Below are 57,671 nucleotides of genomic sequence, written 5' to 3' on the forward strand. Positions count from 1 at the left end.
ATAAACAAACGTCGTATTTTGGAAAAAACCGTCATGCAAACATAGGTAAAACCAAATCGCGGAGTGCCGAAAAAGGGAACCGGGTACATACCAATTTACGACAATACACAGTTATATAGACAGTCTCGTATAAAGAAATAGAGAAGAGGTCACCCCATTCTCTATTTTCTGTGTTTTGAAATTATATAGTAAATTGTTTACTCGTCCATATTACCCATTATAGCATATGCATCTCCTGTGGAAATAGCCTGGATTTCTTTTGTCGCTTTGTCAATAGCGATATAGACCTGTATGTACTCTTTGTATTCTTCATCTATTTTACTAAAGTTAATTAACCCCATTTGTTCGTATTTTCCATCAACCAGTTTGTAGTTCATTATGCTTTCTGCATGCTGTCCATCCAGCTGGAATCCATATTTTTCATAATCCGTACTGCCAAAACCTAATCCGTTTAAAAAAGTCACTCCATTATCACCATAACTATATAAGTAAGATAATTCACCATCTGTATAAGCCAATTTTATAAAACCATAATCATAGATATGAGAATGATCATTGTAATCATATTCATAAGAACTCATAATTTCTTCCACTTTATCTCGGCTCATATATAGTTCCAGTTTCTCACCTGATGGAAGTTTTACACTAAACATTTTATCCGGGGAATTACCAGAACACGAGCACAGTAGCATACTAAAAATAATAACGAGAGCAAAAGATAGTATTTTCTTTTTCATAATTTTCCTCCTGAATTTTTGCATATATTCATAATAATTTCTAATAGTTCAAAAAACATAAAACAGTCCAGATATGATACAGGTCATTTTCACTTTTTGGCTATTAGTCTTCTCGATTTTTACCATTCACTACTACAATTATTACAATGCCACTGCTTCTTGACCTTTTGTGATAATATACCCCAAAGGGCAACACTGGTTGCTTTAGATATTCCGGATATTTTCTTGATATCAGTGGAACCACACGTGGGACATTTGGGAATATGTGTTTCATCCTTATATTGTACAGAACTTTTTTTGTTTTCTTCAATTATTTCTAATTTTACATGGCAGCAATTACAATAGTATTCCCCTCCGTTATAAAATCTGCCGCATTTCGGACATTTTTTGAATATAGCCCGTCCATCACTATGATCATTATTAATAATATGTGTATGATCGCTCTTTTTATCATACGCTTCTAACTCCATATCTATTATTTTATCATTCTGATATACCTCGAAAATAATCCCCCCGTCCAATAATTCTTGCGCGAATGCTGTAATGAGATATAAATTGTGATTTTCACATACAACAGCAGGCAAATCTGAAATTTTCTCTTTAGCCGTTAAGAGATCACATGCACAATACTTCTTTATTGTAGTAAGTGCTTTAACCATGCTTCCATTACAGTCTATTAATTTTATTTTGTACATATCACTATGCGCTTGTTTTTCAGTACCTGATGACTTATCTAATGGACAACCACAATGAATACAACTTTGTAATTTATCAGATATTTCTTTACCGCATTCAGGACATATAATAAGTGCCATCGATAATTTCCTCCTCCTTCTAGAATCATGGTTATAATTATATATTAAATTACGGATAAGATCCATATAGATAGATGGCTATTAATTAACAAATAATAGCCGTAATTATGTTTTGCACGGGAAAGGTTGTCCTGTTTTTTCCTAAATTAACAGTGTGGAAGTAGTGTGGAAAAAGAGATGTCGGATTTTATCGGAAAAAATTATAATATACATACAATACACAAATTGTCCAAATAGGCATAAAACACGGCATCTCTTAATATGATTAAAGTAGTTAAGATGAAATAGCAGAAAGCAGAGGGAACAGGAGTGAAGAATGTGTTGAAACGCAACCAAATAATGATTACAGCACTGGCAATTATGATTGCGGTGGCAGGGTACCTGAATTTTGCAGGAACCAAGGCAGGAGAAGAACAGCTTACCAGCGCGGATGCCGGAAACGCAGGAGAGGATATGACTGCTTTGCTTGATTTGTCTGAGGAAGATGTGGTGTCGGATATAGACAGTATGGATTCCGATCAGGACGGCGTGGCAGCAGCAGATTACCTCAACGAGCAGATGCCGGCTAATGCCCAGGTACAGGCTGACAGCGCCCAGGTGGCGGTGGTATCGGAAACGATGGATGAAGCGAGCGCGGAGCAGGTAGCGGAAGATACGGATGTACAGAATGGGGAAGTTCCCGGAGAAGCTGTCTTTACCAGTTCTACAGGAGTAACCTCTCTGGCGGGAGCCAAGCTGCAGAAGGAACAGACAAGAGCAAAGAATAAAGAGACCCTTCTGGATATTATAAACAACGCTAATATCAGTGAAGAACAGAAGCAGGATGCGATAAACGGCATGATTGCACTTACCGATATGGCAGAAAAAGAAACGGCTGCAGAAATTCTTCTGGAAGCCAAAGGTTTTAATGACGTTGTGGTGAGCATCAGCGGATCCGGTGTGGATGTGGTGGTCAATGCCCCCAGCCTGACCGATGCACAGAGAGCCCAGATAGAGGATATCGTGACAAGAAAAACAGGAATTTCCCCGGAAAACATAATAATCAGCCCTATTACCGGGAATTAATATATAGGAGAATACAATTATTCCAGGGAGATACATATCAAAAGAAGACTGCTCTCATAAGAAAATACATCAAGTAAATAGTGTACAAAAGAAGGATTTGTGGTATAATCTTCGAACAGGGCAGAACCAGATGGGAAAAGAGAAGGGGCTGAATCAGCAGGCAGTCCAGCCTTTTCTCTTTTCCCATCTGGCGAGCGAAGCGACCCAGAGGACACTTGTGTTCTCTGGGTTCTGCCCGTCCGCAGTCAATAATCAGATTTTCCTGATCCAACCATAAATGAAAGGAGCCCCAAACCATGAAAAGAATATTTCTCATCGTTTTAGACAGCGTAGGTATTGGCGCCGAACCGGATGCCCCGGAATACGGCGACGCAGGTACCAACACTCTGAAAAGTGCATCCACCAGTTCCTTTTTCCACATGCCTAATATGGAAAAGCTGGGACTCTTTAATATAGAAGGAATAGACTATCATCCTTCCTGTGAAGCGCCCATGGCTTCGGTAGCCCGTATGCAGGAGGCTTCCAAAGGCAAGGATACAACAATCGGTCACTGGGAAATTGCCGGTATTTATTCCGGCCGCCCTCTGCCTACTTATCCCAACGGTTTTCCTTCAGAAGTGCTTGATGAGTTTACCCGGCTGACCGGCCGCGGCGTACTCTGCAACAAACCCTATTCGGGTACCGATGTGATACGGGACTACGGGGACGAGCATCTTAGGACCGGCGATCTCATTGTATATACGTCTGCGGACAGCGTATTCCAGATCGCTGCCCATGAAGATATTGTGCCTCCGGAAACACTGTATGAATACTGCAGGATCGCCCGTAAAATCCTTGTGGGAGAACATGGTGTCGGCCGTGTCATTGCCCGTCCGTTCACAGGAACCGCTGGCAATTACACCAGAACCTCCGGCCGCCATGATTTTTCCATAGAACCGCCTTCTGTGGATATGCTGGATCAGCTGAAGGAAAACGGCTGTGCAGTAATCGGTGTAGGGAAAATACACGATATTTTTGCGGGTAAAGGCCTTACGGAATATGTTTACACCCAGGGAAATGAAGACGGCATTAATAAGACACTTGATTATATGGACAAAGAGTTCCGGGGGCTTTGTTTTATTAACCTTGTGGATTACGATATGCTTTACGGACACCGCAATGATATTGACGGTTATGCCAAAGCTCTGACTTATTTTGATCAGCGTCTGCCGGAGCTGCTCGCCAGGCTGAAGGATGAGGATCTTCTTATGATTACTGCCGACCATGGCTGTGATCCCGGCTATACGGTTTCCACCGACCATTCCAGGGAATATACCCCTTTCCTTCTTTATGGCAGGAATATACCGCCTGTTAACTGGGGAACCAGGGATACCTTTGCAGATATCGGCGCTACTGTTCTGGATTATTTCGGAATCACACCGCAGTTTAAAGGGAAAAGCATGCTTCCCCATTAAGCGCAGGTGACAGATCTGCCATATGCAAAAATACCCTGCCGGGAACTGCCCGGAAAACCATAACAACTGGAGGAAATAAAAGTGAGCAACCTGACTCAGGAAATTAACAGAAGAAGAACATTTGCAATTATATCTCATCCCGATGCGGGAAAGACAACCCTGACGGAAAAATTTCTGCTGTATGGAGGCGCCATTAACCTTGCTGGAAGTGTAAAAGGAAAGGCGACTGCCAGACATGCGGTTTCCGACTGGATGGAAATAGAAAAAGAGAGAGGTATTTCGGTAACCTCGTCAGTATTGCAGTTTGAATATGACGGATACTGCATCAATATCCTGGATACGCCGGGGCATCAGGATTTCTCGGAGGATACCTACAGAACCCTCATGGCTGCGGATTCCGCGGTCATGGTCATCGACGGTTCCAAGGGCGTGGAGGCACAGACAAGAAAGCTCTTCAAGGTCTGTGTCATGCGCAAAATCCCCATTTTTACATTTATCAATAAGATGGACCGGGATGCCAACGATACCTTTGATCTCCTGGACGAGATCGAAAAAGAACTGGGAATAGCAACCTGTCCCAAGAACTGGCCGATTGGTTCAGGAAAAGGATTTAAAGGAATATATGACAGGGATAAAAGCTGTGTGATTATTTATTCCGATACGGAAAAGGGCACCAAGGAAGGGGAAACCCTGGAAATCCCCATGGAGGATGAGGAACGTCTGCTGGAATATATAGGACAGGAGGCATTGGACAAGCTGAAGGAGGAAATAGAGCTTCTTGACGGAGCCAGCGCTGAGTTCGATCTGGAAGAAGTGCGCCGGGGAGATCTGACTCCTGTATTTTTCGGCTCTGCCCTCACCAATTTCGGCGTGGAGATATTCCTGCAGCACTTTCTGCAGATGACGACAACTCCCCTTCCCAGAAAATCGGATGTCGGTGTTGTGGAACCGGTAGAAAATAATTTTTCCGCCTTTGTATTTAAGATTCAGGCGAATATGAATAAGGCCCACAGAGACAGAATTGCTTTCATGCGTATCTGTTCCGGGAAGTTCGAAGCGAGCATGGAGGTCAAGCATGTGCAGGGAGGAAAAATCATGCGCCTTTCCCAGCCGCAGCAGATCATGGCCAGCGAACGGAAAATACTGGATGAAGCCTATGCGGGGGATATTATCGGAGTGTTCGATCCCGGTGTTTTCTCCATCGGAGATACGCTCTGCATGCCCAAGGAAGAGTTTGCCTACGAAGGAATCCCTACCTTCGCCCCGGAACATTTTGCAAGGGTGCGTCAGGTGGATACCATGAAACGTAAGCAGTTTGTAAAGGGAATTACCCAGATTGCCCAGGAAGGAGCTATCCAGATCTTCCAGGAATACAATACCGGTATGGAAGAGATCATAGTGGGAGTGGTAGGCGTCCTTCAGTTTGATGTGCTCAAATACCGCCTCAATAATGAATACAACGTGGAAATCCGTCTGGAGCCCCTTCCTTATGAATATATCCGCTGGATAGAAAATAAAGATGAGTTTGACTTGGACAAGCTGACGGGAACCTCTGATATGAAGAAGGTAAAGGATATGAAAGGAAATCCGCTTCTTCTGTTCGTGAATGAATGGAGCGTGGGAATGACCATTGACAGAAATAAAGGACTTATCTTGACTGAATTCGGCCGGAATTAAATCCGGGATAAAACGCTTGCAGAGGGAAAGCGGAACAGAAACGAGACAACAGCCGGAACGGCCACAATGGACAGGAGTCATGCAGAATGAAGAGATTTTCCAAAACCGTAGTAGTCATTCTTGTTATTTTGATTTTTATCACGGCTTTATGGGCATGGAAGGGTGAATTATTACCAGGCGGCCTGCCCCGCTTTCTGCCTCAAAAAGAAACTGCGGAAGAAACCGAAAGCCTTACGGCTTCAGAAGAATCCGTAAACAGCACGGAATCCCCGACAGAGGAAACCGTCCCGGCAACTTTGCAGGAGGAGACCGGTACAGAACAGGAGGGGCAAGGCACCCCTTCTGTTTCACAGGAAACCGGCTATGCGTATGGGCTGCTGGCGGAAGAAGAACAGCAGCTTTACCGGGAGATGCTGCAGGCAATAACCGGCTTTGGACGGGATGCTGAGCTGTCAACCCTGAATCCCGATTTGCTGGAACCGGTTTTTAACAGCATCATGGCGGACCATCCCGAAATTTTTTATGTGGACGGCTACACCTATACCAAACATACACTGGGAGAGGAAATCCATAAAATCACCTTTTCCGGACAATATACCCTGACACAGGAACAGGTGAGGGAACGTGAGGAAGGCATAGAACGCTATTCCCGCCAGGCGCTTGAAGGCATACATACCGGTATGGACGATTATCAGAAAATCAAATATATTTATGATTATATGATAGAACATACGGACTACAGACTGGACGCGCCGGAAAATCAGACAATATGTTCCGTTTTCCTTTATGGGGAGTCCGTATGCCAGGGGTATGCCAAAGCATTTCAATTCCTCTGCGGCCGTATGGGAATTCCGGCAGTTCTTGTAACCGGCCGTGTGAAGAACGGAGAACCCCACGCCTGGGATATGGTACTGGCCGACGGAGAATGGTACTATGTCGATCCCACATGGGGAGATGCCTATTACCTCATGGGCGACGACGACCCCGCCTGGCAGGGAAAAACCCGCCCCAGTGTAAATTACGATTACCTTCTCGTCACCACACAGCAGCTCCTCCAGACACATAAAATCGACAACGCCTTCCCCCTTCCGGAATGCACGTCCATGAAAGACAACTATTACGTCCGTGAAAATGCATACTTCGAAAGCGTGGATGATACCAAACTCTCAAATCTGTTCGTCAGAGGCTACGAAGAAGATAAAGGCATCGTCACCCTGAAGTGCGCAGACCAGACCGTTTACCAGGATATGAAAAAAACACTCCTCGACGACCAGAAAATTTTTGACTACCTAAGAGGCGACAACGCTTCAGCCGCATACGTAGACACCCAAGAACAGTTCACCCTAAGCTTCTGGCTGGAGTGATTCCCCTTACGACAATATCCCTTATATTAATGCCGCTTATGTTAAAGCCCACTTATATTAAGTACCTACTTATATTAAGTACTTACTTATTATTAGTACCTACTTATATTAGTTCCCCATCGCATCCCTTGGATTTCCTGCCTGCCTATGCTGTCCGCCCGAGTTACCCCGTCCTGTTTTTTTGTGCAGGCCGCTGTCCGGCAAGGATTCCTGTAAGGGCCGTATAAATACGCCGGTCCTTAGGCTGCGTATTTTGCAGCCTTAGTACCGTTGCGTAATTATCCGAGCGAGAGCGTGCCCGCACGGGAACCTTGCCGGACAGCGGCCTGCACAAAAAAACAGGACGGGGTAGCTCGGGCGGACAGCGAGGCAGGCAGGGAATCCAAGGGATGCGATGGGGGACGCACGCACTGCTGTGATAAAAAGGCTTTGCAAAGGTGCGGGATTTTGTTATAATCAGTGTTATAGGAATAAAGGAGGCAGCCTTATGGAAAAAGATACAAGGAAAGACGATAATAGAAATACCTATGTTCTGCAGGGAGACGAGAGCATCGGTTCCGTACAGATTGCGGACGAAGTGGTGGCTATGATAGCATCCCTAGCGGCTACAGAGGTGGAAGGCGTGTCTGCCATGGCAGGCAATATTACCAATGAGCTTATCGGCAAGGTTGGAGTGAAGAGCCTGAGCAAGGGTGTAAAAGTACAGGTGGCAGGAAATACCGTGAAAGCGGATCTCGCTCTGTGCCTGGAATACGGCTATAATATTCCGGAAACATGCAGCAAGGTTCAGGAAAAGGTTAAAAATGCCATCGAAAATATGACGGGGCTCACAGTGACGGATGTAAATATCCGTATTGTTAATGTAAATATGGAGCCAGGAAATTAAAATTCAGGTTTGACGACAGGTGCCTTTCGTATTCCGAAAGGCACTTACGGTATATTGCGGTGCGCCCGCCGGAGGAAAAGGTTTCATTTCCTTTTCTTTCCGGATGCTGCTAAGCCGCGGGGGGAAGATACTAAGATGCCGGATACCGGCGGAATTGAGGAAATAATGGGCAGAAGAGAACAAAGGGAACAGATTTTCAAGCTGCTGTTCCGTGTGGAATTTAATCCGAAGGAAGAAATGCCTGAGCAGTGTCAGCTTTTTTTTGAGGATGAGGAAAATGGCATAGGAGAAAAAGATGCCTCCTATATTCAGGGCAAATTTGAAAAGATTCAGGATAAGCTGCCGGAGATCGACGGAATGATTAATACCACGGCAAAGGGCTGGACAACCTCCAGAATGGGCAAGGTGGATTTGACCATTATCCGCCTGGCTGTATATGAGATCAAATTTGATGAAGAAGTGCCGGAAAGCGTGGCGATCAATGAAGCTGTGGAACTGGCCAAAAAGTTCGGTCAGGATGAGTCCGCGGGCTTTGTAAACGGCGTGCTTGCCCGGTTTGTATAGAGGAAACCAAGTGAAAAATGTATATACGGTAGCGCAGGTGAATTCCTATATCAAGAATATGTTTTCTCAGGATTTCATGCTGCAGAATATATATGTCAAGGGGGAAGTGAGCAACTGCAAGTACCATTCTTCCGGGCATATTTATTTTACAATAAAAGATGCCAAGGGCACCATTGCCTGTGTGATGTTTGCGGGAAACCGGGCGGGACTTAAATTCCGCATGGAGGAAGGCCAGCAGGTAGTGGTGGGCGGAAGCGTCGAAGTCTATGAACGGGACGGAAAGTACCAGCTTTATGCCCGGGAGATCATACTGGATGGAGCTGGTTATTTATATGAAAAATTTGAACGGCTGAAACGGGAGCTTCTGGAGCAGGGCCTTTTTGCTTCGGAGTATAAACAACCGCTGCCCAAATACATCAGAACCCTGGGGGTGGTAACCGCACCTACCGGGGCAGCTGTGCAGGATATTATAAATATCACGCGGCGCAGGAATCCTTACGTGCAGATTATATTATACCCGGCTATTGTACAGGGAGAGCAGGCGGCGGCCAGTATCATACGCGGAATCCGGACTCTGGAGCATATCGGAGTGGACGTGATGATAGTGGGGCGCGGCGGCGGATCCATTGAGGATTTATGGGCATTTAACGAAGAAGCGGTGGCTCAGGCGGTTTTTGATTGTACGGTTCCCATTATATCCGCTGTAGGACATGAAACGGATACTACGATTATCGATTTTGTTTCTGATCTTCGCGCGCCTACACCGTCTGCCGCTGCAGAACTGGCTGTTTATGATATACGCCAGCTGGAAGCGTTGCTGGAAGGCTGCAGAAACGATTTGAATGCAAGAATTAGGAACCGGATAGAATGGGAACGCTCCAGAATCAGGCAGGTACGCACCAAACTGCAGTATTTAAGCCCGGCTAACCAGATCCGGGAAAAAAGGATGTATGCCCTTCGTATGGAGGAACAGCTCTCGGCCCTGATGAAGCAGAGGCTTATGGAAAAGCGCCATATGCTGGGGCTGTATACGGAAAAATTAAAGGGCCTTTCTCCGCTGGACAAGCTGAACCAGGGATTTTCCTATGTTTCCGACAGTGAGGGAAAGACGGTGTCCGATGTGAAACGTGTGGCGGTCGGAGACAGGCTTTCCATACATGTGAAAAATGGTAAAATCGAAGCGCTGGTTACGGATAAGGAATTGTGGAAAAAAGAGAAAGGAGAAGATTAAGATATGAAAAAGGAAAAAGTGCAGGAACCGGAAACTGTGGAAGCGGAAAAGAATGACCAGGGGCCTTCCCTGGAAGAAGCTTTCAGCCTGCTTGATGATATCACCCGTACACTGGAGGATGAGGAAATTACATTGGAGGATTCCTTTCAGGCGTATAAAAAGGGAATGGATTTACTGAAAATCTGCAATGATAAAATAGATAAAGTGGAAAAAAAGGTACTGATGCTGAACGAGGAGGGCGGTTTGGATGAATTTTGAAGAAGTACGGCAGGAAAAGGTAGAGGAAATTGAAAAAATTCTGAAGAAATACCTTCCGGCGGAAGAGGGGTACCAGAAGACAGTGCTGGAGGCCATGAATTACAGTGTCCTGGCCGGCGGAAAGCGTCTGCGCCCCATGCTGATGCAGGAAACCTTCCGTATGTTCGGCGGAGAAGGACATCTCGTGGAGCCTTTCATGGCGGCCATGGAAATGATACACACGTATTCCCTGGTCCATGATGATCTGCCCTGTATGGACAATGACGAATACCGGAGGGGACGTAAAACGACTCACGCCGTATACGGGGAAGGAATGGCTGTGCTGGCAGGAGATGCCCTTTTAAATTACGCATTTGAGACAGCATGCAGATCCTTTGCCATGGCGGAAGAAGAACCCGGAGTGCTTCCCCGCTGTGCGAAAGCCATGACCATTCTGGCACAGAAAGCCGGAATATACGGAATGATAGGCGGACAGACTGCGGATACGGAGGCGGAGGAACTGCCGGAGGAAAAAGTGACTCAGGAGCTTCTGCTCTATATCCATGAAAATAAAACGGCGGCGTTGATCCAGAGCTCTATGATGATCGGGGCGGTGCTGGCAGGCGCGTCGGATGAACAGCTTCACCGTCTGGAGAAAATCGGCACCTGTATCGGTCTGGCCTTTCAGATTCAGGATGATATCCTGGATATTACAAGCAGCCTGGAGGTATTGGGCAAACAGACCGGCAGTGATCTTAAGAACCATAAGGTAACATATGTATCTCTCAATGGGATGGAGCATTCCGTTAAGGAGGTGCGCCGTCTTTCGGAGGAGGCTATATCAGGCCTTTCGTCAATTGCCTGTGAGAAGGGCGGGGCCGGCCGCAATGAGTTTTTGGAAGTACTGGTGGATGATTTAATTACCAGAAAAAAATAAAAGGAGGCATATTATGCTTCTCGATCAGATACAAAAAGCGAATGATATTAAAAATATAAATCCTAAGGATTATCCTGCGCTGGCATCGGAAATCCGGGACTTCCTCGTCCGTAAAATAAGTGTTACGGGAGGGCATCTGGGATCCAATCTCGGGGCTGTGGAGCTTACCATGGCTCTTCATCTGTCATTGAATCTGCCGGATGATAAAATAATATGGGATGTGGGACATCAGTCCTATACCCATAAGCTGCTCACCGGAAGGAAAGAAGGATTTGAAAATCTGCGGAAATACGGAGGCATGAGCGGCTTCCCCAAAAGAAAGGAAAGCGACTGTGACAGCTTTGACACCGGTCACAGCTCCACTTCCATATCCGCCGGACTGGGTATGGTAAAGGCGAGAGATCTCCAGGGGGAGAACTACACGGTTGTTTCCGTAATCGGGGACGGTTCCCTCACGGGAGGGATGGCCTACGAAGCCCTGAATAATGCCGCCAGGCTGGAAACCAATTTTATTATTATCCTCAATGATAACAATATGTCCATATCCGAAAATGTGGGCGGCGTATCCAAATATCTGAACAATATCCGTACCTCCCATGCATATCTGGATGTGAAGGACGGAATCTATGACGCTATCCGCAATACCAGATACGGAGAGCCTGTGGTGGCGGGAATACGGCGTGCCAAAAACAGCCTGAAACAGCTGGTAATACCGGGTATGCTTTTTGAAGATATGGGAATTACCTATCTGGGGCCGGTGGACGGACATGACACCACTTCTCTTATACGGGTGATAAATGAAGCAAAACGCAGGAAAAATGCGGTTATGATACATGTGCTGACCAAAAAGGGCAAAGGCTATGCGCCGGCGGAAAACCATCCTGCCCGTTTCCATGGAGCGGATCCCTTTGATGTGCAGACCGGAGTGCCTCTGAAGAAAAAAATGAAGGCGAATTATACGGATATCTTTTCTACGGTGATGATGAAGCTGGGGCAGAGGGATGAAAAAATAGTGGCGATAACCGCCGCCATGCCTGACGGAACCGGCCTGAAGCGTTTCAGCCATGCTTATCCCGGCCGTTTCTTTGATGTGGGGATAGCCGAGCAGCATGCGGTGACCTTCGCAGCCGGCCTTGCGGCAGGAGGACTGAAGCCTGTGGTTGCGGTATATTCCTCCTTCCTTCAGAGAGCCTATGATCAGGTGCTGCATGATGTATGTATCCAGAACCTGCCGGTGATTTTCGCAATAGACAGGGCGGGGCTGGTTGGCAGCGACGGGGAGACGCACCAGGGTATTTTTGATTTGTCTTACCTGTCCTCCATTCCTAATATGCATATAATGGCTCCTAAAAATAAATGGGAGCTTTCCGATATGATGAAGTTTGCCGTTGGCTTCGGCGCGCCGATAGCCCTGCGCTATCCCAGAGGCGAGGCCTATGATGGCCTGGCGGCTTTCCGCGCTCCAATCGAATACGGCCGAAGCGAAATGATCTATGAGGAAAAGGATATCGCAGTTCTTGCCGTGGGCAGTATGGTAAAAACAGCAGAAAAAGTATATGCCCAGCTGAAGCTGGAGGGCAGGTTCTGTACTCTTGTCAATGCCAGATTCGTGAAGCCTGTTGATGAAGACATGATCCGGAAGCTGGTTCATACCCATAAGCTTCTGGTCACCATGGAAGAAAACGTGGAAAGCGGAGGGTTCGGAGAACGGGTGCGTACCTTTGCGGACGATAACGGCCTGCCTGTTCGGATTCTTTCCATTGCTGTACCGGATGAGTATGTGGAGCATGGAAATGTGGATCTTCTGAAACAGGAAATCGGGATTGACAGTGATTCCATTCTGAAACGTATTCATGAAGTATTAGGGGAAGTCTGATGAAGGAACGATTAGATGTGCTTCTGGTAAAACAGGGGTATGCGCCCTCCAGGGAGAAGGCGAAAGCAATTATCATGTCCGGAAACGTTTTTGTGGACGGAGAGCGAGAGGATAAGGCGGGCTCTGTTTTTGAGGAAGATAAGTGTGTGCTGACGGTGAAGGAAAACCCGCTTAAATATGTGAGCCGCGGAGGGCTGAAGCTGGAAAAGGCCATGCAGTGCTTTCCCATCAGCCTTGCGGGAACGGTATGCATGGATATCGGTGCGTCCACGGGAGGCTTTACAGACTGTATGCTGCAAAACGGTGCCGCAAAAGTATATTCTGTGGATGTGGGACACGGACAGCTGGCCTGGAAGCTTCGCAACGATGAACGGGTGGTGTGCATGGAAAAAACCAATTTCCGTTACATGGTTCCCGGAGATATTCAGGACAGACTGGATTTCGCTTCTGTGGATGTTTCCTTTATTTCTCTTACTAAAATAGTAATTCCTGCCAGAAACCTTCTGAAGGAAGGCGGCCGTATGGTATGCCTTATTAAACCCCAGTTTGAGGCGGGAAGAGATAAGGTCGGCAAGAAAGGCGTGGTGAGGGAGCCTGCGGTGCACCGGGAGGTGATAGCCAAAGTCCTGGATTTTGCCTCCCTTACCGGCTTCGGTATAGAAGGATTAACGTACTCTCCTGTGAAAGGGCCGGAAGGAAATATTGAGTATCTGGTTTATCTGGAGAAAAAGGATAACCTGCCTGAAGAAGTGCTTTCTCTTACGGAGCATGAAGCGGAGCGAAAGCTATCGGAGATACAGGCGGAAAAAAGCGGGCTTTCAGAGGATGAGGCCTGGAAGAAAACCGTTGGTGAAATTGTGGAACAGGCGCACGGAGCACTGGAAAAGGAAGCGAAACAGGGGTAACATGGACATGGGTATAGGGTGCAGCAAACATTATATTATTATGACAAACAGGCCAAAGGATCCAGGGCTGAAGGTTACTTCTTACATCCGTAAATATCTGGAGGATCGGGGGGCCACCTGTACAGTCTGTGCAGATAATGAGTCGGAGGAGCAGATCCGCCTGAAAGAAGGCGGCGGTGATCTGCGTTCCGACTGTATGATAGTATTGGGAGGAGACGGCACCATGCTGAAGGCCGCCAGGGAAACCGCAGGAAACGGAATCCCCCTTCTCGGGGTAAACTTAGGAACTGTGGGATATCTGGCTGAGGTGGAGCCGATAGCGCTGGATCTGGCATTGGAAAAGCTTTTGCGGGAAGAATATACCATAGAGGACAGGATGATGCTTTCCGGTCGGGTGCTGAGAGAAGACGGCAGCGGGGAAGCGGCACAGGTTCATGCACTGAATGATGTGGCGATAACCCGGAAGGGGCCTCTGCAGGTCATACAGTTCCGGATCTGGGTGAACGGCCAGGTGCTGAACAGTTATGGGGCGGATGGCATTGTCATCGCCACACCGACGGGTTCCACCGGCTATAACATGTCGGCGGGAGGGCCTATTGTGGAGCCGGGGGCGAGCCTTATCGTTCTTACCCCCATTTGCCCCCATACGCTGAATATAAGAAGCATTGTTCTCCGGGCGGAGGATGAAGTGGTGGTGGAAATAGGGGAAAAGCAGTCAGGACAGGATCAGGAAGTGGAAGTAAACTTTGACGGCAGCAGCTGCCTCCTCCTGAAGACAGGAGACAGAATCAAGGTGACACGCAGCAGCAAGACCACCTCTATTATGAGGCTGAGCGAATTAAGCTTCCTGGAGCGTTTACATAGAAAGATGAGCGAGTAAACCGATGAAACAAAACAGACATGAAAAAATTGTGGAATTGATTGACATCTATGAAATAGAAACCCAGGAAGAACTGGCGGACAAGCTGCGGGAGGCGGGCTTCAATGTGACGCAGGCAACGGTATCCCGGGATATCAGGCAGCTTCATCTGTCCAAGGTCCCGGCAGGGAACGGCAGGCAGAAATATATTGTTCTGAGACAGGATGACAGCAGCCTGTGGGATAAGTACGTGAGGGTGCTTAAGGACGGTTTCGTGTCCATGGATATGGCGCAGAATATCCTGGTTCTCAAGACTGTCTCCGGCATGGCCATGGCGGTAGCTGCTGCCGTGGATGCCATGAAATTCAAAGAAATTGTGGGGAGTATTGCCGGGGACGATACCATTATGATGGCGGTGCGGAGTGTGGAGGACACCAGAATCGTGATGGATAAAATCCGGGAAATTCTGAAAAATTAGGAGCCGGAAAGGGGATAGGCAGGGCAGCGTTCGGAAGGCAAATAGGAGAAGAAAAATGTTAGTGAGCTTACATGTGAAAAATCTGGCATTGATTCAGGAGACCGAGGTCTTTTTCGGCCCCCATCTGAACATCCTGACAGGTGAAACCGGAGCGGGAAAATCGATTATCATCGGTTCCGTGGGTCTGGCCCTGGGAGGCCGCGGCGATCGGGATTTAATCCGGACCGGCGCTGACTATGCGCTGATTGAACTGGTATTCCAGCTGGAAAAGGAAGGGCAGATAGAAAAGGTGAAGAAGCTGGACATTCCCATAGAGGAAGACGGTCTGGTGATTCTTCAGCGCAGGATTATGCCTCAGCGCAGTATCAGCAAGGTAAACGGAGAGACGGTAAACGCAAGGTTGTTAAAGGAACTCTCCGGTGTTTTGATAGATATTCACGGACAGCACGATTCCCAGCAGCTTTTACAGACAAAAAAACATTTGGAAATTCTGGATGATTTTGCCGGGGAAGAATTTTCCCGTATAAAAAGAGAGATAAAAGAGAAATATCAATTTTATAGAAAAATTCAGGAAAAACTGGCTGAAACCGATCTGGATGAACGGGAAAAGGAGAGACAGCTTTCCCTGGCCCGTTTTGAAGTGGAAGAAATTGAAAACGCATCCTTAAAGGCCGGAGAAGATGAGGAACTGGAAAAGCAATATCAGAAAATGAGCAACAGCCGTAAAATAGCGGAAAATCTCGGCAATGTCCATATCCTTACCGGTTATGATCAGGAAGGAAGCGCCGGTGAAGCCGTGGGCAGGGCGCTGCGGGAGCTGAACAGCGTGAGCGCATATGACAGCGTTCTCGATGAAATGGCTGTAATGCTCACGGATATAGATGGTTTGCTGAATGACTTTAACCGTTCGGTATCCGATTACCTTTCCGATTTGGAATTTGATCAAAACGATTTTCTGCAGGTTGAGGAACGGCTGAATACCATCAACCGGCTGAAGGATAAATATGGATCCACAATCGAAGAGATCCTATTATATAAGGAAAACAGAGAGGAAGAGCTGCAGCGGCTGATAGATGCGGATGCTTACCGGGATAAGCTGAATGCACAGCTGCGGGATGCCCGCGGCGCGCTTGAGCTTGTATGTACCCGTGCGACGGAAATACGGAAAAAAGCAGGAAAGAAGCTTGCAAAGCTTTTTATAGAAGCTCTTCAGGATTTGAATTTCAATCAGGTGGACTTCGCGGTGGAAGTGGAACGAAAGGATTCTATAGGCCCCGACGGCTGGGATGAGGTTTCCTTCATGATTTCAACCAATCCCGGAGAACCCAGAAGGCCTCTGGCCAATGTCGCCAGCGGCGGTGAGCTTTCCCGTATCATGCTTGCCCTGAAAACAATCACCGCGGGGCAGGAGGATAAGGATACCTTTATTTTTGACGAAATTGATACCGGAATAAGCGGCAAGACAGCATGGAAGGTGTCCAGGAAGCTTGCCGTACTGGGAAAGAGCCGTCAGGTAATCTGTATTACCCACCTGCCGCAGATAGCTGCCATGGCGGATAATCATTTTATTATAGAAAAAAAATCCATGGAAGATTCCACCAGCACGGCTATTATGGAAATCGGGGGAACTGATATTTTAAACGAGCTTGCAAGGATGCTCGGGAGCGATACGATAACGGAGAACTCGCTGGCGAACGCGAGAGAATTGAAAGAAATGGCAGCAAATACAAAACAATACTAAATTATCTTTAACCATTTGTCACATACTAGAAAGGACGTACATGTTGAATGTATGTCCTTTTCTTTGCTGAAAGGGTTCAAAAGACCCGAAGCAGCTGCGCCTGCTATCAGCAGAATAAGCAGCAGGAAGGATGTGAAATTTTGGAAAAAAGAAAAAAGTACCGCTTATTTTTATATGTTTTGCTGATTTGTTCTATGACAGCGTTAATCATATGCTGGCTTTTCCTTATTTGGGAAAAAATACCCCGGGCCATCCATATCCGGGCTGGTGTCAGGCAGGATTTGGATCTGAACGTACCTGTTTCCGGCAAATTATATAAGGCGCCCTCAGATACTGCAGACGGGGATGAAGCAATACCGGTAACAGGTATGAGCTCTGTGGCAGAAAAAAAGGAACCCAAAAGCCTTTCCGTCGATCTGGGAGATTCACTTACCTTATATGCGGAAGATATTGATACGTACACCATGGATTTGAAGCTTTTCGGCCTGATACCATTCAAATCCGTCAATGTGCAGGTTATCAATGATAAAACACTGATTCCGGCGGGTGTTCCCATTGGTATATATGTGAAGACCGAAGGGATACTGGTGATTGCCACAGGGGATTTTACCGGCGTTGACGGTCAGCTGAAGGAACCTGTGGGACATCTGCTGAAGGAAGGCGATTATATCCTGAAAGCGGACGGTAAGGAAGTGGAAGGAAAAGCTGCCTTTATGAGGCAGATCGAGGAAAGCAACGGAGAAGAGATGGTGCTCACCATTCTCCGGGAGGATCAGGAATTTGATCTGAAAGTAAAACCGGAGGAAAACCAGGACGGACAGTATAAGCTTGGTATATGGATCCGGGATAATGCACAGGGAGTAGGCACCCTCACCTATATAGACGAAAACAATTCCTTCGGCGCGCTGGGCCATGGAATTAATGATATGGATACCGCCACACTGATGAATCTTAGAAACGGAAGCCTTTACCAGACCGAAATTGTGTCCATAACCAAGGGAGAGAATGGAACGCCCGGTGAACTCACCGGCGTCATAGACTACAAAGAAAGCAATAAGATGGGAACAATTGAGGCCAATACCGTAGAAGGAATTTTTGGAGAACTGAATGATTCCGCTGCGGCCCACATCACCTCACAGGCTATGCCCATCGGCCTTAAGCAGGAGGTTGAAACGGGACCCGCCCAGATTCTGTGCAGCGTAGGCGGAGAACCAAAGCTTTATGATATCAAAATTACAGCCATTCACCTGGATCATGACAATATCAACCGGGGAATCGAATTGCAGGTCACGGATCGTGAACTGCTCGAAACAACCGGAGGAATCGTGCAGGGAATGAGCGGCAGTCCTATTTTGCAGGACGGTAAAATTATCGGGGCAGTCACCCATGTCTTGGTTCAGGATCCTACCAGAGGATTCGGAATTTTTATCGAAAATATGCTCCTGCAATAAGCAAAGCACCTCAGCCAGGAAAATGCAGTATTTCCTGGCTGCTGCGGCTTCTGCCGATGATTCTGTCGGTTTTTTTACCCTCTGATTTATCTCAATCCCATCTGTTTTCTGCAGTTCCGTGCTAACTGTCGCCATCTTTCCCCATGATTCGCCACATTTCGCTCTCCTAAAGCGCGATTATTTCCGAAAAAACACGATACACCGCCTTTTTTGCGACGAAAGAAGGTTGCCATAAATTGTCATTCTTATATAATTAATGCAGGAAGAGACAGAAAGAAAAAGATTTCTGTTGGAATGGAGGATATATATGGAACAGTTACGCATGAGCGCAGGCAAAGACAACGAAAGAGTGGTACAGATCCTCACGGATCTGATGAAAACGAATAAAGAATTCCAGATAATGATTACCGTGCCGGCATCCGGCGCCTCATCCCTGTCTGAAATGGCGAAGGAAGAAGAAACGGCTGTAAAGCCTGCCGCCGCCCACAACCTGGAAAAAGACGTGACGGATATGATTCATGAGATTGGCGTTCCCGCACATATCAAAGGCTACCAATACCTGCGCGAAGCCATCATGATGTCAGTGGAAGACATTGAAATGCTCAATTCTATCACCAAAATCCTGTATCCCACAATTGCAAAGAAATACCAGACTACGCCCAGCCGTGTGGAGCGTGCGATCAGACATGCTATAGAGGTTGCGTGGAGCAGGGGAAAGATGGAAACACTGGATTCTCTCTTTGGGTATACTATAAATACAGGAAAAGGAAAGCCTACGAATTCCGAATTTATTGCCCTGATTGCGGACAAAATAAGACTTCAATATAAAATTTGACCTTTTAATAAACGCCGTAATGATGTATAATAACTGTAACCCCACCGGGGAAGGTATTAAGAAATTACGGGAGGATTCAGTATGAAGAAAATTTTATTTGTGGCCTCAGAAGGCGTACCGTTCATAAAAACAGGCGGTTTGGCGGATGTAGTAGGCTCGCTGCCCAAATGTATTGATAAGAAATATTATGACGTGCGTGTTATCTTGCCCAAATATGTATGTATGTCCCAGGAAATGAAGGACAGACTGAATTACAAAACCCATTTTTACATGGACTTCCATTGGCAGAATCAATATGTGGGGATTTTAGAGGCTGAATACGATGGTGTAACATATTATTTCATAGACAATGAATATTATTTTAACGGTTTCAAGCCTTACAGCGATAACACCTTATTTGAAATTGAGAAATTTGCATTTTTTTCCAAAGCGGCTTTGTCCATTCTTCCGGTAATTGATTTCCGGCCTGACCTAATCCACTGCCACGACTGGCAGACCGGCCTGGTTCCCGTTTATCTGCATGAACGCTTCCAGGGCAGCGATTTCTACAGGGGCATTAAAACGGCCATGACTATCCATAACCTGAAATTCCAGGGGAAATGGAGCATCAAGGAGGTACAGGATATCACCGGGCTTCCCATGTCTTTCTTCACTCCGGATAAGCTGGAGGCCTATAAGGATGCCAATCTGTTAAAGGGCGGCATTGTATATGCGGATGCGGTTACGACCGTGAGCGAAACCTATGCGGATGAGATAAAGACCCCTTTCTACGGAGAGGCGCTGGACGGCCTGCTTCGTGCGCGGAGCGGTGATTTGAGAGGAATTGTAAACGGCATTGATTATGATGAATATAATCCGGAAACGGATAAATACATCACTCATCCGTTTAACTCGGTTAATTTCCGCAAAGAAAAAATAAAAAACAAGCGTGCGCTTCAGGCTGATTTCGGATTGAATCAGGATGATAAGGCATTGGTCATCGGTGTCGTATCCCGTCTGACCGATCAGAAGGGCTTTGACCTGGTTGCCTATGTTATGGATGAATTGTGTCAGGATAATATCCAGCTCATGGTGCTGGGCACCGGTGAAGAGCAGTATGAAAACATGTTCCGTCATTTTGCCTGGAAATATCCCGGAAAGGTATCCGCCCAGATCTATTATTCAGAAGCTGTATCACACAGAGTATATGCTTCCTGTGACGCCTTTCTGATGCCTTCCCTTTTTGAACCCTGTGGGCTCAGCCAGTTAATCGCACTCCGTTATGGTACAGTTCCTATTGTAAGGGAGACAGGCGGGCTTAAGGATACGGTGGAGCCATATAACGAGTTTGAAAGCACAGGCACCGGTTTCAGCTTTATGAATTATAATGCGCATGAAATGCTGGGAGCTGTCCGGTATGCGGAAAAGATCTTTTATGATAAGAAAAGAGAATGGAATAAGATAATTGACAGAGGAATGGCGGCTGATTTTTCATGGCAGGTATCTGCAAGAAAATACCAGGAAATGTATGACTGGCTTATCGGCTGATTTGCTGTAAATGCAGAAATAAATTATTTATGGGGAAATAAGGGGGGAACCATCCGGGACGGTCGGAAAACCGGCACCGGATGGTTTTTATACGTTTAAAACCCTTCTCATTGGGAAGGATAAAATTAAATAAAAAACAAAGAGAGGAAAGAAATATTATGAAAAAATTTATGTGCCTGACATTGACAGCCGCTTTACTGCTTACGGGCTGTAATGGAAAGTCAGCAGACGGGAACACAGGAACTGCTGTACAGACAGAAAGCAGTACGGTCCAGGAGACATCGGCTCCCGCAGAAACCAATCAGGAAACCACGGAGGCAGCGACAGAAGAGACACAGACTTCCGGTGAAAAGGGAAGCCTGCAGGCCGGCGAATACACATACCATCTGGAAAAGGAGGAGAAAACCTGGTCTACGGAAAAGGGACAGCTGGCATGCACTGTAAAGCTGGAGTATCCTGTTTTTGAAGGGGACTCTGACGGCGAGAAAAAAATAAATGATTTTTATGAAGAATGGGTTTCCGATATGATGGAAAACTATGAAAATGATCCGGATTCTATCGTAAGCTATGCCATGCAGTACCGTACGGAGGAAGAAAATTCCCAGACTGCGGCTGAGGGTGAGACAGAAGCCTTTACTATGCCTCCGAGCGAGGAAGATTTCACAGTGGGAGGAGTCGTTTCTCACGGCAATTTGATATCTGTATACCATGAATCCTATACCTATGAAGGCGGAGCACATGGTATGCCGGGAAGAAATAATCATATTTTTGATAAGGAAACAGGGAAAGAGCTGACATTAGCCAGCCTTATCAATCTTTCCAACGATGAATTAAATACGATGGTACGGGATAAATTCCTGGAAGTGGTTGAGAATGATACGGAAGGCGGCTTTTTTGAAGATGCCGCCGAAACACTGAATGCAAAAAATAATTTTATCGAATATTATTATTTAACAGATGAGGGTGTCATATTTTATACCACGCCTTATGAAATCGCTCCTTACGCCGCAGGTTATACAGAAGTGACCATCCCTTATGAGGAGTTGGGAATGTAAAAACCTGCCGGTATATTTCCATTCACGAATGCGCATAATACTAAGGCAGATGTAAATGAATGGAGGTATGGACATGGCAAATTTATCGGAACTCGATCTTCAGAACCTGCGCCATCTTATTGGCGGTTATGACACTTCTCACTGCAAATTGAAGGAATATGCTTCCTGTGCAGAAGACGCTAAGGTAAAGCAGTTTTTTGAGCAGGGCGCAAAATCCGCAATGGAAAACAAGCAGCAGTTGATGAAATTTTTGCAGTAAGGAGGAGAATAACCATGATGCAGGAAAAAACAATGGTATCAGATACTCTGGCAAGTATTAACGGAGAACTGGTAAGATTCGGGGAAATGATCCCCCAGACAGAAAACAAAGAGCTGAAAAGTGCTCTGAAGCAGATACGTGCAGCCTGCGAGCAGTCCCAGGAGCAGCTTTACCAGATTGCAAGGGATAAATCTTATTATGTGCCGGCCCAGAAGGCTACACAGGAAGAGATTGACCATGTAAAGGGACTGTTTACTTCCGGAACACTTTAAGTTTAAACGCAGGATAAACAACGGATGCCTTGATTTACAGGCTGTCCTTAGATTTACTAAAAAAGTCATTGTACGGCACCCCGCCATACAGTGACTTTTTTGGTATCAGGCTTCCGCGAGCCAGATCTTCATATTTTGTTTAAATACTGGATGAGGAAAAACGGACAGGTAGAAGTCTGTAAGATCCTGTAAAAAGAATTCCTGTGCTTCCAGGGATTCATCCATATCCGTATTAAGGCCGGAGGTCCTGCCTGCCGTACATGAAAAACCGCTTGCAGGAGGCAGCCAGAGCATCCGATAGGTCACGCCAAACAAACGGGCCCTTACCCGGGAGAGATAAGCGCCGTTTCTCTGGTAGAAACCAATTCTTCTTTTACGCAGTGTATATTCCTCCGGGGAATCGGCTGTATCCGGATCCTCACACTCCAGATAGCAGCCGGGGAAATCCTCCATGACCCTCATATTCTGCAGAAAAATACTGCCGTATCCTTTATTCCTGTGCTCCTCCAGAAAGGCATAATAATCAAGAAGCATTCTCTTTTTGTCTTTGTCATGCAGAAGAAAGGCATACCCGAGAAGCGATTCCCCTTCCTCGTCTTCAGTTTCGCTTTCCTGCGAGAACAGACCATAGCCGGAATACTGTTTTTGCTCTAACAATGCCTTTATTGAAGAGAGCGGTTTTAGTTCATCCTCCGGGAAATGGGAACTCCCCCAGACTTCATAGACAGAAGTGATTTCATCCGGTTGTAAGGCTCTGCAAATTTGTTCCATCAAAAAAACCTTCCTTTTATTCTATTTGCTCTAATGCAGTGATATCGGAGTCGATCATCATGGAGTAATTGGTATAATATACGACAAAGCCGGGTTTCCCGCCGCCGGGCTTTTTCACATTTTTCTTCTCCGTATAATCAATTTCCACCTTTTCCTGGCCGCGTCCCTTGGAATAGTGGGCGGCCAGCCGCGCCGCATCCTCGAAAGTACTGTCAGGCAGCTCCTCTCCGCGGGATTTTACCACTACGTGGGAACCCGGAATCCCCTTCGCATGGAACCACCAGTCATTTCCGACAGCAAATTTAAAGGTGAGCTCATCATTCTGAAAGTTATTCTTGCCTACATAAATGTCGTAGCCGTCGCTGCTGAGATAGTGGAACGGCCGGCTTGTAATTTTTACTTTTTTCGAGCCGCCTTTTCTGCGGATATAACCGCTTTCTATCAGCTCTTCCTTAATCTGCACCAGATCCTCCTCCTTCAATGCGATATCCAGAGAGTTGCTGATGGATTCCAGATGCTCGATTTCCGCTTTTGTTTCCAGGGTGAGCTGGGATAAAGCCTCATAGGTCCGCTTCAGCTTATTATATTTGTCAAAATATTTTTTTGCATTTTCTCCCGGTGTGAGAGTGGGATCCAAAGGTATCGTAATTTCTTCGTTCGTATAATAATTCAGTGCTGTCATAGAGCGGGAACCGGGCGTCACATCATAACCATAGGTGTTCAATAATTCTCCGTAAACCCGGTACTTATCCCTTTTTTCCGTATCCTTCATCTGTTTCAGCTGCAGATCATATTTCTTTACGTTCCGCTCCAGAGCGGTGGAAACAATACGGCGCAGATCCGAGGAACGCTGGCGGATGCGTGTAATGGTGTTCTTTTCCGCATAATAGTCCTCCAGAAGCAGGGAAATGGATGTGTAATCCTTTCTTGCATTTTCTGGATAAGAAGTGAGACATACCGCCGCATATTCTGCAGGTGCGTTATTTTCATATACAATGCAGGGGGAGAAGCTGCCGGTGCGTACATCCTCCATCATCTCCTGAAAAGAGCGGTAAAGCCGTTCCCGTCCGTCCTCATCCAGGGCGGCGTTGGAGAGATCCGCATTACCTCCTGCCCGATAGCAGATCTCATGGGCAATAGCAGGAGACAGACCCGTGAAGCTGGTGTAAAGAGCCTTGAAACAAGGCATATTCCCTGCAAATACTCGTTCCATAAATTGCTCTCTGGTAACGGAAAGCGGGTTTTCCTTGTCCTGGGTATGGGGAATAAAGTATTCCTTGCCGGGGAGCACCTCGCGCACCGAGCTCACCAGACCGGAAATATGCTTGATGCTGTCGATGATCACGCCTGAAGTGCTGCTGAAGATAATGTTGCTGTGTTTGCCCATCAGTTCCACAATGAGCAGCTTTCTGCATAAGTCGCCCATCTCGTCAAGATGCTCGATCTCAAAATTGAGAATACGCTCCATGCCGGGCTGGGTGATGCTGATGATCTTGCCGTTCTGGATGTGCTTTCGGAGCAGCATACAGAAATTGGGGGCAGTCATCGGACTGGTCTTATTTTTCCCCGTAAGATAAATGAGGGGGAGGGATGCGGAAGCGGAAAGGGTGAGCCTGTGCTGCGCTCCGTTATTTTTTATAGTAAGCAGCAGTTCATCCGGTTCCGGCTGCGCAATTTTGAATATCCGTCCTCCGGTCAGGGTGTCATCCAGTTCTTTTCGTATATTTGCAATGGTTATGCCGTCAAATGCCATTAGTAAGTCCTTTCTGCGGGAAAACACAGCCGAATAGGATGAGACGCCGGCTGTGCTTATCTGTGCGGTAAAATAAATATCATGATATTAAGTATAGCAGAAGAAGGAAAAGAGAACAAGGGCTCAGATGCTGTCCGCAGATAACATCTGAGCCCTTGTTGGAAAAGCTGATATAGCAGGGATTCTCAAAAACCAAGAAGGAAACGTACCAGGGCGATCAGGGCCAGGTGGGCCGGGTAGAAAGCGTAAAAGAACCATTTGGGGATACGCAGGGAAGTATTGGTATGCAGGAAAATCAGGGGAAGGGCAAGGAGGGCTCCTGCTTCAAAGCCGATGCCGTAATTTCCGATAGTCAGATTCAGAGGATCTCCCGGCGATGCCGTAAAAAAGGCCGGAAGATAGAGCAGTACATACAGGACGGCTCCGAGGGAAGGTTTTTTCCTGCAGAGATAGAAAACCAGCATGAGAAGGATGCCTGTGCTGGAATAATCAAAATTCCACAGAGATATAACCAGGAAGGCAAGGATGAAAAGCCACCATTTTTTTTCTTTAAAACCCCATACGGCCAGAAGGCTTATAAATAATGTAAAGAAGATATTCCAGTTGGTCAGGTTGCCCAGGATATCCTGCGGGTTGAATGCCAGTATCCAGAAAGGCTGGGAAATGACGGCAAACAGGCCCAGGCGTCCCAGATATCTGCGGATATTACTGGTATAGAGCATTCCTACGGTCATGCAGTAACAGAAGATGGGGAAAGCCAGACGGCCGAGCCAGCGGAAAACAGGGTATTCCGGAAAGAAGGCAGCTCCCACATGGTCGATGAACATACTGATGATAGCCACCAGCTTTAAAAAATTGGTATCCAGGTTCGTATTTAAGAGAGGTTTGTCGGTGACTGTGATGTTTTTCGTATTCATTGTTATGTACCTTTCTTTCTTTATTGATAATGTTGATTTATTATGATGCTGTCAGTATAACTTTTTCCCCGGGAAGTATATAGATGGGGAATTGTCAATTATGGCAGAGATTTTGTAAAGTTTGGCGATGGCGCCGTTTTTACTGCTTCCGAAGCTGTTTTTGTTAAGAAAACGGGCGGTAAACGGCAAAAAATGAAATCCTTGACTACTTTCGGAAGGTGATTTATAATAAAATGAATTATGGGAATGTATCTTCTGGAGGAATACTGATGATAAAAAGCATGACTGGCTTCGGCAGATGTGAGATCAGCGAGGCCGAGCGTAAATTCACTGTGGAAATGAAATCTGTAAACCACAGGTACCTGGATGTGAGTATTAAGATGCCCAAGAAGCTGAATTTTTTTGAGGCGTCGATACGAAGCCTTCTGAAGGAATATATCCAGCGCGGTAAAGTAGATGTATTTATTTCTTATGAAGACTTTACTGAAAATAATGTAACAATTAAGTACAACAAAGATATTGCCGCTGAATATATGGAATATCTGAAACAGATGGCCGCAGAATTTTCTCTGGACAATGATATACGTGTTTCCTCATTATCCAGGTTCCCTGAGGTTTTCTCCATGGAGGAGCAGACCATTGATGAGGAAGGGATCTGGAAGAGCCTGGAAAAAGCGCTCCGCGGAGCCGCCGAAGGACTCGTACAGACAAGACTTGCCGAAGGGGATAACCTGAAAGAGGATCTGATATGCAAGCTGGACGGCATGCTGGAAAGCGTGGCATTCATTGAGGAAAGATCACCTCAGATTATTGCCGAATACAGACAGACACTGCGTGATAAGGTTAAGGAGCTTCTGGAGGATACCCAGGTGGATGAGAACCGCCTGCTTATGGAGGTGACCATCTTTGCCGATAAAGTATGCGTGGATGAAGAACTGGTCCGTTTGCGGAGCCATATTGAAACCACTAGGGAAGCCCTGAAAACAGGGGGAAGCATCGGCAGGAAGCTGGATTTCATTGCCCAGGAAATGAACAGGGAGGCCAATACGATCCTTTCCAAGGCCAACGATCTGGAGACCTCCAACAGGGCTATAGAGCTGAAAACCGATATTGAAAAAGTCAGGGAGCAAATCCAGAATATTGAATAACAGCAAATGGGAGCGAATATGAGTCAGTTTATCCATGTTGGATTTGGCAATATTGTAAATACCGCTAAAATTATCGCGGTGGTCAGCCCGGATTCCGCACCCATTAAGAGAATGGTGCAGACTGCCAGAGAGGCGGGGACGGCCGTGGACGCAACACAGGGACGAAAGACAAAGGCAGTGCTGGTGATGGAAAACGGACAGCTGGTGCTTTCCGCACTTTTGCCGGAAACCATTGCAAACCGCGCACAGGCCGAACGGGAGGATAATGATGAAGCATAGGGGAATCCTGATTGTCGTATCCGGTTTTTCCGGGGCGGGCAAAGGAACTTTGATGAAGGAACTGATAAGTACCTATGATAATTATGCGCTGTCGGTATCAATGACTACAAGAAAGCCCAGGGCGGGAGAAGAAGAAGGCAAGTCCTATTTTTTTGTGGAAAAGGAAGCCTTTGAACAGACGATTGCAGAGGATGGTCTGATTGAGTATGCCTGCTACTGCGGCAATTATTATGGAACGCCCAGGGAATATGTGGAGTCCTGTCTGGACAAGGGACAGGATGTCATTCTGGAAATTGAAATCCAGGGAGCCCTTAAGGTGAAAGAAAAATTCCCGGATGCCCTTCTTTTGTTTATCATGCCTCCCAGCGCGAAGGAACTGCGCAGAAGGCTTGAGGGCAGGGGTACCGAAAGTGACGAAGTCATCTGTCAGCGCATCAGCCGTGCGGCAGAAGAAGCGGAAGGCATTGAAAATTATGAGTATATCATAATCAATGATAAATTGGACGAATGTGTGAAGGAGATGCACAGCATCATAAATGCCGCACGCAGGAGCCCGCAGCGAAATAAAGAATTGATAGCTGGCATGCGTTCCGAACTGGACGCATTAGTGAAAGGAGAATGAAACATGTTACATCCCTCTTATACCGATTTAATGAAAGTAGTGAACAGCGATGTGGAGCCCGGTGAAACCAATATTGTAAACAGCCGTTATTCCATCGTTATGGCCACTTCTAAGAGAGCAAGGCAGATCATCGGAGGCGATGAGCCGCTGGTAAATATGAAAACAGGCATGAAGCCTTTATCTGTTGCGGTGGAAGAACTGAATGAAGGCAAGATTAAGATTCTCGGGGATGAAGAAACAGAAGAGTGAAATGGGGGAAGGGAGAAGAGAAATTGCCGTGTGCGTTTCTCTTTTTTCGTAAAAAAATATGAAGATTTTATTTATTTCCCTGGGCTGCGATAAGAATCTTGTGGACACCGAGATGATGCTGGGAATGCTGGCTGAAAGCGGGCATACCTTTACGGATGATGAATCGGAAGCCGAGGCGGCAGTGGTAAATACCTGCTGTTTTATCGGAGACGCCAAGGAAGAAAGCATTAATACCATCCTGGAGATGGCGGAATTGAAAAAAAGCGGGCAGCTGAAGGCGCTGATTGTAGCCGGCTGTCTTGCACAGCGTTATAAAGAAGAAATACAGACGGAAATCCCGGAGGTGGATGAAATCCTGGGAACCATGGCGATTGACAGCGTTGTGGCAGCTATTGAAGAGGTGTGCGGTGGAAAAAGCAATAACCACATTACGGATCCGGATGCGGCGCTGGTTTACGGGAAACACCGCAGTGTGACCACAGGCGGCCATTTCGCTTACCTGAAAATCGCCGAGGGCTGTGACAAGCGCTGTACCTACTGCATCATTCCCAAGGTACGGGGAAGCTTCAGGAGCGTTCCCATGGACGTTCTGGTTAAGGAAGCCTCAGAACTGGCGGAAGGCGGCGTGAAAGAGCTGATTCTGGTTGCTCAGGAAACTACGGTTTACGGAAAAGACCTTTATGGTGAAAAGTCACTGCCCCGGCTGCTGCGCGAGCTTTGCAGGATACCCGGGATTGAGTGGATCCGGCTTCTGTACTGTTATCCGGAAGAAATTACGGATGATTTGATTGAAACCATAAAAACAGAACCGAAAATCTGCCATTACCTGGATATGCCCATCCAGCATGCGTCGGATCGGATTCTGCGGCAGATGGGAAGACGCACCAACCAGGCAGAGCTGCGTGAGCGCATCGGAAGGCTGCGGGAGGAAATCCCGGATATCTGTCTTCGTACCACGCTTATCAGCGGGTTCCCCGGAGAATGCCAGGAGGATCATGAGGAATTATATAATTTCGTGGATGAACTGGAATTTGACAGGCTGGGTGTATTCACCTATTCCCAGGAAGAAGGAACGGCTGCCGCGCAGATGGAAAACCAGGTGCCCCAGGAGATAAAAGAGGAGCGCCAGGCGGAACTGATGGAGCTTCAGCAGGAAATCGCTTTTGAAAAGGCGGAGAACATGAAGGGCAGGTGCCTTCCTGCCATGGTTGAGGGCAAGGTGGACGGGGAGAATGCCTATGTGGCGAGAACCTATAAGGATGCGCCGAATGTGGATGGCCTTTTGTTTATCAATACTTCAAGGGACCTGATGACCGGTGATTTTGTGAATGTGCGTATTACCGGATCTTATGAATATGATTTGATAGGAGAGCTGGAAGATGAATTTACCGAATAAGCTGACGATATTAAGAATGATAATGATAATTCCCTTTGTGGTTTTTATGCTTGTTCCCATAGGCGGAGGCGCGGCAAAGTGGATCGCCCTTGCACTGTTTGTAGTTGCCAGCCTGACCGATCTGCTGGATGGAAAGATCGCCAGAAAATATAATCTGGTTACGACCTTCGGGAAATTTATGGATCCCCTGGCGGATAAGCTGCTTGTCTGTGCGGCGCTGATCTGTCTGGTTGAAATGGGAAAGATCCCCGCATGGATTGTAATTATTATTGTGAGCAGGGAGTTTATTATAAGCGGTTTCCGGCTTGTTGCATCGGATAAAGGGGTTGTAATTGCAGCCGGTTACTGGGGCAAATTCAAAACCACCTTCCAGATGGTAATGATTGTGCTGATGATCGCCGATATTCCGGCACTCTCCCTGGTAACTTCCATTGTGATGTGGGCTGCATTAATACTTACGGTGGTTTCACTGGCAGACTATCTGATTAAGAACAAGGATTGCCTGGCTGATCAGAAGTAAAGAAAAGAGGTTCGGTATGGTAGTTGAATTAATTTCAGTTGGAACAGAGCTTTTGCTGGGGAACATAGTCAATACCAATGCGGCGTTCCTGGCAGAAAAATGTGCGGGGCTGGGCCTGTCGTGTTATTATCAGACCGTTGTGGGAGATAATCGGGAAAGGCTGGCGGGAGTGATGCGTACGGCGTTGGAACGGTCGGATATCCTGATTCTCACCGGAGGCCTTGGGCCTACACAGGACGATTTGACCAAGGAGACCGCAGCAGGGGTATGGAACAGAGAATTGAAAATGGACGGCCATTCCCTGGAGCGGATAGAATCCTTTTTTAAGGAACGCGGTCTGGAAATGACGGAAAATAATAAAAAACAGGCTTTAGTACCGGAAGGAGCCATTGTGGTGGATAATGATAACGGTACGGCTCCCGGCATCATCCTGACGGAAGGGGAAAAGCGGATCATCCTGCTTCCCGGCCCTCCCAATGAATTAAAGCCCATGTTTGAGAACAGTATCGTTCCCTACCTTAACGGACTGGAAAACCCTGAGGAGCCTGGTATCATTTATTCCAAAACAGTAAAAATCTGCGGAATGGGTGAGAGCAAGGTGGAAAGTGAAATCACGGATTTGGAAAGTATGGAAAATCCCACGGTTGCCCCTTATGCCAAAACCGGGGAAGTCCATCTGCGTGTTACGGCCCGCGCCGCTGACGAAAAGGAAGCCAGGAAAAAAGTGAAGCCTGTGGTAAAGGAACTGAAATCCCGTTTCGGAAGCGCTGTTTACACCACGGAGGAAGATGTTACCCTGGAAGGGGCGGTTGTGGATCTGCTTCTTGCGAACGAGCTTACGGTTTCCACGATTGAATCCTGTACGGGAGGGATGCTGGCGGCCAGGCTGATCAACATACCGGGGGTTTCTGAAGTTTTCAAATCCGGTTATATTACCTATTCCAATAAGGCAAAAAGGAAAATTGCCGGAGTGAAGAAGGGGACCCTGGATAAATACGGAGCCGTCAGCCCGCAGACGGCTAAGGAAATGGCCAGAGGCACCGCGCTTCTCACTAAGGCGGATGTCACCTTTTCCATAACGGGGATTGCCGGTCCTGACGGAGGAAGCCAGGAGAAACCGGTGGGACTGGTTTACATGGGATGCTATGTATGCGGAACCACACAGGTCAAGGAATTCCATTTTAACGGGAACCGGGCCAAGATAAGAGAAACGGCAGTGTCTGCCGCTTTAACAATGATGAGGCAGTGTATTTTGGAATACTACAGTCAGAAGACTTTTGGTAAAAAAGTCTGATTCCGGCCTTGCAAAGAAAGCTTCTGGCATAAATGTTGCCTGAGCATGGAGGAAATATTATGTATGAGGATGAAGAATACGGTTTCTGTCCGGAATGCGGAGCATTAATGAAAAACGGCGTTTGCATCAGCTGTGGATACGACAGAAATAAAAAAGCAACCGATACGGAGAATACTCCGTCAGACCCGGATAAAGAGAGCGATGGCTTTCTTTCGGGAGAAACACCGAACACAGGGACAGAAACAGAGGATACACCGGATATGTCTTCATGGGAAGGGCAGAATACACCGGATGAGCAGCCCTCCCCGGATGCTCAGAATGCCCCCTATGGTTCTCAGAATGCTCCTTACGGCGGGCAGAATGCCCCTTATGGTTCCCCAAACGCTTCATACGGAGCGCAGAATACGTCCGGCGGATCACAGGGGACGCCTTATGGGGCACAGAATGCCCCTTATGGAGCGCAGAACACTCCCTATGGACAGAATATGCCTTATGGTTCCCAGAACACTTACGGAGGCCAGAATACCTCTTATGGAGCACAGGGAGCTCCCGGCAGCCCGCAGAATGCTCCGTACGGTCAGAACGTACCTCCCTATGGGGCGCAGAACAATGCCGGCAGCATGCCGGGAGGCCCTCAGAACGGAGCTTATGGCGGTCAGTACGGCCAGGGCTACGGACCGGGGCAGGGCGGATATCAGGGGCAGGTTCCTCCCGGAGGCGTACCTCCCTATGGCAGTCCTTACGGCGCTTATCCCAACGGGCCCCAAAAGAGGAATAACGGAAGAACCCTTGCGGCCGTCATTATTGCCGCCATTGCGATTCTTCTTTGTATTGTGCTTGTGCTCGTGTATGTGATTGTGCGCGGAGCCGTAAAAGAAAGCGGCGGCGGACTCGCCAATTATAAAGGAGTCTTCGGAAGCACAGAAAATTCGGAGCCGGAGAGCGTGCCCGAGGATAACGGCGGTTATAACAACAACAACGGCGGTTACGGCGGATCTGAATCCGAACCGGAAGAGGAGGACTATGTCCCCACCCCCGAAGATGATTATTACGTTACCCTTGCCAATTCCGTGCGGGATGATCTCAGTTACAGCGTGGAATGGGAAGAATATGACTATGTGGATGATGAAACCGGGGCGACCACCCAGGGAAGATATCCTCAGCTGAAGGGCGGAAATATTCCTCATATGGATGAGCTGAATGAGGAAATCAAATATGAGGCAACCTATTACAGCAATCTTTATGGATATTACAGGGAACAGCAGGAGGAAGATTTGTATTATGCTTCCACCAGCCAGGGCTATGTAACATATATGGATGAGGAAAAGATAAGTATTGTACTCAGGGAATCCTTTGCCATGAATATGGAATCTTACATTTCCCTGTACAGTATAAACATAGATCTGGTGAGCGGTGAGCTCATGGATAACGGAAATATGATTGACTATACGCCCAAGCTTGCCAAGGCATTTCGCGACCAGGATGCCTACCAGAACGGCACGGCGCAGGCGGTGGATGAGATGACGGATGAACAGCTCCAGGATTTCCTGTCGGATTCCGATACCAATATTATTTTCTATACACCCGTAGGCCTGGAAATCGGATTTAATTATACAACCAGCTCCAGCAGCGGGTGGGTGACTGTGACAATCAAGGATTACGAACGTTATATGAAAAAAATTTAATGTCTGGCGTATCCCTTCACGGGATGGCCGGGCGGCAGACAGAACGGTTCCGGAGAAGCCTTCCGGGACCGTTCTGTTTTTCCGGGATTTTTACCGAAGAAACATACTTTCCTATGGCATTTGCCGCACCGCTGTGGTACAATCATAAAAGCATATCTTAGCTGAAGGCTGCTCCGTATCAGGGGAGGCCTTGTCTGTAACATCTGCTTTGCATATCAGGCGTTTCGCCCATAATTTCAAAGCAATTATAAAAATAAGGGAGGGATGCCTATGAGGGAGTTTTATCGGACACCGGATTTTATATACTGATTCTAAAGTTGGGAATTGACAAATACGAACAAATGTTTTATGATATGGAAAGAGAACATCTGTTCTGGATAAGAAGGAGAAGACAATGGAAAAAGATGAAAAGTTAAAAGCGCTTGACGCCGCATTATCACAGATTGAGAAACAGTTCGGAAAGGGTGCTGTGATGAAGCTGGGGGATCCTTCCACACAGATGAACGTGGAGACGATACCCACAGGATCCTTAAGCCTTGATATCGCCCTGGGGCTCGGAGGAATTCCCAAGGGAAGAGTTATTGAAATATACGGACCGGAATCCAGTGGTAAGACTACGGTCACTTTACATATGATTGCCGAGGTACAGAAGAGGGGCGGAATTGCCGGATTTATCGATGCCGAGCATGCCCTGGATCCTGTTTATGCCAAGAACATCGGCGTGGATATAGACAACCTCTATATTTCCCAGCCTGACAACGGAGAGCAGGCCCTGGAGATCACAGAGACGATGGTGCGTTCCGGCGCTATTGACATTGTGGTAGTGGACTCCGTGGCGGCATTGGTGCCCAAGGCCGAAATTGACGGGGATATGGGAGACAGCCATGTGGGCCTTCAGGCCAGACTGATGTCCCAGGCCCTCAGAAAGCTCACTGCTGTAATAAGCAAGTCTAACTGTACCGTTATTTTTATCAATCAGCTGCGTGAAAAAGTGGGAATTATGTTCGGCAATCCGGAAACCACTACCGGCGGCCGTGCGCTGAAGTTCTATTCTACCATCCGGCTGGATGTAAGAAGAATTGAATCCCTGAAGCAGGGCGGGGAAGTGGTGGGAAACCGTACCCGTGTCAAGGTGGTTAAGAATAAGATTGCCCCCCCGTTCAAGGAAGCGGAATTTGACATTATGTTCGGTGAGGGAATTTCCAGAGTGGGTGATATCCTGGATTTGGCGACTAATCTGAATATTGTGAATAAGAGCGGCGCCTGGTTTGCCTATGAAGGGAATAAGATCGGCCAGGGAAGGGAAAATGCGAAGACCTTCCTGAAGGATAATCCTGCTGTCTGCGATGAAATCGAACAGAAGGTACGTGCCCAGTACGAGCTGGACAAAAAGAAAAAAGAGGAAGCTGCCGATAAAAAAGCGGCAGCCGCCAGGGAAGCGGCGGATGCAAAGGCTGCAAAAGAAGGAAAAGAGCCTGTGAAGGCACCTGCAAAAGAGCCGGATAAAGCCTGATGGGCAGAGAAGACAGAATGGTTATTACGAAAACAGAAGCAGTTAATAAAAGTAAATATGCAGTCAGTATTGATGGAGAATTCGCCTTTGTATTATACAAAGGCGAACTTCATAAATATGGAATTGCTGAGAACAGGGAAATTTCCCGGGATATATATGAGGAAATCATGGGGACGGTACTGCCTAAGAGGGCAAAGCTGCGCTGCATGAATCTGCTGAAATCCAGAGAATATACCAGGCAGCAGATGGAAGATAAGCTCCGTCAGGGAAAGTATCCGCCATCGGTTATCGAGGAAGCCCTCGCTTATGTGGAATCCTTTGGCTATATTGATGATGCTGCATATGCCAGGCATTATGTGTCGGCCTATATGGAGCGCAAAAGCAGGAGAAGCATGGAAGATGAACTGAGACGCAAAGGAGTGGACAGAAGCCTTATTGAAGAAGCCATGCGTACCGTCCAGGAAGAGGATGGCCTTCAGGATGAAGAGGCCATGATTAAAGATTTGCTCAGAAAGAAGCACTATGATGCGGAAAGCGCAGACTTAAAAGAGAAAAGACGGATACAGGCTTTCCTGTACCGTAAAGGTTTTTCCCCGGATAAAATAAGAAGAGTTATGAACTGTGAGGAATACGGAGCGGAAAACTCCTGGGAATAACAGGGAATCTTGTGCAAATGTTATGAAAATTGGTTAGAATATGCTTTTCTACTTGACATAATACCTGTTATTTATTAAAATTGAAGTGTTGTAAAATCGCTTATAAGAATGTTTGGCGTACATACATTCTATAACAGATATTCGCACAATGAAAATTTAATAAGGAGGTGCTCCTGTCTATGCTTAGTTATGTGATAGCAGTAGCGGTTACTTTGGTGATTTCTATCCCGATTACGTTTGCAGTAACTTCTGCATATAGGAAGAAAGAAACTGAGACCAAAATCGGCAACGCCGAAGACAAAGCAAGAGAGATTATTGATGATGCGGTGAAGACTGCGGAATCCAAAAAGCGAGAAGGACTGCTGGAAGTGAAGGAAGAATCCATTCGTGCCAAAAACGAACTGGATAAGGAGATCAAGGAACGCAGGTCTGAAGTGCAGCGCTACGAAAGAAGAGTGCAGCAGAAGGAAGAAAACGTGGACAAGAAGTCGGATGCCATCGAGAAGAAGGAATCCGTGCTGGCAGCAAGGGAAGAGGAAATAGCGAAGCAGAAGGAAGAAATCGCGAAGCTGAATGAGCAGAGAGTACAGGAACTGGAACGAATCTCAGGTTTAACCTCCGAACAGGCAAAAGATTACTTATTGAAAATTGTTGAAGATGAAGTGAAGCATGAATCGGCCGTGATGATCAAGGATATGGAATGCAGGGCCAAAGAGGAAGCAGACAAGAAAGCCAGGGAATATGTGGTTACGGCCATTCAGAGATGTGCGGCTGACCATGTGTCTGAGGCGACTATTTCCGTTGTACAGCTTCCTAATGATGAGATGAAGGGAAGAATTATCGGACGAGAGGGAAGGAATATCAGAACCCTTGAGACCTTGACCGGCGTGGATTTAATTATCGATGATACCCCGGAAGCAGTAATTTTATCCTCTTTTGATCCGATCAGAAGGGAAGTAGCAAGGATCGCGCTTGAGAAGCTTATAGTTGACGGACGTATCCATCCGGCAAGAATCGAAGAGATGGTGGAAAAAGCGCAAAAAGAAGTCGAAGTGATGATTAAAGAGGAAGGTGAATCCGCAGTACTGGAAGTTGGCGTACACGGTGTTCATCCGGAACTCGTAAAGTTACTGGGCAAATTAAAGTTCAGGACAAGTTATGGACAGAACGCTTTAAAGCATTCAATAGAGGTGGCTCAGCTGTCAGGACTTCTGGCATCAGAGCTTGGTTTAGATGTGAGAATGGCTAAACGTGCCGGCTTGCTCCATGATATTGGAAAAGCCGTGGATCACGAAATGGAAGGTTCTCATATTCAGCTTGGAGTGGAACTTTGTAAAAAGTATAAGGAATCAGCAACGGTTATTAATGCGGTGGAATCACATCACGGAGATGTGGAGCCTACTACTTTGATCGCGTGTATTGTTCAGGCGGCGGATACTATTTCTGCAGCCAGACCGGGTGCGAGAAGAGAGACTCTGGAAACTTATACAAGCAGATTAACTCAGTTAGAAGACATTGCAAACAATTTCAAAGGTGTGGACAAATCTTTTGCTATTCAGGCAGGTAGAGAGATTCGCGTTATGGTAGTTCCTGAACAGGTATCAGATGCGGATATGATACTGATGGCACGTGATATTTCCAAAGCGATTGAAGCTGAATTGGAATATCCCGGACAGATTAAGGTCAATGTTATCAGAGAAAGCCGTGTTTCAGATTACGCAAAATAGCAAATGTAAAAGCCTTGCAGGTATTCCTGCAGGGCTTTTAAAAATTTAAGATAGGAGAGAATGAAAATGGCGGATGAGTTTAAACGTTTGGACAGAGAACTGGTATATAAGGGTTCTATCGTTGATTTTTATAAGGATACGGTAAAGGTGCCTAACGGAAACGTGGTAAAGTGGGATTTTATCAAACATCAGGGAGCAGCTGCTGTGGTTCCGGTGATGGAGGACGGGAGAATCCTGATGGTGAGGCAGTACAGGAATGCCCTTGACCGGTATACCCTTGAAATACCCGCAGGGGGCCTGAATGGGCCGGAGGAACCTACCATGGAAGCGGCGGCCAGAGAATTGGAGGAGGAAACCGGTTATCATGCGGGAGAAATCAAATGGCTGATCACAATAAGAACCACGGTAGCTTTCTGCAATGAAAAGATTGATATTTATGTGGCTACGGATCTGACACCCGGCAGTCAGCACCTGGATGAAGATGAATATATTAATGTGGAAGCCATGACGGTAGATGAATTATGCGATAAGATTTTTGCAGGAGAAATCGAGGATTCCAAAACGATTTCGGCGATTATGAGTTATCGTGCCAAGTACGGAAGCAAATAAAATTGATAACAGGCTGATCCTTTGCATGCATGTGGATACACAGAGGCGCATATATTGAAAAAAGCAGGCAAAGGGGTTTATGTATGGAAAGAAGCGGCTTAGCCGAGACAAAATTGAATGGACGGATCCTGGCTCTTTTTATAGCCGGTTTTTTAGCAGGACTTGCTCTTATTTATATCGGGCAGGAAAGCTTTGTGGGAAATGCGGATTTTCTGGACAGTTACAGTGTGGGAAGAATGGGAGTGCTGGATATAGATAACTCCATGCTGTTTTTTTACAGTTTAAAGGAACGGTTTTCACCGGCTGTGCTGTTGATTGCACTGACCATAGCGGGAGTGGGAAGTATTGCGGTAAGTATTTATCTGGTATGGGCCGGATTTTGTGCGGGCACAATCCTGTCAGTATTATCGATTCGCTATGGCATAAGAGGAATATTGATTTTTATGGGAGGCATTTTCCCCCAGATACTTCTTCTGGCGCCGGCATACCTCCTTCTTTTCCGATGGTGCCAGGGCTTCCAGGAGCGTATCCGCAGCACCCGTTATAACAGCGCCGGTACCGGAAAATACGGAAGCTTGACAGCCTTCCGGGCAGGAACTCTTATTTTTATATTAGGAATGCTCCTTGCAGGATGCCTTGTTGAAAGCTATGTGAATCCGGTATTCCTGCAAAGAATTTTCCACTTTTTTTAGAAAAGTCTTACCATATATTGCGATGACAAAATATCGATCACCGATATCTAGTGCTTAAGGCAAAATGAACAGGAAAATCCCGTGAAATCGGGGAAAATGCGCATTGCTTTTCTGCGAAAAACTGATTATAATATTTTTTGAATATTCAATTGGTTTACATAAACGATTATCGGGAAGGCAATGGGGCATGGAAAACGAGATACGGGATTTTATATTATATCTGCACGAAGAGAAAAAAACTTCAGTGAATACAGAGCTTTCTTATAAAAGAGATCTGCAGAAGCTGCAGTCTTTTCTCAGCGGACAGGGGATCGAGGACGTTGGGCGTATAACGGAGACTTCCCTGAACTCCTACGTGCTGTATCTTGAGAAAAACCAGTTTGCACCGGCTACTGTTTCCCGTCATATTGCGGCTGTGAAGGCCTTTTTTCATTTTATGCTTAAAAGGGGGATGGTTTCTGAGGATGTGACCGAGCGTTTAAAGGCCCCTAAAATAGAAAAAAAGGCGCCGGAGGTGCTTACTGTGGAAGAAGCGGCCAGGCTTCTGGAACAGCCCGGTAAAGACGCTCCCAAGGATATCAGGGATAAGGCCATGCTGGAGCTGCTGTATGCTACAGGAATCCGTGTTTCAGAGCTGATTTCCCTGAAGCTGTCCGATCTGAATCTGCGTCTGGGATATATTATCTGCAGAGACGGTATGAAGGAAAGAGCGGTACCCTTCGGCAATAAAGCGAAAGAAGCGCTGACTCTGTATCTTAAAGAAGCGAGAGAACAGCTTACAAAAGGAAATGAGGGAGATACCCTGTTTGTGAATTGCTCGGGAAAACCCATGAGCCGTCAGGGCTTCTGGAAGCTGATTAAGATTTATGCACGGAAGGCGGGGATTGAAGCGGATATTACGCCTCATACGCTCCGGCATTCATTTGCCGCACATCTGGTGGAAAACGGTGCCGATCTCCATAGTGTACAGGAGATGATGGGACATTCTGATATTTCCTCCACACAGGTATATGCCAACAGGAACGGAAACCAGTTAAGGAATGTGTATCAGAGGACGCATCCCAGAAGCCGGTAAGGTAGAAGATCCGGAATCCTTTTTTAAATTCCCTTTTGTGTTAAGAAAATGCTAAATATGGCCGGAAAGGCACTTTTATCTGTTTATTAATGTTTACATGTGTTATAATAAACAGATAATGAGTGTATTTTGTAACTTGAATGAAGTGATGTATCAGCTAATGGCAAAGCAGAAAGGCGGAATATATTTGAAGGTTTTTCGTAAAAATCTACAGGAAAAATTAAAGGAAACAGTAAAGGCCGTATTGCCTGTAATCGCTATCGTATTGCTTTTATGCTTTACAATAGCTCCGGTATCCCCGGGAATATTGATGGCTTTCCTCATTGGAGCAGTGCTGCTCACGGCGGGAATGGTATTTTTCTCTTTGGGAGTGGACATGGCCATGACACATATGGGGGAACGGGTGGGAACCTGTATGACACAATCGAAGAAGCTTTGGGTAGTTATTCCCATGAGTTTTATTCTTGGATTCATTATTACCATATCGGAGCCTGATCTTCAGGTCCTGGCTGAACAGGTGCCTTCCATACCCAATATGGTGCTGATTCTGTCGGTGGCCTGCGGTGTGGGTGTTTTTCTGGTAGTAGCGCTTCTGCGTATGCTTTTCAGCATAGCGCTGCCTCCATTGCTTATATTCTTTTATGGACTGATATTTATTCTCACTTTTTTCGTTCCTAAGGATTTCCTAACAATTGCCTTCGATGCGGGAGGTGTAACGACAGGTCCTATGACGGTGCCTTTTATTATGGCAATGGGTATCGGTATATCTTCCATCAGAAGTGACCGGCATGCTTCGGATGACAGCTTTGGCCTGGTCGCTCTTTGTTCCATAGGCCCTATCCTGGCGGTAATGCTGCTGGGTATGATATATCGTCCGTCAGGCGGCGATTATATCCCTGTGGAAATACCCGAAATATCGGATTCTGTGGAGCTGTGGAGGTATTTTCAGCATGGCTTTCCGGACTATCTGAAAGAGATGGCAATTTCACTGCTGCCCATAGTTTTCTTCTTTTTCCTGTTTCAGATAATATTTAAACTGGTACCGGCAAAAGGCCTGATAAAGATAGGCGTTGGCCTTGTATATACATATGTCGGCCTTGTCCTGTTCCTTACGGGGGTAAATGTTGGCTTTATGCCTGCCGGTAATTATTTGGGAAGAGTTATTGCAGGGCTTCCGTATCGGTGGATTATTGTTCCCATAGGAATGCTCATCGGATATTTCATTGTCCGGGCGGAGCCGGCGGTCTTCGTTTTGACCAAACAGGTGGAAGAGATAACGGACGGTGCTATTTCTTCAGGAGCCATGGGACTGAGCCTGTCGGTAGGTGTGTCGGTTTCTCTGGGGCTGGCGATGATCCGGGTTCTCACAGGCATATCGCTCCTCTGGTTTATTGTTCCCGGTTATCTGATAGCGCTTGTCCTTTCCTTCTTTGTTCCTAAAATATTTACGGCCATCGCCTTTGACTCCGGCGGAGTGGCATCCGGGCCGATGACGGCTACCTTTCTTCTTCCCTTTGCCATGGGCGCCTGCCTGTCGGTGGGAGGGAATATTATTGCGGATGCATTCGGCGTTGTGGCTATGGTGGCTATGACTCCCCTTATAACCATTCAGATACTCGGACTGGTTTTCCAGCTGCGTGCACGGAAAGCGGAGAGCGAGGAAGCCAAGCTTGCTGCGGTTCCTGCTGAAGAAGCGGTATGGGGAGATTATGACATCATAGATTTGTAGGAGAAAAGTATATGAGTAAAGTATATTGGATGGTGACCATCACCGGACGTGATCAGGGGGAACGGTTCTCTTCCATGCATAAGTCGGAAAAGATTCCTGTCATTCTGGTTGCTCTGGGAAAAGGGACTGCAAGCAGTGAAGTGCTTGATTGTCTGGGCCTGGAGGAAAGTGATAAAATTGTGCTTTTTACCGCGGTGACCGGAGATGTCTGGAAACATGTAAAAAAAGGCATGGAAACGAAGCTGAATATAGATGTTCCGGGTACGGGTATATCATTTATTGTACCGGTGAGCAGCATGGGAGGGCAGAAGTCACTCCGGTTTCTGCTGGCGGGACAGGAATTTGAAAAAGAGGAGGAAGCAGTATTGAAGGATACGGAATATGAACTTGTTATAGTGGTTTCCGACTTTGGATATACGAATATGGTTATGGATGCCGCGAGGGAAGCAGGAGCAGGAGGCGGTACCGTAATCCATGCAAAGGGCACGGGAATGGAAAAAGCGGAAAAATTCCTGGGAGTTTCCCTGGCGTCGGAAAAGGAAATTACCTTTATTGTAGCCAGGACCGAGAAAAAGAAGGATATCATGAAAGCGGTAATGGAAAAGGCGGGTATGGAAAGTAAGGCAAAATCCATTGTATTTTCTCTGCCGGTAGCGGATACGGCAGGCCTGCGCCTTACCGGGGACTGGGAAGGATAATCATAATCGAAAGCAAAAAAACAGCTGTCGCAGTCGGACAGCTGTTTTTTTTGAACAAAAGATAACACGAAAAACGCGGCATCCCTTGTTTATTCATATTCAGCAATATCATAAATCAGCTGTTCCGAGGCCTCCCAGGACAGACAGGGATCGGTAATGGATTTGCCATAAACACCGCCGCCTACTTTCTGGCAGCCTTCTTCGATATAGCTTTCCACCATAACGCCTTTGACAAGGGAATGGATATCTTTATTCAGCTTGCGGCTGTGCATGACTTCCTTGACGATGCGGATCTGCTGTTCCTGCTTTTTGTCGGAATTACTGTGGTTTGCATCAATGATGCAGGCCGGATTTTTCAAATCCCGTTCATTATAAAGAGTGAGAAGAGTGTTCAAATCCTCATAGTGGTAGTTGGGGATGTTGCGTCCGTGTTTGTTGGTAGCGCCGCGCAGGACGGTATGAGCAAGCTCATTGCCGGTGGTATTGACTTCCCAGCCCCGGTAAATAAAGGAATGGGCATGCTGGGCGGCATATACGGAATTCAGCATTACGGAAAAATCACCGCTGGTGGGATTCTTCATTCCTGCAGGGACATCAAAACCGCTCACGGTAAGACGGTGCTGCTGATCCTCTACGGAACGGGCACCAATAGCTACATAAGAGAGGATGTCCGACAAATAACGCCAGTTTTCAGGATAAAGCATTTCATCCGCTGCCGTAAGACCGGATTCTTCGATAGCCCGTATATGCATTTTACGCATGGCTATCAGTCCCTGAAGAAAATCAGGCTTTTTTTCCGGATCCGGCTGATGTACGATACCTTTATAGCCTTCCCCTGTTGTGCGGGGCTTGTTTGTATAAATTCTGGGGATTAGGATCAGCTTGTCCTTGACAGCTTCATTAATCCGGGCAAGCCTGGAGATATAATCACATACGGCGTCCTCATTATCTGCGGAGCAGGGCCCGATAATAACAAGGAATTTATTGCTCTTTCCTGTGATTACATCGCGGATTTCCTGATCTCTTTCTTCCTTCAGGCGGACGAGCTTTTCCGGCATGGGATATTCCTTCCGGATTTCATCCGGGGTGGGTAATTTTCTTATGAATTCGAAACTCATGGCGCATTTTCTCCTGTCTGTAAAATAAAAACCGGGCAGGCCGGTAATAAGCCTGCCGGACAGCTTTCGGTAGGTACAGCCCGTGCGGTAGTCCCGTTAGAGCTGTCCGCGTACATTATAATATAGAAAAACGTAAAGTGCAAGCGCAGGAACGGATCCTGCGCAGGGTTTACGGACCCGCCGGGAGGGGAATCCGCTCCGGAAAGGCAGAGAGGATGGCGGCAGCCGCGAGGCGCAGGGCCGGCGTGAACGGGGACAATTATCAGGGCAGAAGGTACTGACGGAGCGGGACAAGGCAGCAGACAGTAGTATAAAGCTGGCTTAACAGCATGCCTGCCAGATATCCCTTGATACCGTATAAGGGGATTGCCTGGAAGACGAAAACAAGGCGCAGCATCAGGCCGGTCAGACTTAAGAAAAAAGAATAGCTGGTTTTTCCCAGACCGTGGAGAATGCTGGTCAGCGTGGTGTTCAGATAAAGAAAGGGACACATAAAGCTGAGTATGATGATAAAATGGCCGGCCATTTCGCTGTTATAAAGCATAATGCCCACAGTTTTTCCCAATACTAAAAAACCGACACAGCAGACGCAGCCAAGAAGCAGGCAGTAGCCCAGGCATTTGCGTACGGCCCTCCTTATGGCGTTCTGGTTATTGACCGCATCCGCTTCGGAAATGGCGGGCATGAGGAGGACGGAAACCGAATTTGTCAGGGTGCCCGGAAAATAAATGAGAGGCAGCGCCATTCCGGTAAGTACGCCGTAAACGCTCAGTGAATCGCTGACAGAGTGACCGTAAACCTGAAGCTTGGCGGGAATACAGGCGGCCTCGATGGCCTGCAGCAGATTCAGGCAAAGCCGGTTGGCGCTTAACGGTGCGGCAAAACCGATGATCTGTCGGCTCAATCTTCCATATACCCGTATCAGTTGGGTTTTGCTGGCTCCGGCGGCCTTGCGGTACAGCGTGCCGGAAGGGAGACGTCCGGCGGGATAAGCCTTTTTGATAAAATGCAGGTAAGCAGCGGGAAGGGCGAGAAGCATAGAGGAAAGCTCTCCGATAGCGAGGCCTGCGGCAGCAACGGTTATAGTAGGCTCTTTTCCCTGCTGCAGGCACCAGGAAGCGATCAGGTACACACTTCCCACCCTGAAAATTTGTTCAGTCAGCTGAGTGGCTGCAGGAACCGCAGTTTTCCTGATCCCGTAAAAATAGCCGTTGACACAGGAATGGACGGAGGCAAAGGGAAAGGACAGGGCGGCTATCCGCAAAAGGGGAGCACAGCGCGGCTCAAACAGAAGATAAGCGGCGATAAAGTCGGAAAAATGGTATACGCCGAACAAACAGCCCAAAGATAAAATAAGGGAGAATGCAAAACCCACTAGCAAAATGCGCAAAGATGCTTTATAATCATGAGTGGCTGTTTCTCCTGCCACGAATTTGGAGATGGCATTCTGCAGTCCGGCTGCGGAAAGGGAGAAGACAAGAGCCATGACCGGTCCGATCAGCTGGTAAATTCCCATATTTTCTTCGCCGAACAGCCGCGAAAGAAAAATACGGTAGAAGAAACCGATAAGGCGGCTGCCAAGACCTGTTATTGTTAGGATGATCGTTCCGGTGATCAGGGTATTTTTTTTGATGCGCATGCTGCTCCAATCTGTAGCAATAGCTCTTTTGGTAAATATATGCAGGAGAGCCTGTTGACAGAACGCAGGTGCGGTGTTATATTAACCATAGAAAACGAAGTGGTTTACTAGGAATTAAGGTTCCCGGGAGCTGCAGAAATATAGAAAAAGCATGAAAACATGCAGTCAGGAGAGTTTTATATGAGTCGGATAATTTATTTGGATAATGCGGCAACCACGAAAACCGCACCTGAAGTAGTGCAGGCTATGCTTCCTTACTTCACGGAGAATTATGGGAATCCCAGCAGCATTTATTCCCTCGGGACAGAAAGCAAGAAGGCGATCAGCCAGGTGAGGGAGACCATAGCCGGGACTCTGGGAGCTGCAAATAATGAAATTTATTTTACCGCAGGCGGCTCAGAAGCGGATAACTGGGCGCTGAAGGCTGTGGCAGAGGCCTATGCATCCAAGGGAAAGCATATTATCACATCTAAGATTGAACATCATGCGGTATTGCATACCTGTGAATATCTTGAAAAAAATGGCTGTGAAATCACCTACGTAAATGTGGACGAAAATGGTATAGTTAAGCTGGACGAGCTTGAGAAAGCTATCCGTCCGGATACCATTCTGATTTCCATAATGTATGCCAACAATGAGATAGGAACGATCCAGCCGATTAAGGAAATCGGGGAAATTGCCAGAAAGCATAATGTTCTTTTCCATACGGATGCGGTACAGGCCTACGGACAGCTTCCGATTAACGTGGATGAATGCAGCATCGACATGCTCAGTGCCAGCGGGCATAAGCTGAATGGGCCGAAGGGGATCGGTTTCCTCTATATCCGGAAGGGGATCAAAATCCGTTCCTTCATTCATGGAGGACAGCAGGAAAGAGGCAGAAGGGCCGGTACGGAAAACGTGCCCGGCATTGTGGGCCTGGGAGCGGCTGTGGAAAGAGCCTTTTCCATGATGGAAGAAAAGACCGTAAAAGAGCGGGAACTGCAGGATTATCTCATCGGCCGTATTGAAGCGGAAATTCCTTATTGCCGTCTGAATGGCGACCGGGAAAAGAGGCTGCCTAATAACGTGAATTTCAGTTTCCGTTTTGTTGAGGGAGAGTCCCTGCTGATAATGCTGGATATGAAAGGAATATGTGCTTCCAGCGGTTCCGCATGTACCTCAGGATCTTTGGATCCTTCCCATGTGCTTCTTGCCATAGGGCTGCCCCATGAGATTGCCCATGGATCCCTGCGTATGTCCCTGAATGAGGAAAATACAAAGGAAGAACTGGATTTTACAGTGGAAGCAATTAAGGAAATTGTGACAAAGTTGCGGGATATGTCCCCTCTTTACGAAGATTTCGTTAAAAAAAATAAGAAAAATTAACAAAAGCGACTGCCGGCTGCAGTTATCATAGAAAGGAAAAATTATGTACAGCGAAAAAGTAATGGATCATTTTGAACATCCCCGCAACGTAGGGGAAATAGAGAACGCGAGCGGCGTGGGCACCGTGGGAAATGCCAAATGCGGCGATATTATGAGAATATACCTGGATATTGACGATGACGGCATCATCCGGGATGTAAAGTTTAAAACCTTTGGCTGCGGAGCAGCAGTTGCCACCAGCAGCATGGCTACAGAGCTGGTGAAGGGCAAGAGCGTAAGGGAAGCCATGGAGGTGACCAACAAAGCGGTTATGGAAGCTCTGGACGGCCTTCCGCCGGTTAAAGTGCACTGTTCCCTTCTGGCAGAAGAAGCTATCCATGCCGCATTATGGGATTATGCACAGAAGAACGGCATTACCATTGATGGTCTGGATAAACCCAAGTCAGATATTCATGAAGGTGAAGAAGAAGCAGAGGAAGAATACTAAAATATGGGCAAAAAAGTTGTAGTGGGCATGTCCGGGGGAGTTGACTCCTCTGTGGCAGCCCTTTTGCTGAAAAAACAAGGATATGACGTTATCGGCGTTACCATGCAGATTTGGCAGGATGAAGCGGAAGAGATCAAGGAAGAAAACGGAGGCTGCTGCGGGCTCAGTGCGGTGGATGACGCAAGAAGAGTGGCGCAGCGGCTGGATATCCCTTATTATGTAATGAATTTCAAAAAAGAATTTCAGGAAAATGTTATCGATTATTTTGTCGAAGAATATAGTAAGGGAAGAACGCCGAACCCGTGTGTCGCCTGCAACAGGTATGTGAAATGGGAATCTCTTCTTACCAAAAGCCTGGGCCTGGGAGCGGAATACATTGCGACCGGACATTATGCCAGGATTGCGCAGCTGCCAAACGGAAGGTTTGCGATCCGTAATTCCGTGACCGCAGCCAAAGATCAGACCTATGCCCTTTACAATCTGACCCAGAGCCAGCTGGCCCACACCTTGATGCCTGTGGGAGCCTATCCGAAGGATGAGATCCGTCAGATGGCGGAGGAAGCAGGCCTTCCTGTAGCCCATAAAAAGGACAGTCAGGAAATCTGTTTCATACCGGATCATGATTATGCCGCGTTTATCGAGAGAGAAAGCGGGAAAACGGTACCCGGCCCGGGAAATTTCGTTTCAGCTGATGGTGAAATCCTGGGTAAGCATAAGGGCATTACCCACTATACGGTGGGACAGAGGAAGGGTCTGAATCTTTCCTTGGGGCATCCGGTTTTCGTGACCGGGATCCGTCCGGAAACCAACGAAGTGGTGATCGGGGAAAATGAGGATGTGTTTACCAGCACCCTGACATGCAGCCGGCTTAATTTTATGTCGATTCCTGATTTGACAGAACCGATGAGAGTGAAGGCAAAAATCCGTTATGCCCATCAGGGCGCCTTCTGCCTGATTGAAAAGATCGGGGAGGACAGAGTGAAATGTACCTTTGAGGAGCCGGTAAGGGCGGTTACGCCGGGGCAGGCCGCAGTATTTTACGATGGGGAATACGTCCTCGGCGGAGGAACAATAGAATAAGAACATAAGCAGGAAAAGAGGCCGATGGTACCTCTTTTCTTTTTTTGCATAATTATAAAGAAAGATAAATAAAGGAAACAAGAAATTGGATACTAATTTTAATCAGTTTTTCGGAATGAGGCAGCGTCCTGTCTTTATGTCGTTTACCGGTGTGATCACCCATATGGAAGTGGCAGGAGGTAACATGGGAAACTACGACGCCTGCGCCCAGATGCTTACCGTGGAAAATGAAGCGGGGAATACCGTGAATTTCCTTTTCAATCCGGATACCTTTGTGGTGGATTATGCTACTTTGTATGAGACTATGCCGGTAACCGTATTTTATAACGGAAATGCAGCGGCTCCATTGATTTACCCTCCCCAGTATGTGGCCGCTGTGATCGCGCCTCAGCAGGAGGGGCAGATGGTGTTTGTGGGATATTTTAACAACCTTCTCATGAGCAGTGATCAGAGCCTGAAGCTGAACCTGGCTCCTACCACCCAGGTAATGACGACAAATAACCAGACTTATATGGGAAATCCCGGAAACCATACGCTGGTAGTGCTTTACAGCCAGACAACCAGGAGTATTCCGGCACAGACTACGCCTGAGAAAATTATTGTGCTTTGCGGGCAGTAGGAAGGTAAGGGCAGATAGTGTGTGGGCCCAGTGCCCCTTGTCTTCCGCCAGCCCTTCCCTTTTGCCTTGCCGCTGCGGATTGCCTCCCCGGTGGGTTTGTGTACCCTGCGCAGGCACGCTTTCGCTCTGCTGAAAACGCAGCGGTACTAAGATTGCAGAGGACGCAATCTAAGGACCGGCGTTTTCAGAAGGCCTTTGCAGGGTACACAAACCCACCGGGAAGGCAATCCGCAGCGGCAAGGCAAAAGGGAAGGGCTGGCGGAAGACAAGGGGCACTGGGCAGTTATGGTATGTATAAGGAGGCAGTAAAAAAATAATAAAGCGCTTGCTTGTGACGTGGCGTAATGAATTATAATGGGGGAGGAGGTGATGGTTATGGGAAAAAGGAGAGTGGAGGTGCGGGAGTGGATGACGGTGGGACAGGCTGCGAAAAAGGGGGGCGTAACTGTGCGTACTCTGCAGTATTATGATAAGGAAGGTTTGCTGTCTCCGACTGCGGTGAGTGAGGGCGGGCGAAGGCTTTATACGGATAAAGATGTGGTCAGGCTTCATCAGATTTTGTCAATGAAGTCTTTGGGGTTTTCTTTGGATGATATTAAGAACCGTTTGATTCCGCTTGATACTCCCGGGGATGTGGCGGAAGTTCTTACCAATCAGGCTGCGGCTCTCAGGGAAAAGATTGAAAGTCTGTCGGAATCGCTGAAAGCTATTGAGGCGCTGAGAGAAGAGGTGCTTCAGATGCATTCGGTGGATTTTGGCAAATATGCTGATATTGTTGTGAATCTGCAGATGAAGAATGAGTATTACTGGCTGATAAAGAATTTGGATGACAGGGCGCTGGAATGTTTCCGGGGGCGTTTTGATAAAGAAAGCGGTCAGGCAATGCTGGAAACCTTCACTCGTCTGCAGGAGGAGGCTGTGCGCCTTCAGAACGGCGGAGAGGCTCCTGAAAGCGAGAAAGGCCTGAAGCTGGCAGAGGCATATTGGGATATGATTATGGAATTTACTGATGGAGATATGAGCCTGATTCCCGGTCTTATGGAAACGGAAAAATTGGAGGATCCGGGCGGAAAATGGAAGAATAAGCAGGCTGTTGTACATTCTTTTATTGAACCGGCTCTGGAGGCTTATTTTACAAAAACAGGATATGATCCGTTTGAGGGGGGAGACAGATGAGTTATGCCATAGAGATTGACGGTCTGAAGAAAAGCTACGGGAACCATATGGTGCTGAAGGGCTTGAGTTTCCAGGTTGCAAGAGGAGAAATTTTTGCTCTGCTGGGTGTTAACGGGGCAGGGAAGACCACTGCACTTGAGTGTATGGAAGGGCTGCGGAAATTTGAGGACGGCAGTATTGCGGTGAATGGCAGAATGGGAATACAGCTGCAGTCGTCCTCTCTTCCCGAGCAAATCAGGGCGATGGAAGCTGTGCGATTATTCGCGAAATGGAATAAGACAAAAACAGACGTTACCATGCTTGAAGCGCTGGGAATCAAGGAGCTTGGGAAGAAAAAATATGCGGATATGTCAACGGGACAGAAACGGCGTCTGCATCTCGCCCTTGCGCTGGTCAGCGATCCGGATATTGTTTTTCTTGATGAACCGACTGCCGGGCTTGATGTGGAAGGAAGAATATCGCTTCATGAGCAGATACGAAGACTGAAAACACAGGGAAAGACGATTATACTGGCAAGTCATGATATGGCGGAGGTGGAGAGCCTTTGCGACCGTATTGCAATTCTGAGTTCCGGTCATATCTCATTTTTAGGGACGGTAGCTGGATTGACGGAAAAAATAAGCAGGCGCTATAGGATCCATATCAAGACCAGTAAGGGAGAAGAATGCCTGGAAACGGAAAATATCGGGTCGGCTCTGCTGGAGGCGCTGGAGGAATTCAGGAAGAAGGGAACAGAAGTGATGGATATAAAAATAGACAGAGGGACATTGGAACAGCATTTTATGGAAATTGCAAAGGGGGACAGTGAATGAGTGCATTTTTATATGGAGCGGCGCTGCAATGGAAGCTGGATATACGCAGCAAAGCGCTGCTGATCACCTGCTATCTTGTCCCTTTGCTGTTTTTTGCCGTTATGGGGGGAATATTTACCTCACTCATGCCGGAGGCAAAGAGTACACTGATACAGTCCATGACTGTAATGGGGGTATCCATGGGGGCGCTGGTAGGCCTTCCGCCTTCCCTTACAGAGATATATGGGAGCGATATCAAGAAAGTGTACAAGGCTAATGGAGTGCCGCTTTATCTGGGGCTGTTTACCATTTCCCTGTCGGCATTTCTCCATTTGATGCTCATGTGCCTGATCATATATATTGCCGCTCCCATTGCATTTGGCGCGCAGCTTCCGGAAAGGCCGCTGTGGTATTTTATACGGCTGTCGATTTTTATTGGGGTATCCTTAAGCCTGGGGAGTATTCTGGGGCTGTCGGTAAAAAATCAGTCAAAACTCACTATGGTTTCCCAAATCGCATTTCTGCCGTCCATCATGCTTTCCGGCATTATGTTTCCTGCCGGACTGCTTCCCCGGCCTTTGGCAGCCATCGGCAGCATATTCCCCGCAGCCTGGGGATACCGGCTGCTGACAGGTGACGGTTCCGTATGCAGCAGCCTGTTTCCGCTGGCTGTTATCTTTGCAGTATGTGCGGCGATATGTGTTTTGGCATTGAGACGGCTTCAGTCGGAGTAGCGTAATGTTTAAGGCGCTGCCCAAACCAGCCGTGAAGCCGCAGAGAGGAAGGCTATAATTTCCTGAAGGAAGGGGTTCGTTTATGGAACACGGCATAGTAGGAAAAGCCGCAGTCCCTAAGGAGTTCTTCCGCCCGTCCGAATTCTCTGCAGATATCTCCGGGCCGGTGGGCATCGGAGCCTACGGTTATGAGCTCGCCGCCTTTTTTCCGATAGCGCTTCAATACATCCGTGCAGGGATGAAGCTCCTTCAGGCCATAACGAATCCCTCCTGTGTTTATTTCTATGCCAATCCCGTTTTCCAGCAGAAGGTCAAGCATCCGGTCAAATAAATCTTTATAGGTTTCATAGGTATAATTTTTATCCTTGTTCGGGCCATAGCGTACCACATAGTCCAGATGGCCGTATATGTCAAAGTCGTGGAAGGTTTCCAGATTTTCTATGATAGAAGAGAAATATTCCCTGTAAGCCTCCTCCTCGGACCGTCCCGTATAAAAACCGGCATTATAAGGGTCCCTGCCGTTGCATAAATGGGAAGAACCAATAATGAAGTCAAAGTCATATGCACTCGTATAAGCGCTCTGCAGCTCATTCAGATAAGCCTGCAGTCCCAGCTCGATACCGAAAAAGATCTGAATCTGTTCCCGGTACTTCGCCTGATATTTCAGCAAATCATACAGATAGGAATCGGTGTTGACTTCAAAAAAACCGGCGGGGGTATCCTGGGAAACCGGAAAATCAAAATCCATATGCTCCGTAAAACACATTTGGGTGAGCCCGAGGGAAATTCCTTTTTGTATCATGTCCTCCATAGGCGCCTCGGAATCACCGGAAAAAGAAGAATGTAAATGAAAATCTGCTTTGATAGCCATATTTGCCGCCTTTCTTCGTAATAACAGCAGCAGTGCCGCCTTTTCCGACGGGGATCCGGCTGCTGTTTTTCTTATGATTTGACCGACCAAATAAAAGTATAGCCTATAGAATAGGAAAAGGCAAAGAAAAAATGGAGTACGGACAGCGGCGATGGTTCTTTCTCCGGCTTGGGTATGACCGCGGCGTGTCTCTCCCTTCCCGGCAGCCGCCTTGTGCGGGTCAGTGTTCCTTTCAGGGCACACTCTCGCTCGGCCAAAAACGCAGCAGTACTAACGTTGCAAAGGACGCAACGTTAGTACTGGCGTTTTTAGACGGCCCTTACAGGAATCACTGACCCGCACAAGGCGGCTGCCGGGAAGGGAGAGACACGCCGCGGTCATACCCAAGCCGGAGAAAGAACCTCAGCAGTTCAAAACAGGCCGAACGGATGCTATTTATAAACTTTCTGTAAAATAAGGCACTATTTCCAATATTTTTTAATTTTCGTCTTGATATTTCATTGTAAATTAGGTAAAATGATTGTGCTGATAAAATTTTGTCAAGCTATGGGGACAAGCCCGGGTAAGCTTTCGGTGTGTCCGGAATGTGGACTTGCGCTGTGCGCGGGTCCGTTTGCTACGCTTGACAAAATAATATATTAAATCATTTTTAGGAGGAATTAAAAATGGCAGTAAAAGTAGCAATTAATGGTTTTGGCCGTATCGGACGTCTTGCTTTCAGACAGATGTTCGGAGCAGAAGGATTTGAAATCGTAGCAATCAATGATTTAACATCTCCCGAGATGCTGGCTCACTTACTGAAATATGATTCAACTCAGGGCAGATATGAACTGGGCGACAAAGTTTCCTACAGTGAAGATTCCATCACAGTAGACGGAAAAGAAATTAAGATTTATGCAAAGGCTAACGCTGCAGAGCTTCCTTGGGGAGAAATCGGTGTAGACGTAGTTCTGGAATGTACCGGATTCTATACCTCCAAAGCAAAAGCTCAGGCACATATCGATGCCGGCGCTAAGCACGTTATCATTTCCGCTCCTGCCGGAAACGATCTGCCTACCATCGTTTACAATGTAAACCATGAGACACTGAGCAAAGATGATCACATCATTTCTGCTGCTTCCTGTACAACAAACTGCCTGGCTCCTATGGCAAAAGCTCTTAACGATGCTTTCCCTATCCAGAGCGGTATTATGTGTACAATTCATGCTTACACAGGCGATCAGATGACTCTGGATGGTCCTCAGAGAAAGGGCGACAAGAGAAGAAGCCGTGCAGCAGCAGTAAATATCGTTCCCAACAGCACAGGTGCTGCTAAGGCTATCGGCCTGGTAATCCCTGAACTGAACGGCAAGCTGATCGGTTCCGCTCAGCGTGTTCCTACTCCTACAGGATCCACAACCATCCTGACAGCAGTAGTTAAAGGACAGCCTACCAAAGAAGCTATCAACGATGCTATGAAGGCTGCTGCCAATGAGTCTTTCGGCTACAACACAGACGAAATCGTATCCAGCGATGTTATCGGTATGAGATATGGTTCCCTGTTCGATGCTACTCAGACTATGGTTCTTCCTATTGACGAGAATACATCTGAAGTACAGGTTGTTTCCTGGTATGACAATGAGAATTCTTACACAAGCCAGATGGTTCGTACAATCAAACACTTTGGCAAACTGCTGAACGCTTAATTTATAATTTTGCAGTCAGCTGTGTAAAGGCATAGGCTCATAAGGGGTCCGGTCTGATGAGGGCCGGGCCCCTGTTTAATTTTAAGGAGGTTTTATACCATGTCATTAAATAAGAAATCCGTTGATGATATCAACGTAAAAGGCAAACGTGTCCTCTGCAGATGCGATTTCAATGTTCCTCTGAAAGAGGGCAAAATCACAGACGAGAACCGTCTTGTGGCTGCTCTTCCCACCATTAAAAAGCTGATCGCTGACGGCGGAAAGGTTATCCTCTGCTCCCATCTTGGAAAGCCTAAGGGAGAACCGAAGCCGGAGCTGTCTTTAGCGCCTGTTGCAGCACGTCTTTCCGAACTGCTCGGACAGGAAGTTAAGTTTGCAGCGGATCCCGAAGTGGTTGGCCCCAATGCAAAAGCTGCTGTGGAAGCCATGAAGGACGGCGATGTTATCCTTCTTGAGAATACCCGTTACAGAGCAGAAGAGACAAAGAACGGCGAAGCCTTCTCCAAAGAACTGGCTTCTCTGTGTGATGTTTTTGTAAACGATGCTTTCGGTACCGCCCACAGGGCACACTGCTCCAATGTAGGTGTTGCACAGCTGGTTGATACCGCAGTAGTTGGATACCTGATGCAGAAGGAAATTGATTTCCTTGGAAATGCAGTGGAAAATCCCGTAAGACCTTTTGTTGCTATTCTGGGCGGCGCTAAGGTTGCTGATAAGCTGAATGTTATCTCCAACCTGCTTGAGAAATGTGATACCCTGATCATCGGCGGTGGTATGGCATTCACCTTCCTGAAGGCAAAAGGCTATGAAATCGGTGCTTCTTTAGTGGATGATGAAAAGATTGAATACTGTAAGGAAATGATGGAAAAGGCTGAAAAGCTGGGCAAGAGCCTCCTTCTTCCCGTAGATGCTGTTGTTGCAAAAGCTTTCCCCAGCCCTATCGATGCGGAAATCGAAGTTGAAGTATTTGCTGCTGATTCCATTCCGGCTGAGAGAATGGGCCTGGATATCGGACCTAAGACAGCAGAAACCTATGCAGAAGCTGTTAAGACTGCAAAGACTGTTGTTTGGAACGGACCGATGGGCGTATTTGAGAACCCTGTGCTCGCAAAAGGAACTATCGCAGTTGCAAAGGCTCTGGCTGAAACAGATGCCACCACAATTATCGGCGGCGGTGATTCCGCAGCAGCTGTTAACCAGCTGGGCTACGGCGACAAGATGAGCCATATCTCCACCGGCGGCGGAGCATCCCTGGAATTCCTGGAAGGCAAGGAACTTCCCGGAGTGGCAGCAGCAAACGATAAATAATAAATTTTAAGGAGACCATTATCATGGCAAGAAAGAAAATTATCGCCGGCAACTGGAAGATGAACATGACTCCCAGCCAGGCCGTTGAATTAATCAATACCTTAAAGCCCCTCGTGGCAACCGAAGATGCAGATGTTGTTTTCTGTGTGCCTGCTATCGATATCATCCCTGCTATTGAAGCAGCTAAGGGCAGCAATATTGAAATCGGCGCAGAAAATATGTACTATGAAGAAAAAGGTGCATATACTGGAGAAATCGCTCCTGATATGCTCACTGACGTAGGCGTAAAATATGTTATTATCGGACATTCCGAAAGAAGAGAATATTTTGCTGAAACCAATGAGACTGTCAACAAGAAAGTTCTCAAGGCTTTCGAGCATGGTATTACTCCTATTGTATGCTGCGGCGAATCTCTTACACAGAGAGAGCAGGGAATTACCATTGACTGGATCCGTCAGCAGATTAAGATCGCTTTCCTGGGTGTAACTGCAGAGCAGGCTAAAACCGCAGTTATTGCATATGAACCCATCTGGGCTATCGGTACCGGCAAAACTGCAACCACAGAGCAGGCACAGGAAGTTTGTGCTGCCATCCGTGTATGCATCGGTGAAATCTATGACGAAGCGACTGCAGAAGCAATCCGTATCCAGTACGGCGGATCTGTTAATGCAGGAACCGCTGCAGAACTGTTTGCACAGCCTGATATCGACGGCGGCCTTGTGGGCGGCGCAGCTCTGAAGCCTGACTTCGGAAAGATTGTAAATTATAAATAACAGCAGTCCGACAATCATATAGTTAAGACAGTCCCCGTTTCCTTCAGTCTGTAAGCACTGACGGAAACGGGGATTTTTTGGTCTGACGGAAGGATTGATATATCTTATCAAGTAACCATATTGCAGCGGATTGTATCCTGTGGTATTCTATATCTTGAAGTTAGATGAGACTAACTATTACCTGACATGTACTAAAAGGAAGTTATTTTCCGGCGTATGGATGGGCGCCGGAGGATGATTTTCCGGATCCCGGAGGAAAGAAAGCATGCCCGTAGAAGAGATCACACAGTATTTACAAACAAACAGGCGGAGCTGTAAAAAGGCATTACATATGCAATTGGCAATTCACTGTGCTCCTTTTTTAAAAGGAATTAAGGAAAGTGCTGTAGTCAGTCTGCCAAGAGATCAGGCCGTTGAATTTTCAGTACTGGCGGCCCGGACCGGCCTGAGCTGGTATTTTCTGCTCCATGAAGATGGAAAAGATATGGTATTTATTTACCGGAAAAAGGAATTGGAGAGATTGCTGCAGAAAGAGGATGTTTCAGCCTTTCTGAAAAACAGAGGATACCTGCAGAGCGGCAAGATACATCCTTTTTCAATCTGCCGGATTTTGTCCGAACTGTCCCGGAGAGTAGAGGCTTATTACAGGACGAAAGAAAATTTCCCTCATGAGATAGGAGTGCTTCTCGGATATCCCACAGAGGATGTGGAAGGATTTATTGCCAATGAGGGCAGGGACTGTCTGTGTACGGGTTACTGGAAGGTATATCAGAATGAGCAGCGTGCAAAACATATTTTTGCCGCATTTGATGAAGCCAGGGAAGTAACTGTCCGGGAGGTATTGGAAGGAAAAGAGCTTCTGCAGCTATGTACATCCATATAAATCATTTTATATAAAGTAGGAGGAATAAAGATGGCACAGATTTCTATTGTATATTGGAGCGGCACAGGCAACACGGAGTTAATGGCTCAGAAGGTTGCGGAGGGTGTCAGGGAAGCAGGACAGGAGGCTGTCGTGCTCAGTGTGGATCTGGCGGATGTTTCGGAATTGAAGAAAGCCAGGGCTTTTGCGCTGGGCTGTCCTTCCATGGGGGCAGAACAGCTGGAGGAAACGCAGATGGAGCCTTTTATGTGTGATTTGGAAAATGGAATAGGCGGTAAGCAGATTGGCCTGTTCGGCTCCTTCGGATGGGGCGGGGGAGAATGGATGAGGGACTGGGAAGAAAGAGTCCGAAATGCCGGCGCATCTGTTGTTGGAGAAGAAGGAATTATTGTAAACGGGGCACCGGATGAGGAAGCGGAAGAGAAATGTAAGGAGCTTGGCAGGGCCCTGGCTGCTGCGGTTTCATAAGGCAGGTTAAAATAAATCAATCGAATTGATTAAAATTGCATCTTGTGAAAACCACAAACCTGTGTTATTATTTACAAAACTGAATAGGAAAGTAAATGCAAGGAAGAGGAGTAGTAGCTGAAAGCTGGAAAACAGAGAACTGCCGGGTGGTGCGAGGCAGTCTGAAGCGGACCGTGAACTGACCTTGGAGCAGCCGGCTGAAGACCCGCAGGGTTGTGTAGGTTCGGACGGAATACCCGCCGTAGAAAGGGGAAAGGCATGTTAGTGCTGATGAGTGCATGGTTTTTATTACCATGAAATAGAGTGGTACCGCGTGAAGTTGAATTTGCGTCTCTATAAAAATGACCCGGATTACAGGAAAGTCATTTTTATAGAGACTTTTTTTGTGCCCGGACAGAATAGGAGGAAGCATAAATGACAGCAGCAGAAAAGTATGGAAAATCCTATTTCATGCCACCGGTGGTGACATATGATTGGGTGAAGAAGGATACGATTGAGAAAGCCCCCATTTGGTGCAGCGTGGATTTGCGGGATGGGAACCAGGCGCTTATAGAGCCTATGGGTCTGGAAGAAAAACTGGAATATTTTAAGATGCTGGTAGAAATCGGTTTTAAAGAAATTGAGGTGGGATTTCCTGCGGCATCAGATACGGAGTATGCATTTTTGCGGGCATTAATCGAAAGAGACATGATACCGGAGGATGTGACGATCCAGGTTCTCACCCAGGCGAGGGAACATATCATCAGAAAAACCTTTGAAGCAGTGAAAGGCGCTCCGCATGCAATTGTCCATCTTTATAATTCCACATCGGTGGCACAGCGGGAACAGGTTTTCAAGAAGAGTAAGGACGAAGTGAAACAGCTGGCGGTGGACGGAGCCGCTCTTTTGAAAAAACTGGCGGAAGAAACGGACGGTAATTTCACATTTGAATACAGCCCTGAGAGCTTCCCGGGGACGGAAGTGGATTATGCTGTGGAGGTCTGCAATGCGGTTCTTGATGTATGGAAGCCGGATGAGAAGCACAAGGCAGTCATCAACATCCCGACTACAGTGCAGGTAGCGATGCCCCATGTGTTTGCCTGTCAGGTGGAATATATCCATAAAAACCTGAAA

At 47.1% G+C, this 57,671-nt stretch carries 57 protein-coding genes, 1 pseudogene and 1 other annotated feature (1 of these 59 running past the window's edge); of the genes and pseudogenes, 50 read left to right on the forward strand and 8 right to left on the reverse strand.

Translation table 11 applies throughout. The features are described from left to right. Nucleotides 1-197 precede the first annotated feature (197 nt). Nucleotides 198-737 (reverse strand): hypothetical protein, encoded by a 540-nt coding sequence (locus BLA28_RS29320; protein ID WP_069159370.1) that lies wholly within the window; start codon nt 735-737, stop codon nt 198-200. Nucleotides 738-856: 119 nt separating this feature from the next. Continuing rightward, complete coding sequence (locus tag BLA28_RS34350) at nt 857-1,552, reverse strand: hypothetical protein (protein ID WP_069159371.1); 696 nt, start codon at nt 1,550-1,552, stop codon at nt 857-859. Nucleotides 1,553-1,870: 318 nt separating this feature from the next. On the opposite strand from BLA28_RS34350, the gene BLA28_RS29330 reads away from it, so the two are divergent. The 21 genes and pseudogenes from BLA28_RS29330 to BLA28_RS29430 all read left to right on the forward strand — a co-directional run bounded on the left by BLA28_RS29330 (nt 1,871) and on the right by BLA28_RS29430 (nt 22,225). Continuing rightward, nucleotides 1,871-2,617 carry a SpoIIIAH-like family protein gene (locus BLA28_RS29330; RefSeq protein WP_009253023.1) on the forward strand — a complete coding sequence of 249 codons (747 nt, stop codon included), beginning with the start codon at nt 1,871-1,873 and terminating at the stop codon, nt 2,615-2,617. A 130-nt stretch (nt 2,618-2,747) separates the two neighbouring features. Continuing rightward, nucleotides 2,748-2,894, forward strand: a complete 147-nt coding sequence (locus tag BLA28_RS33890; RefSeq protein ID WP_169897319.1) for a hypothetical protein — start codon at nt 2,748-2,750, stop codon at nt 2,892-2,894. Between the two features lie 19 nt (nt 2,895-2,913). Beyond that, a complete protein-coding gene (locus BLA28_RS29340) occupies nt 2,914-4,071 on the forward strand; it encodes a phosphopentomutase (RefSeq protein WP_069159373.1) in 1,158 nt (385 codons plus the stop codon). Nucleotides 4,072-4,152: 81 nt separating this feature from the next. Then, a complete protein-coding gene (locus tag BLA28_RS29345; protein WP_009253021.1) occupies nt 4,153-5,748 on the forward strand; it encodes a peptide chain release factor 3 in 1,596 nt (531 codons plus the stop codon). 86 nt (nt 5,749-5,834) lie between these two features. Beyond that, nucleotides 5,835-7,112, forward strand: coding sequence for a transglutaminase domain-containing protein (locus tag BLA28_RS29350; RefSeq protein ID WP_069159374.1), 1,278 nt, complete (start codon nt 5,835-5,837; stop codon nt 7,110-7,112). A gap of 487 nt (nt 7,113-7,599) precedes the next feature. After that, a complete protein-coding gene (locus tag BLA28_RS29355) occupies nt 7,600-7,998 on the forward strand; it encodes an Asp23/Gls24 family envelope stress response protein (protein WP_009253019.1) in 399 nt (132 codons plus the stop codon). Between the two features lie 165 nt (nt 7,999-8,163). Next, nucleotides 8,164-8,562: a transcription antitermination factor NusB gene (gene nusB, locus BLA28_RS29360; protein WP_069159432.1), complete on the forward strand. Its 399-nt coding sequence runs from the start codon at nt 8,164-8,166 to the stop codon at nt 8,560-8,562. 10 nt (nt 8,563-8,572) lie between these two features. Then, entirely contained in the window at nt 8,573-9,793 is a 1,221-nt protein-coding gene (xseA, locus tag BLA28_RS29365; protein ID WP_069159375.1) for an exodeoxyribonuclease VII large subunit, read from the forward strand. Nucleotides 9,794-9,796: 3 nt separating this feature from the next. Beyond that, nucleotides 9,797-10,051, forward strand: a complete 255-nt coding sequence (gene xseB, locus BLA28_RS29370) for an exodeoxyribonuclease VII small subunit (protein ID WP_009253016.1) — start codon at nt 9,797-9,799, stop codon at nt 10,049-10,051. After that, complete coding sequence (locus tag BLA28_RS29375) at nt 10,041-10,967, forward strand: polyprenyl synthetase family protein (protein ID WP_069159376.1); 927 nt, start codon at nt 10,041-10,043, stop codon at nt 10,965-10,967. The genes xseB and BLA28_RS29375 overlap by 11 nt, the downstream gene beginning before the upstream one ends. 13 nt (nt 10,968-10,980) lie before the next feature. Further along, nucleotides 10,981-12,843 (forward strand): 1-deoxy-D-xylulose-5-phosphate synthase, encoded by a 1,863-nt coding sequence (dxs, locus tag BLA28_RS29380; RefSeq protein ID WP_044972922.1) that lies wholly within the window; start codon nt 10,981-10,983, stop codon nt 12,841-12,843. After that, complete coding sequence (locus BLA28_RS29385) at nt 12,843-13,748, forward strand: TlyA family RNA methyltransferase (protein WP_044972921.1); 906 nt, start codon at nt 12,843-12,845, stop codon at nt 13,746-13,748. The genes dxs and BLA28_RS29385 overlap by 1 nt, the downstream gene beginning before the upstream one ends. A 1-nt stretch (nt 13,749) precedes the next feature. Continuing rightward, complete coding sequence (locus BLA28_RS29390) at nt 13,750-14,628, forward strand: NAD(+)/NADH kinase (RefSeq protein ID WP_242877443.1); 879 nt, start codon at nt 13,750-13,752, stop codon at nt 14,626-14,628. Between the two features lie 4 nt (nt 14,629-14,632). Beyond that, nucleotides 14,633-15,085, forward strand: coding sequence for an arginine repressor (gene argR / locus BLA28_RS29395; protein WP_009253011.1), 453 nt, complete (start codon nt 14,633-14,635; stop codon nt 15,083-15,085). Nucleotides 15,086-15,140: 55 nt separating this feature from the next. Next, on the forward strand, nt 15,141-16,826 hold the full coding sequence (gene recN, locus BLA28_RS29400; protein WP_044972920.1) for a DNA repair protein RecN: 1,686 nt from the start codon (nt 15,141-15,143) through the stop codon (nt 16,824-16,826). Nucleotides 16,827-16,966: 140 nt separating this feature from the next. Next, a complete protein-coding gene (spoIVB, locus tag BLA28_RS29405) occupies nt 16,967-18,277 on the forward strand; it encodes a SpoIVB peptidase (RefSeq protein WP_071699692.1) in 1,311 nt (436 codons plus the stop codon). A 445-nt stretch (nt 18,278-18,722) separates the two neighbouring features. Continuing rightward, a pseudogene (gene spo0A, locus BLA28_RS29410) lies at nt 18,723-19,112 on the forward strand (sporulation transcription factor Spo0A); the annotation flags it as partial. 81 nt (nt 19,113-19,193) lie between these two features. Beyond that, nucleotides 19,194-20,639 (forward strand): glycogen synthase GlgA, encoded by a 1,446-nt coding sequence (gene glgA / locus BLA28_RS29415; RefSeq protein WP_044972919.1) that lies wholly within the window; start codon nt 19,194-19,196, stop codon nt 20,637-20,639. A gap of 158 nt (nt 20,640-20,797) precedes the next feature. Beyond that, nucleotides 20,798-21,694, forward strand: a complete 897-nt coding sequence (locus BLA28_RS29420) for a DUF3298 and DUF4163 domain-containing protein (RefSeq protein WP_071699677.1) — start codon at nt 20,798-20,800, stop codon at nt 21,692-21,694. Nucleotides 21,695-21,767: 73 nt separating this feature from the next. Further along, entirely contained in the window at nt 21,768-21,953 is a 186-nt protein-coding gene (locus BLA28_RS29425; RefSeq protein ID WP_009253005.1) for a hypothetical protein, read from the forward strand. A gap of 17 nt (nt 21,954-21,970) precedes the next feature. After that, entirely contained in the window at nt 21,971-22,225 is a 255-nt protein-coding gene (locus BLA28_RS29430; RefSeq protein WP_025483836.1) for a spore coat protein, read from the forward strand. A gap of 105 nt (nt 22,226-22,330) precedes the next feature. On the opposite strand, the gene BLA28_RS29435 is transcribed toward BLA28_RS29430, so the two are convergent. From BLA28_RS29435 to BLA28_RS29445, 3 genes are all read right to left on the reverse strand, one after another. Beyond that, complete coding sequence (locus tag BLA28_RS29435; protein ID WP_069159379.1) at nt 22,331-22,996, reverse strand: GNAT family N-acetyltransferase; 666 nt, start codon at nt 22,994-22,996, stop codon at nt 22,331-22,333. 16 nt (nt 22,997-23,012) lie between these two features. Beyond that, entirely contained in the window at nt 23,013-24,749 is a 1,737-nt protein-coding gene (locus BLA28_RS29440; RefSeq protein ID WP_069159380.1) for an Rqc2 family fibronectin-binding protein, read from the reverse strand. Between the two features lie 185 nt (nt 24,750-24,934). Beyond that, on the reverse strand, nt 24,935-25,666 hold the full coding sequence (locus BLA28_RS29445; RefSeq protein WP_069159381.1) for a TraX family protein: 732 nt from the start codon (nt 25,664-25,666) through the stop codon (nt 24,935-24,937). Between the two features lie 269 nt (nt 25,667-25,935). On the opposite strand from BLA28_RS29445, the gene BLA28_RS29450 reads away from it, so the two are divergent. From BLA28_RS29450 to BLA28_RS29525, 16 genes are all read left to right on the forward strand, one after another. Continuing rightward, entirely contained in the window at nt 25,936-26,814 is an 879-nt protein-coding gene (locus tag BLA28_RS29450) for a YicC/YloC family endoribonuclease (protein ID WP_009253000.1), read from the forward strand. An 18-nt stretch (nt 26,815-26,832) separates the two neighbouring features. Further along, nucleotides 26,833-27,093, forward strand: a complete 261-nt coding sequence (locus tag BLA28_RS29455; RefSeq protein ID WP_009252999.1) for a DUF370 domain-containing protein — start codon at nt 26,833-26,835, stop codon at nt 27,091-27,093. Further along, entirely contained in the window at nt 27,083-27,715 is a 633-nt protein-coding gene (gene gmk / locus BLA28_RS29460; RefSeq protein ID WP_016360264.1) for a guanylate kinase, read from the forward strand. The genes BLA28_RS29455 and gmk overlap by 11 nt, the downstream gene beginning before the upstream one ends. A gap of 3 nt (nt 27,716-27,718) precedes the next feature. Next, nucleotides 27,719-27,964, forward strand: a complete 246-nt coding sequence (gene rpoZ / locus BLA28_RS29465) for a DNA-directed RNA polymerase subunit omega (protein ID WP_009252996.1) — start codon at nt 27,719-27,721, stop codon at nt 27,962-27,964. Between the two features lie 58 nt (nt 27,965-28,022). Next, complete coding sequence (rimO, locus tag BLA28_RS29470; protein WP_044972915.1) at nt 28,023-29,360, forward strand: 30S ribosomal protein S12 methylthiotransferase RimO; 1,338 nt, start codon at nt 28,023-28,025, stop codon at nt 29,358-29,360. Beyond that, nucleotides 29,344-29,880, forward strand: a complete 537-nt coding sequence (pgsA, locus tag BLA28_RS29475; RefSeq protein ID WP_044972914.1) for a CDP-diacylglycerol--glycerol-3-phosphate 3-phosphatidyltransferase — start codon at nt 29,344-29,346, stop codon at nt 29,878-29,880. Before rimO ends, pgsA begins: the two co-directional genes overlap by 17 nt. Nucleotides 29,881-29,896: 16 nt before the next feature. Next, nucleotides 29,897-31,174: a competence/damage-inducible protein A gene (locus BLA28_RS29480; RefSeq protein ID WP_009252993.1), complete on the forward strand. Its 1,278-nt coding sequence runs from the start codon at nt 29,897-29,899 to the stop codon at nt 31,172-31,174. 59 nt (nt 31,175-31,233) lie between these two features. Beyond that, nucleotides 31,234-32,859, forward strand: coding sequence for a hypothetical protein (locus tag BLA28_RS29485; protein WP_069159382.1), 1,626 nt, complete (start codon nt 31,234-31,236; stop codon nt 32,857-32,859). Nucleotides 32,860-33,253: 394 nt separating this feature from the next. Further along, nucleotides 33,254-34,372 carry a recombinase RecA gene (gene recA / locus BLA28_RS29490; RefSeq protein WP_009252991.1) on the forward strand — a complete coding sequence of 373 codons (1,119 nt, stop codon included), beginning with the start codon at nt 33,254-33,256 and terminating at the stop codon, nt 34,370-34,372. Between the two features lie 17 nt (nt 34,373-34,389). Continuing rightward, a complete protein-coding gene (locus BLA28_RS29495; protein ID WP_069159433.1) occupies nt 34,390-35,028 on the forward strand; it encodes a regulatory protein RecX in 639 nt (212 codons plus the stop codon). A gap of 179 nt (nt 35,029-35,207) precedes the next feature. Further along, nucleotides 35,208-36,755, forward strand: a complete 1,548-nt coding sequence (gene rny, locus BLA28_RS29500; RefSeq protein WP_069159383.1) for a ribonuclease Y — start codon at nt 35,208-35,210, stop codon at nt 36,753-36,755. Nucleotides 36,756-36,821: 66 nt separating this feature from the next. After that, nucleotides 36,822-37,364: an NUDIX domain-containing protein gene (locus BLA28_RS29505; protein WP_009252988.1), complete on the forward strand. Its 543-nt coding sequence runs from the start codon at nt 36,822-36,824 to the stop codon at nt 37,362-37,364. Nucleotides 37,365-37,447: 83 nt separating this feature from the next. Next, the gene (locus tag BLA28_RS29510) at nt 37,448-38,056 is read left to right on the forward strand and encodes a stage II sporulation protein M (RefSeq protein ID WP_009252987.1); all 609 of its coding nucleotides are present in this window, start codon (nt 37,448-37,450) and stop codon (nt 38,054-38,056) included. A gap of 187 nt (nt 38,057-38,243) precedes the next feature. After that, nucleotides 38,244-39,131 (forward strand): site-specific tyrosine recombinase XerD, encoded by an 888-nt coding sequence (gene xerD, locus BLA28_RS29515; protein ID WP_069159384.1) that lies wholly within the window; start codon nt 38,244-38,246, stop codon nt 39,129-39,131. Between the two features lie 187 nt (nt 39,132-39,318). Beyond that, complete coding sequence (locus BLA28_RS29520; RefSeq protein WP_016360265.1) at nt 39,319-40,860, forward strand: DUF1538 domain-containing protein; 1,542 nt, start codon at nt 39,319-39,321, stop codon at nt 40,858-40,860. Nucleotides 40,861-40,871: 11 nt separating this feature from the next. Then, nucleotides 40,872-41,558, forward strand: a complete 687-nt coding sequence (locus tag BLA28_RS29525) for a P-II family nitrogen regulator (RefSeq protein ID WP_009252984.1) — start codon at nt 40,872-40,874, stop codon at nt 41,556-41,558. An 89-nt stretch (nt 41,559-41,647) separates the two neighbouring features. Here BLA28_RS29525 and BLA28_RS29530 read toward each other — a convergent pair whose 3' ends face one another. Then, entirely contained in the window at nt 41,648-42,676 is a 1,029-nt protein-coding gene (locus BLA28_RS29530) for a 3-deoxy-7-phosphoheptulonate synthase (RefSeq protein WP_009252983.1), read from the reverse strand. A 262-nt stretch (nt 42,677-42,938) separates the two neighbouring features. Continuing rightward, entirely contained in the window at nt 42,939-44,315 is a 1,377-nt protein-coding gene (locus tag BLA28_RS29535) for a polysaccharide biosynthesis protein (RefSeq protein ID WP_069159385.1), read from the reverse strand. Between the two features lie 180 nt (nt 44,316-44,495). On the opposite strand from BLA28_RS29535, the gene nifS reads away from it, so the two are divergent. The 7 genes from nifS to BLA28_RS29575 all read left to right on the forward strand — a co-directional run bounded on the left by nifS (nt 44,496) and on the right by BLA28_RS29575 (nt 50,570). Continuing rightward, a complete protein-coding gene (gene nifS, locus BLA28_RS29540) occupies nt 44,496-45,683 on the forward strand; it encodes a cysteine desulfurase NifS (protein ID WP_069153262.1) in 1,188 nt (395 codons plus the stop codon). A gap of 43 nt (nt 45,684-45,726) precedes the next feature. Then, the gene (gene nifU / locus BLA28_RS29545; RefSeq protein ID WP_009252980.1) at nt 45,727-46,170 is read left to right on the forward strand and encodes a Fe-S cluster assembly scaffold protein NifU; all 444 of its coding nucleotides are present in this window, start codon (nt 45,727-45,729) and stop codon (nt 46,168-46,170) included. A gap of 3 nt (nt 46,171-46,173) precedes the next feature. Beyond that, a complete protein-coding gene (mnmA, locus tag BLA28_RS29550; RefSeq protein WP_069159386.1) occupies nt 46,174-47,250 on the forward strand; it encodes a tRNA 2-thiouridine(34) synthase MnmA in 1,077 nt (358 codons plus the stop codon). 85 nt (nt 47,251-47,335) lie between these two features. Next, nucleotides 47,336-47,869, forward strand: coding sequence for a hypothetical protein (locus tag BLA28_RS29555; protein ID WP_009252978.1), 534 nt, complete (start codon nt 47,336-47,338; stop codon nt 47,867-47,869). Between the two features lie 375 nt (nt 47,870-48,244). After that, complete coding sequence (locus BLA28_RS29565; protein ID WP_069159387.1) at nt 48,245-49,045, forward strand: MerR family transcriptional regulator; 801 nt, start codon at nt 48,245-48,247, stop codon at nt 49,043-49,045. Then, the gene (locus tag BLA28_RS29570; protein WP_069159388.1) at nt 49,042-49,857 is read left to right on the forward strand and encodes an ABC transporter ATP-binding protein; all 816 of its coding nucleotides are present in this window, start codon (nt 49,042-49,044) and stop codon (nt 49,855-49,857) included. The genes BLA28_RS29565 and BLA28_RS29570 overlap by 4 nt, the downstream gene beginning before the upstream one ends. After that, a complete protein-coding gene (locus BLA28_RS29575) occupies nt 49,854-50,570 on the forward strand; it encodes an ABC transporter permease (protein ID WP_069159389.1) in 717 nt (238 codons plus the stop codon). The genes BLA28_RS29570 and BLA28_RS29575 overlap by 4 nt, the downstream gene beginning before the upstream one ends. 52 nt (nt 50,571-50,622) lie before the next feature. Here the strand turns inward: BLA28_RS29575 and BLA28_RS29580 are convergent, their stop codons facing one another. Continuing rightward, on the reverse strand, nt 50,623-51,441 hold the full coding sequence (locus BLA28_RS29580; RefSeq protein ID WP_069159390.1) for a histidinol-phosphatase HisJ family protein: 819 nt from the start codon (nt 51,439-51,441) through the stop codon (nt 50,623-50,625). A 665-nt stretch (nt 51,442-52,106) separates the two neighbouring features. On the opposite strand from BLA28_RS29580, the gene gap reads away from it, so the two are divergent. The 6 genes from gap to BLA28_RS29610 all read left to right on the forward strand — a co-directional run. After that, a complete protein-coding gene (gap, locus tag BLA28_RS29585) occupies nt 52,107-53,126 on the forward strand; it encodes a type I glyceraldehyde-3-phosphate dehydrogenase (RefSeq protein WP_009252973.1) in 1,020 nt (339 codons plus the stop codon). 99 nt (nt 53,127-53,225) lie between these two features. Continuing rightward, entirely contained in the window at nt 53,226-54,434 is a 1,209-nt protein-coding gene (locus BLA28_RS29590; protein ID WP_044966787.1) for a phosphoglycerate kinase, read from the forward strand. Nucleotides 54,435-54,457: 23 nt separating this feature from the next. Next, nucleotides 54,458-55,207, forward strand: a complete 750-nt coding sequence (tpiA, locus tag BLA28_RS29595; protein WP_044966788.1) for a triose-phosphate isomerase — start codon at nt 54,458-54,460, stop codon at nt 55,205-55,207. A gap of 331 nt (nt 55,208-55,538) precedes the next feature. Beyond that, nucleotides 55,539-56,090, forward strand: coding sequence for a DUF3793 family protein (locus BLA28_RS29600; protein WP_169897320.1), 552 nt, complete (start codon nt 55,539-55,541; stop codon nt 56,088-56,090). Nucleotides 56,091-56,120: 30 nt separating this feature from the next. Further along, the gene (locus BLA28_RS29605) at nt 56,121-56,558 is read left to right on the forward strand and encodes a flavodoxin (protein WP_069159392.1); all 438 of its coding nucleotides are present in this window, start codon (nt 56,121-56,123) and stop codon (nt 56,556-56,558) included. A 91-nt stretch (nt 56,559-56,649) separates the two neighbouring features. Beyond that, nucleotides 56,650-56,896: a binding site (T-box leader), on the forward strand. Between the two features lie 76 nt (nt 56,897-56,972). Beyond that, on the forward strand, nt 56,973-57,671 hold the 5' end (the start) of the coding sequence (locus BLA28_RS29610) for a 2-isopropylmalate synthase (RefSeq protein ID WP_044966794.1). It continues 1,293 nt past the right edge of the window; 699 of the gene's 1,992 nt are visible here — the first part of the coding sequence; its start codon is at nt 56,973-56,975; its stop codon lies off the right edge, out of view.

It is taken from the genome of Eisenbergiella tayi (assembly GCF_001881565.1).
Lineage (GTDB): Bacteria > Bacillota > Clostridia > Lachnospirales > Lachnospiraceae > Eisenbergiella > Eisenbergiella tayi.

Coding starts and splice junctions, on each gene's coding strand:
- BLA28_RS29320 (WP_069159370.1), bottom strand. CDS start 737: ATGAAAAAGAAAATACTATCTTTTGCTCTCGTTATTATTTTTAGTATG.
- BLA28_RS34350 (WP_069159371.1), bottom strand. CDS start 1,552: ATGGCACTTATTATATGTCCTGAATGCGGTAAAGAAATATCTGATAAA.
- BLA28_RS33890 (WP_169897319.1), top strand. CDS start 2,748: ATGGGAAAAGAGAAGGGGCTGAATCAGCAGGCAGTCCAGCCTTTTCTC.
- BLA28_RS29340 (WP_069159373.1), top strand. CDS start 2,914: ATGAAAAGAATATTTCTCATCGTTTTAGACAGCGTAGGTATTGGCGCC.
- BLA28_RS29350 (WP_069159374.1), top strand. CDS start 5,835: ATGAAGAGATTTTCCAAAACCGTAGTAGTCATTCTTGTTATTTTGATT.
- BLA28_RS29355 (WP_009253019.1), top strand. CDS start 7,600: ATGGAAAAAGATACAAGGAAAGACGATAATAGAAATACCTATGTTCTG.
- nusB (WP_069159432.1), top strand. CDS start 8,164: ATGGGCAGAAGAGAACAAAGGGAACAGATTTTCAAGCTGCTGTTCCGT.
- xseB (WP_009253016.1), top strand. CDS start 9,797: ATGAAAAAGGAAAAAGTGCAGGAACCGGAAACTGTGGAAGCGGAAAAG.
- BLA28_RS29375 (WP_069159376.1), top strand. CDS start 10,041: ATGAATTTTGAAGAAGTACGGCAGGAAAAGGTAGAGGAAATTGAAAAA.
- dxs (WP_044972922.1), top strand. CDS start 10,981: ATGCTTCTCGATCAGATACAAAAAGCGAATGATATTAAAAATATAAAT.
- BLA28_RS29385 (WP_044972921.1), top strand. CDS start 12,843: ATGAAGGAACGATTAGATGTGCTTCTGGTAAAACAGGGGTATGCGCCC.
- BLA28_RS29390 (WP_242877443.1), top strand. CDS start 13,750: ATGGACATGGGTATAGGGTGCAGCAAACATTATATTATTATGACAAAC.
- argR (WP_009253011.1), top strand. CDS start 14,633: ATGAAACAAAACAGACATGAAAAAATTGTGGAATTGATTGACATCTAT.
- recN (WP_044972920.1), top strand. CDS start 15,141: ATGTTAGTGAGCTTACATGTGAAAAATCTGGCATTGATTCAGGAGACC.
- glgA (WP_044972919.1), top strand. CDS start 19,194: ATGAAGAAAATTTTATTTGTGGCCTCAGAAGGCGTACCGTTCATAAAA.
- BLA28_RS29420 (WP_071699677.1), top strand. CDS start 20,798: ATGAAAAAATTTATGTGCCTGACATTGACAGCCGCTTTACTGCTTACG.
- BLA28_RS29425 (WP_009253005.1), top strand. CDS start 21,768: ATGGCAAATTTATCGGAACTCGATCTTCAGAACCTGCGCCATCTTATT.
- BLA28_RS29430 (WP_025483836.1), top strand. CDS start 21,971: ATGCAGGAAAAAACAATGGTATCAGATACTCTGGCAAGTATTAACGGA.
- BLA28_RS29435 (WP_069159379.1), bottom strand. CDS start 22,996: ATGGAACAAATTTGCAGAGCCTTACAACCGGATGAAATCACTTCTGTC.
- BLA28_RS29440 (WP_069159380.1), bottom strand. CDS start 24,749: ATGGCATTTGACGGCATAACCATTGCAAATATACGAAAAGAACTGGAT.
- BLA28_RS29445 (WP_069159381.1), bottom strand. CDS start 25,666: ATGAATACGAAAAACATCACAGTCACCGACAAACCTCTCTTAAATACG.
- BLA28_RS29450 (WP_009253000.1), top strand. CDS start 25,936: ATGATAAAAAGCATGACTGGCTTCGGCAGATGTGAGATCAGCGAGGCC.
- BLA28_RS29455 (WP_009252999.1), top strand. CDS start 26,833: ATGAGTCAGTTTATCCATGTTGGATTTGGCAATATTGTAAATACCGCT.
- gmk (WP_016360264.1), top strand. CDS start 27,083: ATGAAGCATAGGGGAATCCTGATTGTCGTATCCGGTTTTTCCGGGGCG.
- rpoZ (WP_009252996.1), top strand. CDS start 27,719: ATGTTACATCCCTCTTATACCGATTTAATGAAAGTAGTGAACAGCGAT.
- rimO (WP_044972915.1), top strand. CDS start 28,023: ATGAAGATTTTATTTATTTCCCTGGGCTGCGATAAGAATCTTGTGGAC.
- pgsA (WP_044972914.1), top strand. CDS start 29,344: ATGAATTTACCGAATAAGCTGACGATATTAAGAATGATAATGATAATT.
- BLA28_RS29480 (WP_009252993.1), top strand. CDS start 29,897: ATGGTAGTTGAATTAATTTCAGTTGGAACAGAGCTTTTGCTGGGGAAC.
- BLA28_RS29485 (WP_069159382.1), top strand. CDS start 31,234: ATGTATGAGGATGAAGAATACGGTTTCTGTCCGGAATGCGGAGCATTA.
- recA (WP_009252991.1), top strand. CDS start 33,254: ATGGAAAAAGATGAAAAGTTAAAAGCGCTTGACGCCGCATTATCACAG.
- BLA28_RS29495 (WP_069159433.1), top strand. CDS start 34,390: ATGGTTATTACGAAAACAGAAGCAGTTAATAAAAGTAAATATGCAGTC.
- rny (WP_069159383.1), top strand. CDS start 35,208: ATGCTTAGTTATGTGATAGCAGTAGCGGTTACTTTGGTGATTTCTATC.
- BLA28_RS29505 (WP_009252988.1), top strand. CDS start 36,822: ATGGCGGATGAGTTTAAACGTTTGGACAGAGAACTGGTATATAAGGGT.
- BLA28_RS29510 (WP_009252987.1), top strand. CDS start 37,448: ATGGAAAGAAGCGGCTTAGCCGAGACAAAATTGAATGGACGGATCCTG.
- xerD (WP_069159384.1), top strand. CDS start 38,244: ATGGAAAACGAGATACGGGATTTTATATTATATCTGCACGAAGAGAAA.
- BLA28_RS29525 (WP_009252984.1), top strand. CDS start 40,872: ATGAGTAAAGTATATTGGATGGTGACCATCACCGGACGTGATCAGGGG.
- BLA28_RS29530 (WP_009252983.1), bottom strand. CDS start 42,676: ATGAGTTTCGAATTCATAAGAAAATTACCCACCCCGGATGAAATCCGG.
- BLA28_RS29535 (WP_069159385.1), bottom strand. CDS start 44,315: ATGCGCATCAAAAAAAATACCCTGATCACCGGAACGATCATCCTAACA.
- nifS (WP_069153262.1), top strand. CDS start 44,496: ATGAGTCGGATAATTTATTTGGATAATGCGGCAACCACGAAAACCGCA.
- nifU (WP_009252980.1), top strand. CDS start 45,727: ATGTACAGCGAAAAAGTAATGGATCATTTTGAACATCCCCGCAACGTA.
- mnmA (WP_069159386.1), top strand. CDS start 46,174: ATGGGCAAAAAAGTTGTAGTGGGCATGTCCGGGGGAGTTGACTCCTCT.
- BLA28_RS29565 (WP_069159387.1), top strand. CDS start 48,245: ATGGGAAAAAGGAGAGTGGAGGTGCGGGAGTGGATGACGGTGGGACAG.
- BLA28_RS29570 (WP_069159388.1), top strand. CDS start 49,042: ATGAGTTATGCCATAGAGATTGACGGTCTGAAGAAAAGCTACGGGAAC.
- BLA28_RS29575 (WP_069159389.1), top strand. CDS start 49,854: ATGAGTGCATTTTTATATGGAGCGGCGCTGCAATGGAAGCTGGATATA.
- BLA28_RS29580 (WP_069159390.1), bottom strand. CDS start 51,441: ATGGCTATCAAAGCAGATTTTCATTTACATTCTTCTTTTTCCGGTGAT.
- gap (WP_009252973.1), top strand. CDS start 52,107: ATGGCAGTAAAAGTAGCAATTAATGGTTTTGGCCGTATCGGACGTCTT.
- BLA28_RS29590 (WP_044966787.1), top strand. CDS start 53,226: ATGTCATTAAATAAGAAATCCGTTGATGATATCAACGTAAAAGGCAAA.
- tpiA (WP_044966788.1), top strand. CDS start 54,458: ATGGCAAGAAAGAAAATTATCGCCGGCAACTGGAAGATGAACATGACT.
- BLA28_RS29600 (WP_169897320.1), top strand. CDS start 55,539: ATGCAATTGGCAATTCACTGTGCTCCTTTTTTAAAAGGAATTAAGGAA.
- BLA28_RS29605 (WP_069159392.1), top strand. CDS start 56,121: ATGGCACAGATTTCTATTGTATATTGGAGCGGCACAGGCAACACGGAG.